At 44.2% G+C, this 57,671-nt stretch carries 54 protein-coding genes and 2 pseudogenes (1 of these 56 running past the window's edge); 49 read left to right on the top strand and 7 right to left on the bottom strand.

Translation table 11 applies throughout. The features are described from left to right. From BMW94_RS19300 to BMW94_RS19285, 4 genes are all read left to right on the top strand, one after another. A protein-coding gene (locus BMW94_RS19300; protein WP_091000583.1) for a hypothetical protein crosses the window boundary here: on the top strand, nt 1-182 show its end. 352 nt of this gene lie to the left of the window's left edge; only the last 182 of its 534 coding nucleotides appear in the window; its start codon lies beyond the left edge, outside the window; the stop codon is at nt 180-182. Nucleotides 183-262: 80 nt separating this feature from the next. Beyond that, a complete protein-coding gene (locus BMW94_RS19295) occupies nt 263-862 on the top strand; it encodes a hypothetical protein (RefSeq protein WP_254790298.1) in 600 nt (199 codons plus the stop codon). A gap of 96 nt (nt 863-958) precedes the next feature. Further along, the gene (locus BMW94_RS19290; protein ID WP_254790297.1) at nt 959-2,419 is read left to right on the top strand and encodes a methyl-accepting chemotaxis protein; all 1,461 of its coding nucleotides are present in this window, start codon (nt 959-961) and stop codon (nt 2,417-2,419) included. A gap of 49 nt (nt 2,420-2,468) precedes the next feature. After that, entirely contained in the window at nt 2,469-2,876 is a 408-nt protein-coding gene (locus BMW94_RS19285) for an alpha/beta hydrolase fold domain-containing protein (RefSeq protein WP_254790296.1), read from the top strand. A gap of 77 nt (nt 2,877-2,953) precedes the next feature. On the opposite strand, the gene BMW94_RS19280 is transcribed toward BMW94_RS19285, so the two are convergent. Both BMW94_RS19280 and BMW94_RS19275 read right to left on the bottom strand, forming a co-directional pair. Then, nucleotides 2,954-4,195 carry an MFS transporter gene (locus BMW94_RS19280; RefSeq protein ID WP_091000580.1) on the bottom strand — a complete coding sequence of 414 codons (1,242 nt, stop codon included), beginning with the start codon at nt 4,193-4,195 and terminating at the stop codon, nt 2,954-2,956. Between the two features lie 157 nt (nt 4,196-4,352). Next, nucleotides 4,353-4,826: a MarR family transcriptional regulator gene (locus BMW94_RS19275; RefSeq protein WP_091000579.1), complete on the bottom strand. Its 474-nt coding sequence runs from the start codon at nt 4,824-4,826 to the stop codon at nt 4,353-4,355. Between the two features lie 205 nt (nt 4,827-5,031). On the opposite strand from BMW94_RS19275, the gene BMW94_RS19270 reads away from it, so the two are divergent. The 3 genes from BMW94_RS19270 to BMW94_RS19260 are packed head-to-tail and all read left to right on the top strand — an operon-like array spanning nt 5,032 to nt 8,532. Then, nucleotides 5,032-6,378, top strand: coding sequence for a spore germination protein (locus BMW94_RS19270; protein ID WP_091000578.1), 1,347 nt, complete (start codon nt 5,032-5,034; stop codon nt 6,376-6,378). Beyond that, nucleotides 6,371-7,441: a GerAB/ArcD/ProY family transporter gene (locus BMW94_RS19265; protein WP_091000577.1), complete on the top strand. Its 1,071-nt coding sequence runs from the start codon at nt 6,371-6,373 to the stop codon at nt 7,439-7,441. Before BMW94_RS19270 ends, BMW94_RS19265 begins: the two co-directional genes overlap by 8 nt. Next, a complete protein-coding gene (locus BMW94_RS19260) occupies nt 7,438-8,532 on the top strand; it encodes a Ger(x)C family spore germination protein (protein ID WP_175480766.1) in 1,095 nt (364 codons plus the stop codon). The genes BMW94_RS19265 and BMW94_RS19260 overlap by 4 nt, the downstream gene beginning before the upstream one ends. 80 nt (nt 8,533-8,612) lie before the next feature. Here BMW94_RS19260 and BMW94_RS19255 read toward each other — a convergent pair whose 3' ends face one another. Next, complete coding sequence (locus BMW94_RS19255; RefSeq protein ID WP_091000575.1) at nt 8,613-9,161, bottom strand: TetR/AcrR family transcriptional regulator; 549 nt, start codon at nt 9,159-9,161, stop codon at nt 8,613-8,615. A gap of 209 nt (nt 9,162-9,370) precedes the next feature. Here BMW94_RS19255 and BMW94_RS19250 point away from each other — a divergent pair, with 209 nt between their 5' ends. The 7 genes and pseudogenes from BMW94_RS19250 to BMW94_RS19220 all read left to right on the top strand — a co-directional run bounded on the left by BMW94_RS19250 (nt 9,371) and on the right by BMW94_RS19220 (nt 15,521). Beyond that, the gene (locus tag BMW94_RS19250) at nt 9,371-10,537 is read left to right on the top strand and encodes an MFS transporter (RefSeq protein ID WP_091000574.1); all 1,167 of its coding nucleotides are present in this window, start codon (nt 9,371-9,373) and stop codon (nt 10,535-10,537) included. A 123-nt stretch (nt 10,538-10,660) separates the two neighbouring features. Further along, nucleotides 10,661-10,890: pseudogene (locus tag BMW94_RS19245) on the top strand (aldo/keto reductase); the annotation flags it as partial. A gap of 279 nt (nt 10,891-11,169) precedes the next feature. Further along, nucleotides 11,170-11,895, top strand: a complete 726-nt coding sequence (locus tag BMW94_RS19240; RefSeq protein ID WP_091000573.1) for an SAM-dependent methyltransferase — start codon at nt 11,170-11,172, stop codon at nt 11,893-11,895. A gap of 57 nt (nt 11,896-11,952) precedes the next feature. Beyond that, complete coding sequence (locus tag BMW94_RS19235; protein WP_254790295.1) at nt 11,953-13,107, top strand: NAD(P)/FAD-dependent oxidoreductase; 1,155 nt, start codon at nt 11,953-11,955, stop codon at nt 13,105-13,107. 192 nt (nt 13,108-13,299) lie between these two features. Further along, nucleotides 13,300-14,484: an aminotransferase-like domain-containing protein gene (locus tag BMW94_RS19230; RefSeq protein ID WP_091000572.1), complete on the top strand. Its 1,185-nt coding sequence runs from the start codon at nt 13,300-13,302 to the stop codon at nt 14,482-14,484. A gap of 15 nt (nt 14,485-14,499) precedes the next feature. Then, on the top strand, nt 14,500-14,808 hold the full coding sequence (locus tag BMW94_RS19225) for a hypothetical protein (protein ID WP_091000571.1): 309 nt from the start codon (nt 14,500-14,502) through the stop codon (nt 14,806-14,808). 212 nt (nt 14,809-15,020) lie between these two features. Further along, entirely contained in the window at nt 15,021-15,521 is a 501-nt protein-coding gene (locus tag BMW94_RS19220) for a GNAT family N-acetyltransferase (RefSeq protein WP_091000570.1), read from the top strand. Between the two features lie 110 nt (nt 15,522-15,631). Here the strand turns inward: BMW94_RS19220 and BMW94_RS19215 are convergent, their stop codons facing one another. Together BMW94_RS19215 and BMW94_RS30590 are read right to left on the bottom strand one after the other, a co-directional pair. After that, entirely contained in the window at nt 15,632-16,906 is a 1,275-nt protein-coding gene (locus BMW94_RS19215) for a stalk domain-containing protein (protein ID WP_091000569.1), read from the bottom strand. Between the two features lie 233 nt (nt 16,907-17,139). After that, nucleotides 17,140-17,280, bottom strand: a complete 141-nt coding sequence (locus BMW94_RS30590; protein ID WP_175480765.1) for a hypothetical protein — start codon at nt 17,278-17,280, stop codon at nt 17,140-17,142. 299 nt (nt 17,281-17,579) lie between these two features. Here BMW94_RS30590 and BMW94_RS19205 point away from each other — a divergent pair, with 299 nt between their 5' ends. The 9 genes from BMW94_RS19205 (at nt 17,580) to BMW94_RS19165 (ending at nt 26,266) form a co-directional block, all read left to right on the top strand. Next, nucleotides 17,580-18,815 (top strand): aminopeptidase, encoded by a 1,236-nt coding sequence (locus BMW94_RS19205; protein ID WP_091000567.1) that lies wholly within the window; start codon nt 17,580-17,582, stop codon nt 18,813-18,815. 50 nt (nt 18,816-18,865) lie between these two features. Beyond that, nucleotides 18,866-19,540 (top strand): TetR/AcrR family transcriptional regulator, encoded by a 675-nt coding sequence (locus tag BMW94_RS19200; protein ID WP_091000566.1) that lies wholly within the window; start codon nt 18,866-18,868, stop codon nt 19,538-19,540. A gap of 182 nt (nt 19,541-19,722) precedes the next feature. Then, nucleotides 19,723-20,499 carry an ABC transporter ATP-binding protein gene (locus BMW94_RS19195; RefSeq protein ID WP_063565091.1) on the top strand — a complete coding sequence of 259 codons (777 nt, stop codon included), beginning with the start codon at nt 19,723-19,725 and terminating at the stop codon, nt 20,497-20,499. A gap of 54 nt (nt 20,500-20,553) precedes the next feature. Next, entirely contained in the window at nt 20,554-21,564 is a 1,011-nt protein-coding gene (locus tag BMW94_RS19190; protein ID WP_091000565.1) for an aliphatic sulfonate ABC transporter substrate-binding protein, read from the top strand. A 42-nt stretch (nt 21,565-21,606) separates the two neighbouring features. Continuing rightward, nucleotides 21,607-22,452 carry an ABC transporter permease gene (locus BMW94_RS19185; RefSeq protein ID WP_091000690.1) on the top strand — a complete coding sequence of 282 codons (846 nt, stop codon included), beginning with the start codon at nt 21,607-21,609 and terminating at the stop codon, nt 22,450-22,452. Further along, the gene (locus tag BMW94_RS19180) at nt 22,449-23,261 is read left to right on the top strand and encodes an ABC transporter permease (RefSeq protein ID WP_091000564.1); all 813 of its coding nucleotides are present in this window, start codon (nt 22,449-22,451) and stop codon (nt 23,259-23,261) included. The genes BMW94_RS19185 and BMW94_RS19180 overlap by 4 nt, the downstream gene beginning before the upstream one ends. Nucleotides 23,262-23,293: 32 nt before the next feature. Next, nucleotides 23,294-24,655: an LLM class flavin-dependent oxidoreductase gene (locus tag BMW94_RS19175; protein WP_091000563.1), complete on the top strand. Its 1,362-nt coding sequence runs from the start codon at nt 23,294-23,296 to the stop codon at nt 24,653-24,655. A gap of 238 nt (nt 24,656-24,893) precedes the next feature. Further along, entirely contained in the window at nt 24,894-25,418 is a 525-nt protein-coding gene (locus BMW94_RS19170; protein ID WP_091000562.1) for a sigma-70 family RNA polymerase sigma factor, read from the top strand. After that, nucleotides 25,415-26,266, top strand: a complete 852-nt coding sequence (locus BMW94_RS19165; RefSeq protein WP_091000561.1) for an SPOR domain-containing protein — start codon at nt 25,415-25,417, stop codon at nt 26,264-26,266. The genes BMW94_RS19170 and BMW94_RS19165 overlap by 4 nt, the downstream gene beginning before the upstream one ends. A 169-nt stretch (nt 26,267-26,435) precedes the next feature. Here the strand turns inward: BMW94_RS19165 and metE are convergent, their stop codons facing one another. Next, complete coding sequence (gene metE / locus BMW94_RS19160; protein ID WP_091000560.1) at nt 26,436-28,727, bottom strand: 5-methyltetrahydropteroyltriglutamate--homocysteine S-methyltransferase; 2,292 nt, start codon at nt 28,725-28,727, stop codon at nt 26,436-26,438. A 414-nt stretch (nt 28,728-29,141) separates the two neighbouring features. Between metE and BMW94_RS19155 the strand changes: the two genes are divergently transcribed. The 7 genes from BMW94_RS19155 to BMW94_RS19125 all read left to right on the top strand — a co-directional run bounded on the left by BMW94_RS19155 (nt 29,142) and on the right by BMW94_RS19125 (nt 39,786). Continuing rightward, on the top strand, nt 29,142-30,020 hold the full coding sequence (locus tag BMW94_RS19155) for a helix-turn-helix transcriptional regulator (RefSeq protein ID WP_091000559.1): 879 nt from the start codon (nt 29,142-29,144) through the stop codon (nt 30,018-30,020). Between the two features lie 85 nt (nt 30,021-30,105). After that, on the top strand, nt 30,106-31,380 hold the full coding sequence (locus BMW94_RS19150) for an ABC transporter substrate-binding protein (protein ID WP_254790294.1): 1,275 nt from the start codon (nt 30,106-30,108) through the stop codon (nt 31,378-31,380). A gap of 52 nt (nt 31,381-31,432) precedes the next feature. Next, nucleotides 31,433-32,323 carry a carbohydrate ABC transporter permease gene (locus tag BMW94_RS19145; RefSeq protein ID WP_091000558.1) on the top strand — a complete coding sequence of 297 codons (891 nt, stop codon included), beginning with the start codon at nt 31,433-31,435 and terminating at the stop codon, nt 32,321-32,323. Between the two features lie 15 nt (nt 32,324-32,338). Continuing rightward, nucleotides 32,339-33,220 carry a carbohydrate ABC transporter permease gene (locus BMW94_RS19140; protein ID WP_091000557.1) on the top strand — a complete coding sequence of 294 codons (882 nt, stop codon included), beginning with the start codon at nt 32,339-32,341 and terminating at the stop codon, nt 33,218-33,220. A gap of 327 nt (nt 33,221-33,547) precedes the next feature. After that, on the top strand, nt 33,548-37,612 hold the full coding sequence (locus BMW94_RS19135) for an S-layer homology domain-containing protein (RefSeq protein WP_091000556.1): 4,065 nt from the start codon (nt 33,548-33,550) through the stop codon (nt 37,610-37,612). Between the two features lie 161 nt (nt 37,613-37,773). Further along, nucleotides 37,774-38,823 (top strand): AraC family transcriptional regulator, encoded by a 1,050-nt coding sequence (locus BMW94_RS19130; protein ID WP_091000555.1) that lies wholly within the window; start codon nt 37,774-37,776, stop codon nt 38,821-38,823. Between the two features lie 168 nt (nt 38,824-38,991). After that, the gene (locus BMW94_RS19125; protein WP_091000554.1) at nt 38,992-39,786 is read left to right on the top strand and encodes an SDR family NAD(P)-dependent oxidoreductase; all 795 of its coding nucleotides are present in this window, start codon (nt 38,992-38,994) and stop codon (nt 39,784-39,786) included. 127 nt (nt 39,787-39,913) lie between these two features. Here BMW94_RS19125 and BMW94_RS19120 read toward each other — a convergent pair whose 3' ends face one another. Continuing rightward, nucleotides 39,914-40,576, bottom strand: a complete 663-nt coding sequence (locus BMW94_RS19120) for a helix-turn-helix transcriptional regulator (RefSeq protein WP_091000553.1) — start codon at nt 40,574-40,576, stop codon at nt 39,914-39,916. Between the two features lie 165 nt (nt 40,577-40,741). Between BMW94_RS19120 and BMW94_RS19115 the strand changes: the two genes are divergently transcribed. The 19 genes and pseudogenes from BMW94_RS19115 to BMW94_RS19030 all read left to right on the top strand — a co-directional run bounded on the left by BMW94_RS19115 (nt 40,742) and on the right by BMW94_RS19030 (nt 57,500). Then, nucleotides 40,742-42,145, top strand: coding sequence for an MFS transporter (locus tag BMW94_RS19115; RefSeq protein ID WP_091000552.1), 1,404 nt, complete (start codon nt 40,742-40,744; stop codon nt 42,143-42,145). 33 nt (nt 42,146-42,178) lie between these two features. Next, nucleotides 42,179-42,484, top strand: coding sequence for a winged helix-turn-helix transcriptional regulator (locus BMW94_RS19110; RefSeq protein WP_091000551.1), 306 nt, complete (start codon nt 42,179-42,181; stop codon nt 42,482-42,484). Nucleotides 42,485-42,534: 50 nt separating this feature from the next. Continuing rightward, nucleotides 42,535-42,873 (top strand): hypothetical protein, encoded by a 339-nt coding sequence (locus BMW94_RS19105; protein WP_091000550.1) that lies wholly within the window; start codon nt 42,535-42,537, stop codon nt 42,871-42,873. 46 nt (nt 42,874-42,919) lie between these two features. Then, the gene (locus BMW94_RS19100) at nt 42,920-43,276 is read left to right on the top strand and encodes a HesB/IscA family protein (RefSeq protein WP_091000549.1); all 357 of its coding nucleotides are present in this window, start codon (nt 42,920-42,922) and stop codon (nt 43,274-43,276) included. A 113-nt stretch (nt 43,277-43,389) separates the two neighbouring features. Further along, nucleotides 43,390-44,280: a UDP-N-acetylmuramate dehydrogenase gene (gene murB, locus BMW94_RS19095; protein WP_091000548.1), complete on the top strand. Its 891-nt coding sequence runs from the start codon at nt 43,390-43,392 to the stop codon at nt 44,278-44,280. A gap of 6 nt (nt 44,281-44,286) precedes the next feature. Further along, on the top strand, nt 44,287-44,748 hold the full coding sequence (locus BMW94_RS19090; RefSeq protein WP_091000547.1) for an Rrf2 family transcriptional regulator: 462 nt from the start codon (nt 44,287-44,289) through the stop codon (nt 44,746-44,748). 4 nt (nt 44,749-44,752) lie between these two features. Then, a complete protein-coding gene (locus BMW94_RS19085) occupies nt 44,753-45,301 on the top strand; it encodes an NADPH-dependent FMN reductase (protein WP_091000546.1) in 549 nt (182 codons plus the stop codon). A gap of 181 nt (nt 45,302-45,482) precedes the next feature. Next, the gene (locus BMW94_RS19080) at nt 45,483-46,889 is read left to right on the top strand and encodes an outer membrane protein assembly factor BamB family protein (protein WP_091000545.1); all 1,407 of its coding nucleotides are present in this window, start codon (nt 45,483-45,485) and stop codon (nt 46,887-46,889) included. 198 nt (nt 46,890-47,087) lie between these two features. Continuing rightward, nucleotides 47,088-48,311, top strand: a complete 1,224-nt coding sequence (locus BMW94_RS19075) for an RNA polymerase sigma factor (protein WP_091000544.1) — start codon at nt 47,088-47,090, stop codon at nt 48,309-48,311. Nucleotides 48,312-48,479: 168 nt separating this feature from the next. Further along, nucleotides 48,480-49,472: an SDR family NAD(P)-dependent oxidoreductase gene (locus BMW94_RS19070; protein WP_091000543.1), complete on the top strand. Its 993-nt coding sequence runs from the start codon at nt 48,480-48,482 to the stop codon at nt 49,470-49,472. A gap of 459 nt (nt 49,473-49,931) precedes the next feature. Continuing rightward, nucleotides 49,932-51,965 carry a methyl-accepting chemotaxis protein gene (locus BMW94_RS19065; RefSeq protein WP_091000542.1) on the top strand — a complete coding sequence of 678 codons (2,034 nt, stop codon included), beginning with the start codon at nt 49,932-49,934 and terminating at the stop codon, nt 51,963-51,965. 163 nt (nt 51,966-52,128) lie between these two features. Continuing rightward, nucleotides 52,129-52,549: pseudogene (locus tag BMW94_RS30970) on the top strand (hypothetical protein). Between the two features lie 138 nt (nt 52,550-52,687). Further along, on the top strand, nt 52,688-53,593 hold the full coding sequence (locus tag BMW94_RS19055; protein ID WP_254790293.1) for a poly(ethylene terephthalate) hydrolase family protein: 906 nt from the start codon (nt 52,688-52,690) through the stop codon (nt 53,591-53,593). A gap of 97 nt (nt 53,594-53,690) precedes the next feature. After that, on the top strand, nt 53,691-54,452 hold the full coding sequence (locus tag BMW94_RS19050; RefSeq protein WP_254790292.1) for an MBL fold metallo-hydrolase: 762 nt from the start codon (nt 53,691-53,693) through the stop codon (nt 54,450-54,452). Nucleotides 54,453-54,668: 216 nt separating this feature from the next. Further along, nucleotides 54,669-54,884 (top strand): 3-keto-alpha-glucoside-1,2-lyase-like domain-containing protein, encoded by a 216-nt coding sequence (locus tag BMW94_RS30235; protein ID WP_139209371.1) that lies wholly within the window; start codon nt 54,669-54,671, stop codon nt 54,882-54,884. 182 nt (nt 54,885-55,066) lie between these two features. Beyond that, nucleotides 55,067-55,984, top strand: coding sequence for a deoxyribonuclease IV (locus tag BMW94_RS19045; protein WP_091000541.1), 918 nt, complete (start codon nt 55,067-55,069; stop codon nt 55,982-55,984). Between the two features lie 101 nt (nt 55,985-56,085). After that, on the top strand, nt 56,086-56,430 hold the full coding sequence (locus tag BMW94_RS19040) for a YojF family protein (RefSeq protein ID WP_024631702.1): 345 nt from the start codon (nt 56,086-56,088) through the stop codon (nt 56,428-56,430). A gap of 23 nt (nt 56,431-56,453) precedes the next feature. Then, the gene (gene bshB2, locus BMW94_RS19035) at nt 56,454-57,128 is read left to right on the top strand and encodes a bacillithiol biosynthesis deacetylase BshB2 (RefSeq protein WP_091000687.1); all 675 of its coding nucleotides are present in this window, start codon (nt 56,454-56,456) and stop codon (nt 57,126-57,128) included. Nucleotides 57,129-57,218: 90 nt separating this feature from the next. Beyond that, entirely contained in the window at nt 57,219-57,500 is a 282-nt protein-coding gene (locus BMW94_RS19030; RefSeq protein WP_091000540.1) for a hypothetical protein, read from the top strand. The last annotated feature ends 171 nt before the right edge of the window (nt 57,501-57,671 follow it).

Genomic DNA, 57,671 nt, shown 5'->3' with positions numbered 1-57,671 from the left:
ACAACATGCTGCCACTGTCTGTCATTCTTGCCATTCCCGGTTTTGCGGGCTGGATCATTCCGTATTTTAGTTTCAGTGGTATTCGGCGGAAAAAGACAGATAAAGTAACCCCTTTTATTGACAAGAAGTATGACGAAATCTATGAAGTATGCGAGAAGGCCAATGGTTTGCTGGCCAAGTAAGAAAAATGCATTCGGAAAGGAAGATAGATATTAAGGCAATCTTTGTTCAGTACCTCGGAAACAAGCAAGATCGAGCTGCCATGTCTAACGCTGCCTCTCTTGTCATCAACGCTTTGATCGGCATAGGCAAGTTAAGCCTTGGTTTATATCTCCTTTCCGGATGGTTTATTACGAATGCGGTATATTATCTGATCCTTTGTGTTGCAAAAGCACAAGTGCTGCATCAATATAACGTAGCCAAAAGAATCGAATCCCCGCAGGAAAGGCATGTATTAGAGATTCAAGTCTATAAACGCGGAGGAATTCTGTTGTGTATACTGGGCATCTCCTATCTGCTGGTTTGTCTAAGAATGTATCTGCTTGGTGACGCTTTTGTATTTAAAGGTTACTTCGTGTACCTTGTAGCCGCCGTTGCTTTTACCAAACTGGCTTTTGGTATTTCCGGAACAATCGCTAACCGGCATCTGAAAAATCCCTGGATCTCCACATTGAAAATGATTAACTTTACCGATGCTATGGTATCCATTGTTGTAACTCAAGCCACGTTGCTGACGATGGAAGGCTCGCCTCATGCAATAAACACGAGTGCCTGCTTTGGCATGGGGTGCAGTGTGATGTTTTGTCTTATCGGGGTATGGATGATGCTTCATAAGAAAAAAGAGCCTGTAACGGAGGGATGAACATGGAACTATGGTATGTAATCCTGCTTAACATCTGTCTAATCCTGATAAAAATCATTAAAGAGAAGTTCACAAGTCGCTGAGGGGGAACAAACCATGACCATCATGCACAACAGCTTTTTTAGAAACAATACAACCAAAATAAACAAAATTATCGTCACGATTTTATGGTTAACCCTGTTAGCATTCTGTTTCTTCATTGCCAGCAATGAGGTTCAACTCGAAGTCGTGTGCTCCCTGTTAATTGAGCTGTCTATTGCCACCGTGTTGATTATTCGCAAAAAACCAGTCTTGACGATGGTCGTCCTGATGATTGCCATACTGACCTGTACGACGCCATATATTGAATCACCTGCAGCCGGAATGCTCATCATGCTTGTTCTATGTGTCATTTCCCTTTATTTGAACAGAGTTCTGCTATACGGGTTTGGGGCGCTGTACAACATTGCTTATATTGTGATTTATTATTCAGGCCATCATCAATATGATTCGACTTTTTTCATGACGATTGGGTTCATCGAACTGACGATCGTTGCTCTATATTTTGTATGTAAACGCGGCAGAGATCTGATTCAGGTTGCTCTTAACAAGGAAGCGGAAGCCAGAGAGCTTGTGACGGCACTCGATACTATGGTAGGGGTCATTCGTGAGAACACATCCATGCTGAACACGGATATTGCGAGCTGCAATAACGATATTCGTATGCTGAAAAATATGAGCAATACGATAACCACGAATATTCAGGAAGTGACGGAAGGTATACGCGATCAATCCGGGAGCATTGCACATATTAGTGAAGAGGTAAACAAGGCCGATGGGAAAATGTCTGAGATCAACCAAATGTCACATCGACTCGCCGACATCTCAGAACAAAATGGTCTGGTTGTTCGCCAAAGCTCGGATCGAATTGTTCAAATGGGCAATCAGATGGCTATTATTAATGCCACAGTTACAGAGTCAATGACGACCGTTGAGGAATTGAACAAAAGCATGGATGAAGTGAATACCTTCCTAACAGCCATCAACCAAATCTCTGATCAGACTAACCTGCTGGCCTTAAACGCAAATATTGAAGCCTCCAGAGCAGGGGAAGCAGGAGCGGGGTTTGCCGTCGTAGCCAACGAGGTCAAAAAGCTCGCGCAGGAATGTTCCAACACGGTTAAACAAATCGACGAAATCATTCATAATATCAAGCGGAAGACACAGCTTGTGGTTGAAAAAGCGACGAACGGAAGTGAAGCAGTGCAAGAAGGTAAAGCCATCTCCAGTCAAGTACTTGAGAGCTTTGACAATATCAAGTCTACATTTGAGCATATTGATCAATACATAGCGAAGGAATTGGATATGACGGATCAGATGAGCCTAATCTTTAATCGAGTTCGTCAACAAGTGGATCATATTTCAAATATCTCGCAGAAGCATGCTGCAGCGACTGAAGACGTCCTGGCAACAGCTCAGGAGCAGAAAAGCAATATGGACGTCATCTACGAATTCATGGGCAAAATCAACCATTCCAGTATCCGTTTGCAGGATCTGATTACGAAAAACACGAAATAATCCCATACAAGATATCGACGTAGGAATAGTTAAAAACAATGGAGGTTATATGATGGATCATCATCAACAACTCAAAATGGTACAACAATTACGTGAAAATGTCGTAGGTACGGACTCTGCACTTCAGCCAAGCTCGAGTTTTTCAGTAGAAATGGAAGAAGTGATCATTCCAACTAGGACAGGGGGTACTCGGGTACTGGTGTACAGACCTGACTCTGATCTGTCTACTCCACTACCTGTATATATCAATATGCATGGTGGAGGTTTTATCTTCGGAAAAGCAGAGATGGATGATCCCTGGTGCCGCCTGATTGCCGATCAAGCGGGCTGTGTGGTCATAAATGTGGATTACCGTCTTGCTCCTGAGCATAAGTTTCCAACTGCTGTGTATGAGTGTTACGATGTATTAACATGGGTTCATGAACATAAACCTTTAACGCCATGTATGTTGAAATAGTAGAGGATGCGCGCCATCCGCTTACAGCCGAAGGAAGAAGCTTCGCACCTGATGAGTGATAAACTGAAAGACGCATTTTAAATACTTACTTGCTTTCGCTTATATAAAACGGGTATTGCCGCTGCTATAAGGATCACACCCATAATGGCGGGTGCAGCATGACCAAGTGATACATAGATTTGACCTCCAATAATAGGACCAATCATTCTAGCTAAAGCCTGAATAGATTGGCTACCGCCTTGAATCCTTCCTTGTTCACTAGAAGCGACAGATTTGGAGAGCATGCCATTGAAGGAAGGCCCAAAGATCGAATCACCAAAACCAAAGATAAACATGCCCACGATAAACAGTGGATAGAATGAGAACAAAGTAGATAGTGCGATCAGACTATAGCCTATTATTTCTGAAACCATTCCAAGAATGGCTATCTGTTTATCGCTAAGTCTTTTCAAAAGAGCGGGCATGATGAGACCTTGTGAGATGATATCCTGGACACCCATAATTGAGAACATTAATCCGATGATTGCAGGCTTCCAATTGAAAGTATCCATTGAAAATTGTGAGAAAACGGCCTGTAAAGATCCGTTGGGTATCCAAAGTAAGAAGGCTGAGATCAGTAATCTGTTTAAGTTTTTCATGGAAAGCAGGTTCGCAAGCTGTATGAATGGATTAAGTCTCACCAAAGTAATTTCTTTCAGTCTATGTGTCTTGGCAAGACTCTCAGGCATAAAAAAGAATCCATATATAACATTCACCAAAGTTATGATGGCTCCAAAATACATGGGTGCAGAATAATCAATCTTGGCGAGTAATCCGCCTACAGTCGGGCCAATGACGGTGCCAACACCTACAACCGCACTCACCCATCCAAAGTATTTGGTTCTCTGTTCGGGTAGGATGATGTCCGCAAAATATGCGAAGATTGTACCTATGCTTCCGCCTGTTATCCCCTCGATTATACGCCCCGCAAAGAGTACCCATAGGGCTCCACCTATGCCGAAAACCAAGTATCCGATTGCGGAACCCAAAAGGCATACCAGGAGCAATGGACGCCGGCCATATTTGTCGCTCAGAGCTCCAAGCACGGGAGACGCAAAAAATACGCAAAAGGCATAAACAGAGGTCAGCAGCGTAACAACGATAGCTTGTTGTCCCGGACTGCTTATATAAGGCTGCACTAGGAATGGAACAACAGGCGCAATAATACTGAATCCTATTCCGCAAAGAAACACAGAGATCAGACCGAATAATAAAGCGTGTTTGTCTATGGTTTGTTCTTTGTTCTGTGAATGTTGTGATTGTGATCGTAATTTAAACATTCAATTCTCCCCTCAAAACGTCGTAATTTTATTTCCTTGGAAACATTAATATCGTACAACTACTTTGTTTCCTTGTCAACAAAATAATAACAATAAAAAAACAGCCTGTTCTCAAATAGAGTCCGGCTGCCTTTAGTTTAACTTTCATTATTGAGATTTATTCCGACTTCAGATCTGTACCCAGCTTCTTTATTTCTGCATCCAAATGCCGATTATACTTGTCCACGAAGTTAAGCATACTGTCAAACTGTTCGTCGGTTACCTGTTCGAATACAACTTTATCTCGCTCTTGAAACTCGTTGTGAAGATCCTCATGGATTTGATAAATGACTTTCCCTTGCTCTGTGAGCCTAAAATAGATTTCTTTCTTGTTATCCAACTTCTGATAGCTTTCGATCAGACCTTTTTCTATAAGCTTCTTCGTTAATTTACTTATCGCACCTCGAGTCATATAGAAGGACTCCGCAAGCTTTGTTACATTGGAATCTGCATTCTTTTCAATATATTCGATGCAATGTACCTCAGAAGGTTTATACCCCTTAAGACTTTCTTCCATCTTATCTTTATTAAGCCAAACCAGCTTGTTATATAAGTCCCTGAAACCCACTAAGACCTGTTCCTCTTTATTCATAGCCTATCCTCCCGCCCATTGGTGCATTACAATATTATATTCAATTTTGGTTTCCAGTTCAAAAATATTGAAAACAATTATTTAGGAAGGGATCTATACGTGATAAAAGAGAGACAAAAGCTTCTAAATTACAGTGTAAATCAAGGCGAATTTTTGAATAAACTTTTTTCTTAACGACATACTACTTCAGAAGAGGTGGTAAAATTTGCAGCGAATCCATGAACAAGATCTTCACGATATAGAAAAGCGACTCTATGAGCGTTTTGAAAAGAGCACGGATTTCAGCAATAAGGACGTGCTTATCGCCAATCAGAAATATAGAGCATACTTCGTGAAAACGCTAGTCGATCTACCGACAACGTTGTCCACAATAAATCAAGCGGCAAGTGGTAATGAGAATGAATCCTTTCTGAAACTGTTCAGTCCGTTTGAAGAACAAGCATCCATGTCAGTGGACGAACTATGCAGCAATCTTTTGCATGGAAAACTGGTGTTGTTCAGCACAAAAGGGTTAGCGGCAGTCATCGAACCGGAACATCCCGGAATCTCGCGGTCGGTAAGTTCGCCAGAGAGCGAAAATCCCCTTCAATCCGCGTTCGATGCTTTTACAGAAGACATTAATAAAAATATAGGTTTGTTGCGAAAAAAAATGATATCCGACCAGTTGGTAATCGAAACCAGGGAGACAGGGGTTCAGTCTACCAAGAAGATTGCCATGGTGTACATTGAGGGAGTTGCCCAAACCAAGGTCGTTGCGGCAATTCGGGATAAGCTGGAACAAAATAAGGATAAGGAACTGACTACAGTAAGGGACCTGCTTAGTATACTGGGGCATCCGAAATTCTCAATAACACCGACGTATATCTCCTCGGAGCTGCCGGGAGAGATGGTACAGAATATGATGAACGGAAAAGTGGTTATTTTGATTGACCAATATTCGTTTGCTTTTGCTTTCCCGGCGATCATAACGGATTTGTGGTCAACAACGCTGGACGTCAACTACCCGTATCTATTTCAGGTGTTTTTACGAACCATCCGGGCGATTGGTGCACTTTTGGCTATCACACTTCCAGGTCTGTATATTGTACTTAATTCGGTAAACCCGGAACTGTTGCGAATTCAGTTAGCCATCACGGTAGCCAAGAGCAGGGAAGGGGTCCCTTATCCTTCATTAATCGAAATGCTGCTGGTAATGCTGCTTCTGGAGATGATTATCGAAGCCACGATCCGCCTTCCGAAGAACATTGGACCTACCATAACGATGATCGGCGGTATCCTGTTAGGGCAAGCCATTGTTCAGGCCAAACTCGTCAGCAATCTATTAATTATTATTCTTGTTGCCTCTGCGATCGCCAATTTTGTGCTGGCGGGTTATATGAATACGACAGGTATACGAATGTATAAATACGTTGTCATGATCATCAGTTCCTTTTTCGGAATATGGGGTCTTGAGGCTGCGATGATTTGGATTATATTGTACTTTGCTTCATTAAGTACTTGCTCCGTTCCTTACTTAAGCTTAAGTCTGAAAGGAAAGGCTCCGGATGAATAAAGCCCAGATACTTACCATGTTTGTTCTGCTTCATCTCGCTTCGATCTTTGCCATCTTCCCTGAACGAATCATCTCTGCGACTTCAAAAGGACACTGGGAAGCCATAACCATGCTCTTTTTGGCAGAGCTGCTGGTTCTATGGATGTACTTAAAAGCGTTATCGCAGTTTCCAGGAAAAACAGTGGTGGACATCTGTAATGAATCACTAGGCAAATGGGTAACGAGACTAATCGTTCTGCCATTGATGATCTTCCTATATGTCGAGCTGTTATTACTTATGTACTTCCAGTCTGTTGAAATCAAAGCCGTATTACTACAGAGAACACCGCCAGCAGCGACATCGGCACTCTTCATCGTTCTCTGTTTCTATGCTGTATGGAAGGGACTCAACGTAGTAATCCGGGCCAGCATCGGATTGTGTATACTCTTGATGCCATTCATCTTTTTCTCCATGCTGATCAGTATTCAAAATTTCAGAATCAGCTACATTTTTCCGATTTGGGATAGTGGAATGTCGTTTTTCTCCAATTCGGATTTCTATGTATGTACGGTCATTTTAGCCGGATTTCTGTTCCTTGGCATGATTCCCTCCAAACAACGGCTTAGCTTTGGCAAAGCAACTGCTGCGGTGGGTATCATATTTGTGTTTGCTTTGGGATCTGTATATGTTCCGCTTCTTGTATTCGGACAGGAAACGGTAATCCATTTGCAATATCCCATGCTTATGGCATCGGATACGATTGATCTGGAGTGGGTAGTTTTTGACTGGCTTCCAAGCTTTTACGTGGTAGCCTCCAGTGCACTGGGTGTTTTGAAGGTTTCCGTTTTACTCTGGATGCTGGTGGCCCTGCTGCATCAGTTATTTATGCCGAAAATCAACCGATTATGGGTTCTTTCCGTGGTGTGCTTCTCCTTGTACGGGATTAGCCTTTTGATACCGGATATCAACGCTTTGAATTCATACCTGTACCTGAATTCTTTCTTTTGCGTTTATAGCGTAATCGGTTTTCCAATCCTTGTATTCCTCGCTGCGCAATGGCTGCGAAAGAAGGTGAATACATGAACAAGCGCACCATAAAGACTCTGATTGTAGCACTATCTATGCTGATGTTGCTTCCGGGATGTTGGGATACCAAGGATATTAACAAACAGTATCTGCCAGTTGTCATGGGAATAGGAAAGGGGACTACGGAAAAATACAGGGTAGTTCTCCAAATCCCAGATGCATCAGGCAAAACCCAAATTCTTGACAAAGAGGCGAAATCCATCAGTAAAGCCGTTGATCTGATACGTACGGATTCCGAAAAAAGCATCGAATTGGTGCATCTGAGGTTGATGTTGATTGACAGACAGGTCGCAGAACAGGGGATCGATAACATCATCAATTTTGCTGTGAGAGCGAACGATATTTCGATTAAGGGTCTGGTAGGGGTTATTGATGGTGATTTTGAGAAGACAATGTATCATGAAATCTCGCCAACACCTGAAATTTCTTCCTACGACTTTTTTAGCCAGGATGCCGGGTGGACGCCCAATCAATCCATCGTCCGAATATGGGAAGCCTATCAAAACCAGAATTCATATACGGAAGATATGGCCATCCCCATGCTCAAAAACGGAAATCGAACCTTATTCACCTTTAAAGGCACGGCTGTTATGCGGGATGACCGCATGGTAGGAACGCTGAATCAGGAAGAGACGCTTCTGTTCAATTTATTTAAAGGGAAATATTCAGGGGGAACCATTGAAGTGGCTCAGAACACGAGTGTTCTTATTCAAGACACCAAAGTCAAACACAAAACCTCCTGGTCGGAGAATGGGCCATCCATCCTGACGGATATTCTTCTCAATGTGGTGATTACGGAAAGCCCTGAAGCTAAGGGTAACGGGGTAATTGAGAAAGAAATGAAGGAACAGCTGAGCAAACAGTTTAATCAAACGGTGAAGAAGGTTAAATCCTTTAAATCGGATGTGTTGGGTGTCGGCATGATATTTCGCCCCCAACTCTCGGAGGGAAAATTAAAGGAATGGAAAACCAAGTGGTTTCCGAAGTTGGAGCAAAAGATCAACGTTCGTGTCAACGTGCTGAACGAAATTTATTTTAAAGAAAATGCCAAGGATAATGATAGTCAGGGGCAAATGTTGAAAAAGTGAGGAAAATGCTATACCGATATGAAGTCGCCCTGGTGGCGACTTTTTTTATACTATCAGAAAGGTAAAGCGTGACGTTTTGTTTATGAAAGATTCAGCTCCAATAACGTATTCACTTGCTCTTCCATGACATGGGGTGGGTAAGGCATTTGGTTTATAAACCACCATTCCACGATTCCCACATAAGCTGGCGCAAAGAATTGAAGCAAAATATCTTCACTGATCCCGCGATTTTTTCCCTCATTCATGTCCCATCCGTTCTTTATATCCTCGATGACAAATTGGAGAAAACGGCTGCGAAAGAAGGGTGCTCCTTTACTTGTTAACATAGCTGAAAAGAATAAATAGTTGCTTTCAAAGTATTCAAACCAGCTCATTCCCCTATCTGTAGCATTCGTTTCAGATTCGGATTCACACAATACCTGTAGTTCGTTCACATGTTCCTCGATGAGCTTATCCAGTAAATCATACTTATCCAGATAGTGAAGATAGATGGTTCTGCGGCTAACATTCGCTGTGTCGGAAATATCCTGAATCGTAATCTGGTCGAAATGCTTTTGAGACATAAGTTCAATCAACGCTTTTTTAATGGCATCTTGAGATTTGAGTATTCTTCGATCCACTTTAGGCATTTCGAGTCACCTGACTTTCCTATGTTTGTATCCAAATTTCCACGTTCTGTGCACTAATGCACAAATCATCATCTTTTGGTCATTGTAGATAAGATGTACTTTCTATAATAATACACATAAGCGCAAAAATACATTCTTGTGCATTTATTTTTAAATGCGCCATTCGTAAGTTTAGAGAATGAATCAGAAATAATGAAGGAGTTTTGCTTGTGGCCAAATCAAATCATGTGTTGATGTATATATTAATTATTGGTGTTTTCGGTATCCTAACCACAGAGATGGGAATCATCGGAATATTACCTCTAATAGCTGATTATTTTCATGTCAGTGTTTCCAAGGCTGGCTTGCTCGTGAGTCTCTTTGCACTCGCTGTTGCGATCGCGGGTCCTACGATGCCTTTATTATTCTCCGGTATAAACCGTAAAACGGTGATGTTACTTGTGCTCGGTATTTTTGTTGCATGTAATATTATTTCGATCCTTGCGCCAACGTTTACCGTTGCCCTCGTGGCTCGCATCATTCCGGGCTTTTTCCATCCCATTTATTGTTCATTGGCTTTGACCGTAGCATCGACCTCTGTAAGCAGGGAAGAAGCTCCCAAAGCGGTATCTAAAGTCATGCTTGGAGTCACCGCAGGAATGGTACTTGGCGTACCGATCACCAACTATATCGCGAATGGAACCTCCGTAGAGATGGCGATGTTATTCTTTGCGATCGTAAACGCCGTGGCATTTCTGGGTACATGGATATTTATCCCCTCTATGCCTGTTAAGGAAAAACTTGCGTATGGAGCACAATTGGGCATCTTAAAAAGAGGGATGACCTGGCTAGCCATTGCTGCCGTGATCCTTATGGCTTCAGCAACGGCAAGTGTGAATAGTTACATCGCAGAGTACTTGGGTTCTATCACGCATATTTCGGGAAAAACATTGAGTATCGTGTTATTTATATATGGTTTAGCCAGTCTAGTGGGAAACGTGGTAGGAGGCAGGCTGCTTTCTAGAAACACGCGAAAAACCGTCATCGTGTTTCCCGTGGTATTGGGGATCGTATATCTTTTATCCTTTTGGACAGGCACATCCACTGGACCTATGATCTTAACCGTGATTTTATGGGGAGTATGCTATGCAATAAGCAATTTGATTGGTCAGTATTGGATCACCTCTGCCGCGCCAGAAGCGCCCGATTTCTCCAATGGTTTGTTCCTATCATGCGGTAATTTGGGAATAACCCTGGGAACTGCTGTAGGCGGGCTGTTCATTTCGGGGGTTGGCACACAGTACATCGTGCTTGGAGGTGTATTGTTCCTGGTACTAAGTCTGTTATCCATTTTGCTGAGAATTCGATTATTTGACCCCGTAAAAAACAACATGTAAGCTAAGTAATCTTAAGCAACCTTAAGTGACATACACAAAAGGGAAATGTTCATTAGGTATCAACTGCTCTCAATAATGAACATTTCCGATCGTGTTGTTTATTAATGAACGTTTTATAGCCATTTGATCATTGATCAGGTTGCCGCGATCGCTGAGAAGCATGGGGTTCCTCGTGTACAAATCGCACTTGCCTGGTTACTGCACAAGGAACCGGTCACAGCTCCCATCATTGGTGCTACCAAAATATCGCATCTGGAGGATGGCGTAGCCGCTCTTTCGATTAAGCTGACACCTGAAGAAGTAGCATCGTGGAAGAACCCTATGTGCCTCACCGAATTGTTGGTCATCAGTAATCAAGATGATTGGATAAGGAAGATGGAACCAACGTGAAGTCACAGGTTCATCACATATACAAACAGAAGTCGCCTAATTGGCGGCTTCTTTATTTTTATCTGGCGATGCAGCATCGAATTTATTCATTTTAGAGTGTAATGGAATTAAGCATTCTGAGATGGGGGAAGTCTTCGTAAAATAACATATCCCAGCTCTTACGATTATAAGGCTTGGTTAAGGGGATAATTGTTAATTGGAGAAAATCATTCACAAATATATAGCTGTAAAGGAGCGGAATCATGTCCTTTTTTAGAACACTATCCGTACGTGCAAGGGAAGACGAGTTGATGGACGATTTCTCCATGGGGGGAGAAGAATTGAGCGAAGCGCTCAAACATTTGAGACGGCTGAACAAAATATTCGCTGCTCCCGCTCCAACCCGTGCAGGGGTGGAAAAGTTGTGGAAAGCGATTGGCAGTCCAACTACGCTGACCCTTCTTGATGTGGGAGCAGGTTCAGGTGATGTAAACCAGAAGCTATTGCGCTGGGCGGATCAAAAGGGAATCAACCTTGAGATTACTCTGGTCGACCTGACTGAGGAGGCCTGTGAGGAAGCGAGAAACCTTTTTCGGAATGAATCCAGAATCAAGGTTCGACGTGCCGATGTCAGGGAATTGCCGGATGCCTCAGCAGACATCGTGACCGGCTCGCAATTTGTCCATCATTTTGAAGGAAAGCAACTCGTGGAGATGGTCTCGCATATGCTGCGTGCCTCCAAATATGGCGTTGTCATTAACGATATCCATCGCCATCCCGTATCCTATGCAGCCGTATGGATAACCACTCGAATGATCTCTCGCAATCGGTATATTCGTCATGATGGTCCGCTGTCTGTTGCAAAAGGCTTTACGGGAAGGGATTGGCGGGATTTGAAACAGCAGTTGAACCATGACACGATGACCTATGAATGGAAGCCTTTGTTCCGCTATTCCGTCGTGATACCCCATCATGGGTCGCTATCATAGCCTCATTACATCAATAGACCGTTATCATAATGGACAAAGAAAGGCAGGTGTTCTTCCGTGTCTACACCAATGGATGCCATAGTCATCGGAGCGGGAATTGCCGGCAGTACCTGTGCGTTGCAGCTTGCCAGGCAAGGGCATCGGACATTGCTGCTGGATCGGCAGGAGTTTCCACGTCACAAAACATGTGGTGAATTCATGTCGCCAGAGACAACGGAAATGCTGGATTATCTGGGTATCGACCTTTGTGAACAAGAGATAAAGCCGAGTGCCCTGAATCATGCCAAGATCATTATGCCTCAGGGCGGGGAGATCGAGGCGCCTTTGCCGGGATTAGCCTATGGCATTAGCCGATATGAGCTGGATCGGATTTTGCACGAGCAGGCCACAGCCGCAGGCGTTGAGATCGTTACGAAGGCAACGATAACCAACATTCAGCAGTTAGATGATTATAGCTACGAAGTCGAAGCCAAACAAGGAAATGACCGAATTCAGTATAGAGCAAAAACCGTTATTGGAGCCCATGGCTCGAAGAAGCCACGCGGGATGACCTCGCCAGCCGAGCTGCGGGATAAAACAGCATATGTGGGTGTCAAATCACACTATCGGGGGATCGCCATTCCGCCACGGGTAGAGCTGTATTTTTGCAAGGGAGGATATGTCGGCATTTCTCCGATTGAGGAGGGTATCGCAAATGTAGCTGCATTGCTGACCCTTGATACGGTGCGGGGAAGCGGCAAGTCTGTAGAGGATATTTTGCAGGCTGCATCCCTAACCAACGAAAGATTGGCAGCGAGGCTTGCCGAGGGAAGCCCAGTTCCAGGAACACAGGTCTCGATTGCACCACTCCATCTATCCAATGTTCCTGAACCGTGGTCCCAATATCCTCATATTGGAGATGCCATGCTGATGATCCCTCCCTTGTGTGGTGACGGGATGTCCATTGCGCTTCGTTCCTCACTGCTGTGTGCTGAATGGACTGACAGGTATCTTCAAGGGAAGATTAGCTTCACGCAGTGGCAGCACGGGTATTCGAAGGAAGCCAATCTCGAATTCTCCCGACTGCTCCGTAGGGCACGGAGAATTCAGAAGCTGGCTTTTGCCAAAACGAATAAATTCTATCCTCGTTTGGCCCGGATGGTCCCTGGTCTGGCGACTTATCTGGTTAAGGCAACACGGTTATCAGAAATCAATCTTGTCCATCGATCATAGATGGCAGCAAAGTGACATCCATAAAGTAAAATCCATATGAACTTGGGGCGGCTTATGTCAGCCTCTTTTTTTGTTGTTCTCAGCCAATTTTAACGAGACCGTTTAGAAATCTGCCAAATACTCGTATAATAGAATCTAATTGTAGTTATACAGACAAGAGTCAGACTTGAATTCGGGAGGCATTATTTTAAGATGAACTATTCATTTTCCAACCGGATTGCTGCATTGCAGCCATCCATCATTCGTGAGATCCTTAAGGCTTCTTCGGGTCAAAATGTAATTCCGTTCTCTGCGGGGAATCCCGCTCCGGAAACATTCCCTATTGAGGCGATTCGCACATTCACCCAATCAATTCTGGAACAGGACCCGGTAACAGCACTGCAATACGGAATTACCGAAGGCTATGCCCCGCTGCGTGATACATTGACTACACATCTGAAGACAGGCTTTGACACGGGCAAAGCATCGGATGAACTGTTCATTGTATCTGGAGCACAGCAAGGAATTGAACTTGCTTGTAAAGTATTCTGTAATGAAGGCGATACGATTATCTGTGAGAGCCCGAGCTTTATCGGCTCACTGAACTCTTTCCGGGCTTCAGGCGCAAACCTGGTCGGCGTTCCGATGGAGACGGACGGTATGGATATCGGGAAGCTGGAGCATGCCCTGCAAACTGAGCAGAATGTAAAGATGATCTATGTGATTCCGAGCTTCCAAAACCCTACAGGTTTTACCACCAGCCTGGAGAAGCGCAAGGCCATTTATGATCTTGCCAAGAAGTATGGAGTTATGATTCTGGAAGATAACCCATACGGAGAACTTCGTTTTCGTGGAGAAGATGTAGCGACAATTAAATCGATGGATGATGAAGGTCTGGTTATTTACGTAGGCTCCTTCTCCAAGATTCTGTCCGCTGGCTTGCGTGTTGGTTATGTTCTGGCACCTTCCGAGGTTGTTCAGAAGATGGTTGTTGCCAAACAGGGAGAGGATGTACATACAGCCATGCTGCCGCAGATTCTGGCATACAAGTTCATGACTGAGTATAACTATGCAGAGCATATCAGCAGTATCCGTGCGATTTATCGCAGGAAGTCTGCCTTGATGATGGACAAGCTGCAGGAGCATATGGGTGAATCCATTACCTTTACCCAACCGGATGGAGGGCTGTTCCTCTGGTGTGATCTGCCGGCTCATATCCCGATGCTGGATTATGCCAAAACAGCCGCTGCGGAAGGCGTAGCTGTTGTTCCAGGAACAGCTTTTCTCGTCGATGAGAACGAACCCTGCAATGCGATCAGACTTAATTTCTCAACACCGTCCGATGAGCAAATTGTGAAGGGTATCGAAATTCTGGGACAGGTTCTGCACAAATTTTAATTGGAGGCACATTTCATGAATCAACGTTTTCGGATCACTCGATCCATGCAAGAAAATAACGAGGAGCAATCCATCTCCTTGGAAGAATGTAAAACGTATTTTGCATCCAAACCGGACTTTACGTACTCACCTGTTCTTACCGTCCAGGGACCGGAGAGCGTCATGTCCATCGACGGGGATTTCTTCATGTGGACGTATGAGAACCTGCAGATTCCATTTCGTTTGTATATGGGAGATCTGTATGTTGCCATTGTCAATGAAGCTGTCGTTCCGCAAATGATTGAAGTTGCAACGGATTTGCGAGCCGATGTGGTTGAAGGGTAAGCAGGGCTTGGAATGAAGTGCTTCCGTCCAATTGTAACCATATAAGTGTCGGGAAAGTCGCCAATCTGGCGACTTTTTTGCTCTGAACCTATTCATCAGTTTGCTTATTGAAATATTCAATCAATGGGGAATTGACGCTAAGGACCTGTTCGTGATAATTTATATAAATCACAAAATCCAATAAATCCAATGAGGGAAAGGGGTTTTACGCAATGTCGTCGATTGTACTTGCTGCTGCCGAAGATATAAGAAGCGAGGATTCGGAACTTTTAATTAAAGAGCTAAGCGAAGAACTGGGATTGTTATATGGCGGCGATGGGACGGCGGGATTTCAGCCATCCGATGTGGAAACACCGCGAGCAGCCTTTATTGTCGCGCGTTTGGATGGATATCCGGTAGGCTGCGGAGCCATCAGACCCCTTGATGATACATCTGTGGAGGTCAAGCGTATGTATACACGTTCGGATTTCCGTCGTAAGGGTGTGGCCCAGGCCATTCTGGCCGAAGCAGAACGTCTTGCGCTCGAATTCGGCTACACCAATCTGAAGCTGCAGACTGGCCCCAAGCAGCCTGAGGCGGCGGCCCTTTATGAAAGAGTTGGGTACTATCGGATACCGATTTTTCACGGGGATTGGGATCGAGTGCTTGCTTATCAGAAAGATCTGCCACTCAGTGCAACCCACAGAAACGAACACTCCTCATTGAACGCATAGATATCATCCTTGTATAACAAACGAACCGAAATCTCTTGTCCGCATCCAGAGATTTCGGTTCGTTTTTTGGTGTGTGAAAAGTTAATGGAGTCAAGAATATTGAAATTCCTTTACTCTTTTACAACAGAAGCATTAACAGCATCTTCCATCTGATTATTGTAAGTACGGAATAAGCCAAGGCGCCAGAAGGCAGCTCCTTTGAGATCATACCGCTTGGCAAGACCCAGTTTATCATCTATGGAGGATGAGGTTTCACTATTTAAGCTAATACCGAGCAAAAGCTTTTGTTTGGAAACGCCAGCATCTAGTGCAAGCTGGATGGCCTGATCCACAAGACTGTTCGGCTCAGGAACCTGCGCTTTGGTGCCGACCGGATTATATTGGTAAGCCATAATGATGATGTCATCTGCCAACGAAGCGAGCGTTTTGTAATCATAGCCTTTATATGCACTATTTAATGGAGGTACAGCCAAAGATAAAGCGATGTCTTTAGGCAAGGAATCCTTCAATTGTTTGACATAATTGTTCAGCAGCTTCTGCTGCTCTACTGCGTCCAGCTTAAAACCCAGTCCTTCAAAATCAAGAACAACCCCTCCGAAACCATTCTCAGCTATGGCAGCAGTTATGCCCTCAATGGACTTCTGGCGCATGCTGCTGTCACTCAACACCTTGGTCAGTTCCCCGTTTCCATCCAAAGAATAAACCATAAGATACGGTTTAATACTCTGTTTCGCTGCATCAGCAACGATGGATTTAGGTGTAACATCCCCGGCAGCAGCAGGAATTTGATACTCATCACCCTGAAGCGTAAATTGACCTTCACGATCGATGCGACTCCAGCCAAAAGCGACCGAGTTCATGGATGGTACCAAATCGATTTCCTTATAGGATTGCAGCGCATAGAAGGCTCTCAAATGCATTTCACGTTGAGGTGAAACAAGAGAGACGGTACGAGTTGACTGGTTCCAGCCTACATTAACACCGAACTGACTACTGAACGAACTGAGTGGAATAAGCACACGACCTTCCCGCTGAACGGGTGGCGCTGCGAGCTTAACTTTTTCTCCATTGACGGTTGCTGTGGTGCTTCCCACTTGAAGCAGGACTTCTGTCGCTTGACCTTTTACCTTTCCAATTGCTTTCACGGTTTGCGCCTTACTGTTCCAAGTAATGCTAATTCCCAGGGCTTCGCCAACCGTCCGGAACGGGACATAGGTAACACCTTTATCAATCAGAGGGGCTGCATCGAATTTCAGAGGAACATCATCCAGCAAGACCGAAATGGCGGGTGCGGCATAGGCATCATTAAGGTTTGGTGTGGTTCCGAGCAAGGATATGGCAAGAATAGTGGCAGCAGCAGTCTTTCCTATTCGTGTATGTAACATGTTTTTTGCATTCCTCCAACTCATCAAATATAGTAGAATTGCATCTCATCTGAATCGTAATCTAGCATAAATTAGTATAGCAAAATTTTCATATAGTTCCAATTAAAAGATATGATGGGTTAAAATAAAATGCGCAAAGAAACGGAAATTCGTACAATTTCGGTTTCTTTGCGCATAATCGCATTTTCATTTTTGTATTTTTAAAGGGAATGAAATCAGAGGCAGTTGAATGCTCATTTTACAGCTGTGGTATTACCCATTTTATTCATATCGGCAGCCAGATTCGCTGCTTCTTCCTCCGCTTTGAGGATCGAGAAATAACCAAGTATATCCCCGATCACGTTTAACGTTAGTCCGATTTTAGCTAATTCCAAGGAAGTTAGCTCCTCGTTCATCAGGTTATTTCTTTTGCCTTTGGCCACGACGTCACCCCGAGAATCAATTTTATTTCAACATATGTTAATCATGCTCTGTATACTTATGTATACGCCTAATTGTTGGATGAAATGGGCGGAGTAATAGTTGTCCCTTCGGACAGAAACTTCTGATTTTCTATTTGGTTCGAAGGATTTATATTGGCAGGGTAGTAAATCATAGGCTGGAATATTAACGAATGATATTATGAAGAGTAATAATTAAACCAGCGATATTAATTTTAGTCAGGAGGAGGAGAATGCTATTGGACTTCCGTGAACAATTAGAGCGTTACGCAGCACTCGTGGTCAACGTGGGTGTTCATGTTCAGAGGGGACAAACGCTTGTCATAACCGCGCCAATATCGGCTGCTCCGTTTGTTCGACTTGTTGTGAAACATGCTTATGAGGCCGGCGCTCATGATGTCTATATCGAGTGGAACGACGATGAGATTACGCGTTTAAAATATGAACTTGCTCCTGATTCGGTGTTCCACGAATACCCGGTGTTCCGTGCAGCCGGTTGGGAGACTTTTGCCGAAAATAATGCTGCTTTCCTGACGATCACGGCACCCAATCCCGATCTTCTGCATGGAATAGATCCACAGCGGATCATGAATTTGAATACAGCCAAAGGTAAGGCATTAGCCAAATTTCGCAGCTACGGCATGTCCAACAAGGTCAGTTGGTCTATAGTTACGGTTCCATCAACGGCTTGGGCTGCCAAGGTGTTTCCTCATGTTGTCGAGGAGCATTTGATTGATACGATGTGGGAAGCTATCTTTAACGTTACGCGGATTAATTCGGCTGATCCCGTTGAGGCATGGAAGACACATCTTGAGCTGCTTAGAAACAAGACGGATCAGCTTAATCGTAAAAAGTATCGAGCACTGCGATATCGTGGACCTGGTACGGATCTGCGGATCGAACTGTCGCCTAAACATATCTGGGTAAGTGATGCAGATAACATTAATGAAAAGGGTGTTTCATTTTTGGCAAACATTCCTTCAGAAGAAGTATGGACTGTTCCGTTAAAGCAAGGGGTGAACGGCACGGTTCGCAGTACTAAGCCGCTAAGTTATGAAGGATATCTCATCGATGATTTCTCCTTGACGTTTGAAAACGGGAAAATTATTAATATTCAAGCAACGCAAGGGCTTGAGGTGCTAAAAAGATTAATTAGCATCGACGAAGGTGCGGCCTATCTGGGCGAGATTGCGCTGGTGCCCCATCATTCTCCTATTTCGGAATCAGGGCTCGTTTTTTATAACTCTCTTTTTGACGAAAATGCATCCAACCATCTCGCGATCGGTAATGCTTATCCATTCTGTCTTGAGGGAGGGAACGAAATGACTGAAGCGGAAAAGGCGGCAAACGGTGTCAACTCAAGCCTTATTCATGTCGATTTTATGATTGGATCGGCTAATATGGACATTGACGGAGAACTTGCAAATGGTGGCTTGGAACCTGTGTTTCGTAACGGTAACTGGGCGTAGAATTAATAATCATAGATCAACAATTGGTAATCAAACGGAGGAGGATTCAAATGTCACCCAGAAACATTCTGAAGGACCAACAAATGAGAAAGGAACGCATTGAGCATATCTTAAATTCAGCCTTACAAACCATGGCGAAACGTGGGATTGATTCAACCAATATTAAAGATATTGCCAAGGAAGCAAAACTTAGCGTAGGCAATATCTATACCTACTTTACTTCGAAGGACGAAATTTTCAGTGAGGTTCTGCGTCGAGGACAAACGATGTATGGGAGGACTATTGCACAAATAGCAGACATGGATATAGATCCTCGTGAAAAACTATTCGAGATTAGCAAAGGGTGGTTATCAAACGAGAGTAACTGGGCCTTCACCATCATGCTCCAAAGTATACGAACAAATCATGCCGTCAGCACTGAAATAAAACAAGCTGCAACCCAGAGATTTACGGACAATCTGGAACCTTTGGCCGAAATTTTTCGCCAAGGACAGGAGGCGGGCGGCATCATACAAGGCGATACTCGACAACTTGCATTTTATTTTGTAAGTCTGATTCAAGGTCTGACCTTGCAGCTCGCTCCCGGTTATGAAATACAAGTAGATATTGACCCCCGAAAAATTGTTCGACTTTTTATGGAACCAGAAACAGTGGTATCAACCGCTGGTCTATTTGAAGGAAATAACGATTTAAGTTACATAAATAAAAAAATGTTTGACAGGTAAGAAATGGTATTGGTAATATATCGTATAACAAAACGAACCGAAATTCACTTTGTTGATTTGCAATCGTAGAGATTTACACTGCCCCGCTTTATTTGCAGTGGAAAGGGGTAAATCTCTTTTTTTTGCCTCAAAACCAAGTAAACATGTAAGTATTATTTATTAAATGTGAAAGGGTGGCTTTAATGTCTGGGGATATGCTTATGATCAGTGACCTGAACAAAACGTTTGTCGCCCCTGTAGGCGAAATCATTGCGTTAAACAACATTCAGCTCAAAGTTCGAAAAGGTGAATTAGTAACTATCATTGGTCCGAGCGGATGTGGAAAAAGCACTTTGCTTAAAATTGTGGCTGGCTTAGATACACAGTATACGGGAACCGTGTTGCTCAACGGCAAACCGATTGCAGGCCCCAGCATAGAGAAAGGATTCATTTTTCAGGAGCCCCGGCTATTTCCATGGTTAACGGTGGAGAAAAACATTGCTGCCAATCTCTCTCTTAGAGATCCTGTTGTCCGCCGAAAGGTGGAGGAACTAATTGAACTGGTCCGTTTAAAAGGGTTTGAAAAATCATATCCTCGTGAATTGTCAGGAGGTATGGCACAGCGCGTCGCCATTGCCAGAGCTTTGCTGCGTAACCCGGATGTATTGTTGCTGGATGAGCCTTTTGGAGCGCTCGACGCATTTACTCGGTCTCATTTGCAGGAAGTACTGCTTGATATTTGGCAACGCAATGGAACTACAATGTTGTTTGTAACCCACGATCTCGATGAAGCCGTCTTCCTAGGGGAACGAGTCGTCATTATGAATCCGCGTCCAGGTCATATTCGGAGTATTCTCTCGATTGATTTACCTTTTCCTCGAAAAAGATCAAGCAGTGCATTTCAGGAGATGCGGAGACTGGTATTAAATGAGTTCGAAAAAGTGGATGAGCCTTTATATGATGTAGGCGGCGGTATATAGCATTGTCCAAAGGATAAGAAGAATGTACAGCATATTAAAGGGAGAGTGGTTTATATGAAAAAATCTCATCTAGTTCTTGTTATGGTGCTCGCGTTGTCTTTATTGACTATGGCTTGTGCAACCAAAAGTTCAAATGAAAACGCAAGTGGTTCAGGCAAGAGCCAAAATGTAACCGTCAAAAATGGGATTCAGGGAAGTGGGGGCTTATTCGGTAAAGCACGTGAAGAAAAATGGTTTGAACAAGAATTTGAAAAAACAGGGGCCAAAGTGGAGTGGATTGAGTTTCAGAGCGGACCGCCCATGACAGAGGCTATTGCTTCCAATAAGCTGGATATCGCCAGCCTGGGGAACATGCCAATTATCGCAGCACAAGCAGCGAATATTCCTTTCAAAATCGTATCGCAAGTTCTAGACGGAAAAAATAACGTTGCAATTATTGTACCTGCCGGTAGTACCGCCCAGTCACTTAGTGACCTGAAAGGCAAAAAGATTGCCGTGACAAAAGGAAGCAATGCATATAACTTTTTATACCGTGGTTTGGAGAAGTCCGTTCTGACAGATAAAGATTTTGAAATCATTCAGCTACAGCCCGACGAGACACAGTCTGCGTTTGAAACCGGCAGTGTGGATGCCTGGGCGACATGGGACCCTTACATTACACTTAATACCTTAACGGGAAAAGGAAAAGTGTTGTCTGACGGCGAGCAGCTTGGCGTATTGTCTCCTTCGTTTACGATCGCGGGATCTGATTTTGCAGAGGAGCATCCAGAGCTTGTGACTCTGTACTTGAAGGTAGTTAATAAAGCATTGAAGTGGGAAAGCGAGCATGAAACCGAAGCGATCGACAGATATGCAGCTGAACGTAATGTTCCTGCCAGTGTTATTAGTGGGACATTCGAACGTTCCCGGATGATTAACACGCCAGTTAATGATGATATCGTAGGTGAAATGCAGCAAACAGCGGATTTCCAATATAAAGTGAAGAACATTCGAAATCAGGTTGTGATCAAAACCATAACGGACAATCAATATATCGACGCAGCTCTCAAGGATCCACTGAAATAAACATAATGACCCCAATAGAAGAGAGGCGTTCACGTCATGCAAATGCGTGCGGAAAAGGCGGTTATCCCGCCTTTAATTCAAAAGAAGAATTCCGTTAAGAGGCGAAAACTTTACTTAAGAGCTAGCAATATGGTACTAGGGCTTATCGTTCCGGTGTCTTTGTTAATTGTGTGGGAAGTAGCCGGGGCTATGGGATATTTGAACCCGGTTCTGCTTCCAACGCCAAGCAGCATATGGAAAGAGCTTGTCAGCATGACGGAGACGGGTGAACTTGTGAGGCATTTGGGCATATCGACGTGGAGAGCTCTGCTTGGTTTTCTGATTGGAGGCGGTCTTGGTCTAACTATGGGCTTGTGGGTCGGATTTTCTTACAAGACAGAGCGACTGTTGGACCCTTCTTTTCAAATGCTGCGGACGCTGCCGCACTTGGCCATTGCCCCCTTGTTCATTTTGTGGTTCGGTTTCGGTGAAACTTCAAAATTGCTGCTGATAGCTAAAGGCTCTTTTTTTCCACTGTATGTTAATACTTTTTTGGGTATCCGATCCGTTGACAGCAAGCTATTTGATGTAGGAAAGGTGCTGCAATTCAGCAAATGGCAGATGATCACGAAGTTAATTCTTCCAGCATCTCTGCCGAATATCTTTCTGGGGATACGTTTATCCGTCAGTGTCGCCTGGCTGGGTCTGGTCGTTGCCGAATTGATGGGTTCTAGTGCAGGCTTGGGATATCTGATCAATGATGCTAGATCGTTCTCACTCACCACTGTAGTGTTTGTGGGAATCATTGTTTTTGCTGTCGTCGGCAAACTGTCAGATTCCATCATTAAGCTTCTGGAGGCGAGAGCGCTACGGTGGCAAGACGGTTTTAAAGGAGAAGAAGCAAAATGAGCAAGCTGGAGATTGGTAAACAAACCGAAAGAGCAGGAGATTGGCTGAGCAGAATTCCGGGTCGTCTTCACGGGTGGATTATTCCGTTGGCTATTCTCCTCATCTGGGAATTGGCTTCTGCCCTTCAGCTGGTTTCAGCGACCATGCTACCTGCTCCTTCCAAGATTGCAGAGCAGTTCATCCGTCTAATCTTGAACGGCGAGTTGCTGGAACATCTCGGGATCAGCTCCTATCGAGCGTGCTTGGGTTTTCTGCTTGGAACAGCTACCGGGCTCATGCTTGGTCTATCTACAGGGCTTGGGAAATTGGCGGAGCGCACACTTGACCCCTCATTACAGATGCTGCGGATGATCCCGCTTCTTTCCCTCATTCCATTATTCATTTTATGGTTTGGTGTAGGAGAGTTTTCAAAAATTCTAATGATCTCGCTAGGCGCGTTTTTTCCTGTTTATGTGAATACATTTCTCGGTATACGAAACGTTGATATGAAGCTGATTGAAGTCTCCCGGATATACCAGTATTCAAGATGGGAGCTCCTTGGCAAGCTCATTATCCCTGCGGCACTTCCTAATATTCTGCTAGGAGTGAGACTGTCTTTGGGCGCGGCGTGGCTAGTCCTTGTTGTGGCTGAAATGATGGGAACCAGTGCAGGCGTCGGTTACATGATACAGGATGCTCGTGCTTACTCACAAACGGATATTGTATTTGTCGGTATTGTAGTCTTTGCGGTTGTAGGCAAGCTCTCGGATTCGGCTGTGCGACTGCTTGAAGACAGCTGGCTAAGCTGGCGAGATACGTTCAAGGGGTAATCCGATAATTGAAACAAGAAGGGAAGATATATATGGGGACGAGACAAGAGCAGCTTCATCTAGGAGCATTCATTTATTATACAGGTCATCATCACTATGGCTGGCGCCGTTCGGATTCAGGTGCTGAACAGATTTTCGATTATAAATTTTACCGTTCCATCGCACAGACGGCTGAACGAGGCAAGTTTGATATGATGTTTCTGGCTGATCTTCTCTATGTAATGGGTGCTGATCAATCGGCTGCAGGGATGCTGGACCCGCTAACGCTCCTGTCGGCATTGGCTACCGATACAGAAAAGCTGGGTTTGACCGCCACGGTGTCGACTACCTATAACGAGCCGTATAACGTAGCTCGAAAATTTGCCACATTGGACCATATCAGTGAAGGACGCGCAGGATGGAACATCGTGACCTCCCAATTGGATGTGGAAGCAAATAACTATGGACGAACAGAGCATCCTGAGCATGGGCTTCGATATAAAATGGCGCGGGAATTTGTCGAAGTAGCCACGCTGCTCTGGGATAGTTGGGAAGATCACTCCTTAATTGTGGATCGGCAGGCTGGACTATTTGCGGACCCATCTAAATTAAAGGAAGTTTCATATAAAGGGCAGTGGTATTCCACCCAAGGTACGATCAATGTACCTCGTTCGCCGCAAGGATACCCTGTACTCATCCAAGCTGGATCATCCGAACCGGGACAGGATTTTGCTGCCAACTACGGTGAAGTGATTTTCACGGCCCAACAATCTCTGAATGCTGCGAAAGAGTTCTACAATAACGTCAAATCCAAACTCGCTCTATATGGACGCGAACAAGGCAGCATGAAAATAATGCCTGGTTTATCACCGATTTTGGGTAAGACGGAGCAGGAAGCTCAGCGGAAATATCAAGAACTGCAGGAGTTAATCCCTCCGGCGGCTGCAGTTGGTATGTTATCCGGTATGCTTAAGTTTGACCTTTCGGAGTATCCTGTTGAAGGCCAGTTGCCTGATATTCCAGATCCCGTAGAAGCTTCCAATGGCATGAAAAGCCGGGTACAGCTGATTATGGACATGGCTCGAAAAGATAAGTTATCCATTCTTGAGCTGGGTCGGAGGCTGATCGGGGCAAGAGGGCACATGCAGTTTGTGGGGACCTATGAACAACTGGCTGATTTGATGCAACAATGGTTTGAAGAATATGGTTGCGACGGATTTAACATCATGCCACCTGTTCTGCCGGGAGATTTGAATGAATTTGTGGATCATGTGGTGCCGATTCTTCAAGTACGTGGACTCTTCCGCACGGATTATACGGGCAGCACGCTTCGTGATCATCTTGGGCTGGATCGCCCGGGTATAAGTCATTTTCAAAAAGAGAAGACGTTAGATAAGACCTCCATAACAATATGAAAACACCTGTTTCAGTCTGATTTTCAATTGCTGGTCTCCCTAATGAAGAAAGAGAAAAGAAGTCGCCTATTGGCGGCTTTTTTTCGTTTGGGACGATATAAGTTCTTGTTCCCAAATAAAAAAAAATTCAATTCTTTAAAACTATTTTAGACTCTCAGCTGTCTAACATGCGAAACAACATACAAAGTAAGCTTTATTAAAAATGCGGCAATAATCAAAATATACAGTCGCAACGGGGGTGGACAAACTGAGTAATGAAAGTACAGCACTAACTGAACAGCAGTTCAGTGATCGTCTGGAGGCATGTAAAGAAAAGCTTTATCGCTTTGCGTTCTCTTATGTGAAAAATGAACAGGAAGCCTTGGAAATTATATCTGAGGCATCTTATAAAGGTTTTCTATCTTATGAAAAAGTGAAAAGTCCTGATTATTTTGAAACCTGGATGACCCGGATCGTCATCAACTGTTCTCTGGATCACATCAGACGAAAGAAGAAATACACGTATATGGAAGACAGTACATTACCGTTTGCAGCCGAGGAGAGTCCCATGGGGCTTGAAGAGCAATGGGATTTATACGAAGCACTTGATCATCTGCATCCCGAAGATCGAGCATTTATCGTTTTGAAATTTTTCCAGGATCAGCGATTCAAGGATATGGCGGAGGTACTGTCCCTGCCGGAAAGCACGGTGAAGACCAGGTTCTATAAGATCTTAAACAAACTCAAAAAACATCTGACCAAGGAAGAGGTTGATTTGACATGACAGGAAAAGAACGATATGAACAGATCAATATCCCATCCGGCCTTTCCGGAGTTATTCAGCAAGCCCGGCAGCGCGCACGAAACCAAAAGCGAAGAAAAATGATGATCTGGCGCAGTTCCTCCCTGGTTGCTGCCTGTGCTGCGGTGATGATAACAGCTAACGTTCCAGGTGTAGCCAAGGCATTATCCGATGTACCTGTTATAGGTTCTGTCGTCAAAATTTTGCAAGTTGGTGGTGGCGGGGAGCGCACAGATGGGGTTTCGGTTACAACGACCAAAGAATCGGATACACTAAACATTCATTTTCAGGTCGATGGTGAACAGATCACCTCTGCTCCATCGTATACTGTGGATCACAAAGAAGGGCCGAATCGTCTGATCTTCACCTTCAATGGGGTACGTCATCTGGATTATGACAAGTTGGAGAAGGATATTAAAGCACTTAAGAATGTAAAAGATGTCTATCAAAATATCATTTTGGATGATTCCGCGATTGGCTTTGTGGTTGAACTTAAAGATGATGTGGATTATTCCGTGTCAGAGTATCAGCAGCCTGGATATATTCAGTTGAAGCTTTTTTCAGACGGGAAGACAACGCAATCGCATGAACTTTTCTTTGTCCGTAGCGAAGACATGGAGCAGGGTGAAGCATTGGCTATGTTGGCTGAACAGTATTCTGCCGATGGCAGCAGCGTAGTGCAGACCCAAAATGGGAAATTCACCGTCGTTATGGGTGCCTTTGAGAATCGTGCAGATGCAGAGAAACACCTGAAAGAATTTACTGACAGGGAAGACTACAGTGAACCACTGCATGTCGACAGCTGGATGAGTAATGAAAATCCGCAATAATGAAAGAAGCCTTACAAGCAGTTTCGGTTTTATGGATTCATTTAAATATGCAGTAGATCATTATTTTGCTGAGCAGACAGCGAAAAGATGATATTAAAAGGCGGACATTCCATTGCATAGGAATGTCCGCCTTTTATAAACGAATGCTTGAATTCGTTATCTATTATACTTAAACCGTTGTTGCAACGTGCTTTTCACGAGCAATCTTGGTTGCATCAACCATGTTGCGCAAGGAAGCAACGGTCTCTTCGATTCCACGAGTTTTGAGACCGCAATCCGGATTAATCCAGAACAGTTTAGGGTCCAATACACGCAAGGCGCGTTCGATCATGCTTGTCATTTCATCTACACTTGGAACACGTGGGCTATGAATATCGTATACGCCAAGCCCAATGCCCAGTTTATACGTGTTCAACTCAAAGCTGTGAATCAGTTCACCGTGACTGCGGGATGTCTCGATCGAAATAACATCGGCATCCATCGCTTCGATGGAATCGATCATGTCATGGAATTCGCAATAGCACATATGTGTGTGAATTTGAGTTGTGTCTTGAACCGTGCAAGTGGAGATACGGAAAGCTTTGACCGCCCAAGCCAGATAATCAGCTTGCTCGTTTTCCTTCAATGGCAGTCCTTCGCGAACCGCAGGCTCGTCGACCTGGATCATGCCAATACCTGCCTGCTCCAGTGCTTCGACTTCTTGTCTCAGTGCATACGCCAATTGATATGCGATGTGCTCGCGCGGAATGTCTTCCCGTACAAATGACCAGTTCATGATGGTGATCGGTCCCGTGAGCATGCCTTTTACAGGACGTTGTGTCTGGGACTGTGCGTATTTGGTTTCTTCAACGGTCATTTCTCCAGTAAATGCAACGTCTCCGAAAATAATGGGTGGTTTTACGCAACGGGAACCGTAGGATTGAACCCATCCGAATTGTGTAAAGGCAAACCCTGCAAGTTTTTCGCCAAAGAACTCTACCATGTCGGTACGCTCAAACTCACCATGTACGAGAACATCGATCTCGATCTCTTCCTGAATTTTGATCCAGATATCAATTTGATCCCGGATGAAGGCAGCATACTGCTCATTGTTCAACTCACCCTTACGCCACAATTGACGTGCTTTACGCACTTCTGCGGATTGTGGGAAGCTGCCGATAGTCGTTGTCGGGAAAAGTGGCAATTTCCATTTGGCTTGCTGCGAGATATGACGCTCGGCAAACGGACGGGAACGTTCCGGCTGTTGAACGCTGAGTGTTGCCACGGCTTCTTGAACAGCAACACGATTGCGCTCTTCGGATTGCTGGAGAGCCTGGATCGCACGATCGGAATTTTCGATTTCAGCGATGATTTCAGCGTTTCTTGAAGACAATGCTTTTGTCAACAGAACGATCTCGTCCAATTTTTCATCTGCAAATGCCAGAGCATTTTTCAGTTCGGACGTGAGTTTAGTTTCACGCTCTGTCGTTACCGGAACATGAAGCAAGCTGCATGAGGATTGCACGAATAAACGTTCAGGTGTTACGAGTTCAGCCAGTTCATCCAACAGCCTCAGCTTTCCTGGCAAAGAGGCTTTCCAGATCCCGCGGCCGTCAATAACCCCAGCACCCAAAACTTTATCCGCTGGGAAACCGGACGCTTGAATGGACTGGATGTTACCCGTAGCTCCATGTACAAAATCAAGTCCGATACCTTGAACCGGTAGGGCAACAATGCTGCTATAGTTCTCTGCGGATTCAAAGTAGGTTTGCAGCATAATGTTCAGACCTGGTACAGCAGATGCAAACGTCTCATAAATTTTACTCAGCAGCTCTAGGTCAGCATCACTTGTTTTGGTAACGAGGATTGGCTCGTCAATCTGTACCCACTGAACTCCTTCATTCGCAAGCTCTTGAAGCACTTGTACATAGAGCGGAAGCAAGCGGTCCAGCCAAGCGTTCGTTTCGGATTTATCATATCCTTTGGACAGCTTCAGGAAGGTCAACGGTCCGACAAGAACCGGTTTTCCTTCAATACCGAGCTTCTCTTTAGCTTCGCGATAAGCAATAAGTGGTTTATTTTCCGTAAGGGCAGGGGAAGCACCGTCCAGTTCAGGCACGATATAGTGATAGTTCGTGTTAAACCATTTTGTCATTTCACTTGCTGCTGCATCTTTCGTTCCCCGAGCAATTCCGTAATAGACGGACAAAGGTACAGCGCCACCGTCATATGCAAACCGTTTTGGAATAATTCCGAACATAACGGCAGTATCCAGAATGTGATCATAGTAACTGAAATCATTGACAGCAATAAGATCGATGTCTTTTTCCTGCTGCTTGCGCAGGTGATCTAACCGAATCTCCTGCAATTTTGCTTGAAACTCTGTTTCTTCGAGCTTACCTGACCAGAATGCCTCCAAGGCTTTCTTCCATTCCCGATCCGCACCAATTCGTGGATATCCCAATACACTGCTTTTTGCCATGACGTAAAACTCCTCTACAATATGTTACCAAAAAGTTATCACATATTCGGAGTTATAATGTAATTCCATTAAGTTATATCTAGCTATAGCCTATGGCTATACCCCGAAGGGTTGAGAGCACCGCTGTCGATTCTGTAGGACATCCGTATGAAGCCAGCAGTGTAACCTACCCCGATGGACATATCGTTAAATCCGGGAGTACTGGGACAAGGATCTTCATAAACCATTTATGATCATAGGCAGCCAAACGATTGTAAATAGATAAATCAGTACATTGGCTCCTTAACACATGTTGGGGAGCTTTTTTCGTTTTTCAATCGTTTTTTATCTTGATTAGAAGGGACAGCTATACTTGATGCATAATAATGATAACTAGATCATTGTTGAACTGGAAAATGTGGAAAGGGTGATTCGATGGGTGTTCCTACTTTTCTTGAAACAGGTCATATGACAGAAGGTTTTCCAATCCGGGTGATTCATACCGAGGAACAGTTTAATTTTGCCGCACACTGGCATGAAGAGGTTGAAATGGTTGTAGTCAATGGGAAAAGCGCGAGAATTGGCGTCAATAACCATATATTTGACCTTGAACACGGAGACGTGCTGCTTATTAAACCCGGAGACATTCACTGTTTCTTGCCAGGTACAGATCATTTAACCATTATCCTGTTTCGACTGGAATTATTAACGGGAAGCTTCACAACCGAAAGAGAAACCCATGACCTGGGGGAGCTTTTCAATAAAACAACGGTCATCCCGTGCGGCCTTTGTCATGAGAAAAATCTCGGGAAATATATAGATGCCTTAGCAAATGAAGAGAAGGATCGACAGGCGGGATATCGCTGGTTAATGGTGGCCAGATTATATGATCTCATCGTTCATATGCTGCGCACAAAGGCACCGATTACAGATGAATTAACTTCAGGATGGCTCTGTACATCTTCCAAAAAATTCGAATTTCTCGAATCGGTCTGTGAATACCTGGAGGAGCACTACGCTGAACCCGTCAAACTGGATCAAGTCGCAGAGCACATTAAATTCAGCAAGTTTCACGTATGTAAATTGTTTAAAGAGATCAAAGGAATCACACTGATGGAATACCTGAATCATTTTCGAATCATCAAATCGGAGTGGGCGTTATTGTTCCGCGAAGAATCCATTCTGGATATTGCCATTGGTCATGGATTCAACAATGTGAACTCATACAACCGTCTGTTCAAAAAATATAATGACTGCACTCCGTCTGAATTTCGCAAGAAGCATCGTACAAATATCACAACATATGAAGGATGATTCACAATATTTGGGGAGAAAGCCTTCTCCAAAATCCATATACTCTAATAAAATGTAAGCGTTTCCTTTTTGAAGGAGGGGGCCCATGAAGAAGTTTAAGCTTCAATATATCTCCATGATTGCACTCGTAAGCGCAGTGATAATGATGTCCGACTGCCAACCAAATGGAGCCAACCAGCCCAAGCAGGAGGAAATCACCGTCTGGAGTTTTACGGATGAAGCAGGTTATGCCATTGAGAAATTCGAGGAGAAATATCCGGACATTAAGGTGAATTTTGTCAATATTCCGGGCAATTTCTACATCACCAAGCTTAAGTCTGCACTACAGACAACGTCTAAGGCTCCGGATGTGTTTATGATCGAGAATGCAAATATAAGAGAGCTGATTGATGTGCCTTATCTGGAGAATTTATCGGTAGCACCGTATAACGCCAATGATCTTATTCCAGAGCAGTATGCTTTTGTGCAGGCCAATGAGAAGGATAGCGAAGGAAATATTAGAGCGATCGGTTATCAGGGAACGCCTGGAGGTATTTATTATCGGAGAGATTTGGCCAAAGAATATTTGGGTACGGACGATCCGGAGAAGGTGGCGCCGCAAATCGATACATGGGCGAAGATATTCGAGATTGGAGAGAGAGTTGAGCAGGAGAGTGGGAATAAAGTTCATGCCCTGGCCAACTGGAATGCGATATCCAATTCATATGATGGTATCCCTTGGGTTAAGGATGGGAAGTTAGTCATCGATCCCACTTATATGAAGGTGCTTGACCTTGTTCGTGAAGCCCGTCAGCGGCATGTGCTTGCAGAGTTGGATGATGGTAGTGCCGGATATGCGGCTTCGATGCAAAAAGGCCAAGTGATGTTCTATCCGGGAGCAACCTGGGCGCTGCAATACACCTTTAAGGCGAACGCTCCGGATACCGAAGGATTGTGGGGTCTCGCGCCGGGGCCATCCGCTTTTAGTGCCGGTGGAACTTATATTGCGATGTACAGCAAAAGTGACAAAAAGGATTTGGCCTGGAAGTTTATTGAGTTTTATAACTTTAATCATGATTTTCTGTCTGAACTTGCGAAGGAACAGGACTATTTCACAAGCAATATGGTCGTGAATGATCAGCTTGCGGGATCTGTATCTTCAGCGTATTTGGGAGGGCAGAAGCATTTTGAGTTTTTCTCGGAAGCAGCCAAGCAGGTTCCTGTATATGAGCGAACCAAATATGATTCAACCATTAACAATGACATCTTCAAAAATGTTCTCCAGTTGTATCTCAATAATGACATTCAAACCAAAGAAGAAGCCGTAAAACGAATCAAGCGTGATGTCAAACTGAGATTTCCGGAGCTGGAAGTGGATTAGCTTAGAAGTAAGCAAATGCCTTTTAATCATCCGATGACTGGGGGTACAAATCATGTTTGCCAAGTCAATCCGCAAAGATCATTACGGATACTATTTCATTGCTCCGTTTTTCATTCTTTTCGCCATTTTTGGGCTATACCCCATTCTGTATTCTCTCTATATCAGCTTCACCAACTTTGATGGGATTACTACGCCAGACTTCGTCGGAATGGGTAACTATATTACTGTTCTGCAAGATCCTTTGTTCTACAAGACATTATTTAATACTCTTTTTATCTGGGGTGTCTCTGTAGTCCCACAGCTTACTGTTTCGCTTGTACTCGCCTTTATCCTCAACGACAAGTTACTTAAGGGAAGAGACTTTTTCAGAGCGGTTTATTTCTTTCCCAACATCGTTACCGCTGCATCATTGGGTCTGCTTGTGAGTCTGATCTTTGATTGGCAATCCGGCGGTTTAAATCATTTTCTGGTTCAAGTTGGACTTATCGATGATCCAATTAACTGGAAAAATGATCCCTGGTTTATGCGACTGATTGTTTCATCCATTCTGTTCTTTCAATACTTTGGTTACTCCATGGTCATCTATCTGGCAGGCCTTCAGGGTATTGATCCGTCACTGCAGGAAGCCGCTCAAATGGATGGGGCGAAAAAGAAACATATTTTCATTCATATCATCGTTCCAATGCTGCGCCCAATCATTCTATTTCAGATGATCACGTCCATTATTGGGGGTATTCAGATTTTCGATCAGCCGTTTACATTGACGAATGGGACGGGTGGTCCGGATCGTGCAGCCATGACGAGTATTATGTATCTGTATAATGTGGCATTCCAAAGTACACGTTTTGGTTATGGGGCGGCCATTGCATTCTGTCTGTTCATCATCATTATCCTGCTATCGGTCGTATCCTTCATGATGACGAAGCGCAAGAGCCGTGCATAGGGAGGGGGAAATGAAATGCCAACCGTCAAACCAGTCGAACAACAAAAAGTTATGCTACAGCAGTACGATACTGTGAGGCGTCTGACACTGGGCAAAGTCATTATTTATCTGTGTTTGATTAGCCTTGCCGTGCTCTGTATCATTCCATTTTATCTCATGCTCATCTATTCCACACATAATAATGCGACGATTGCATCGACATTTACGTTTCTGCCAGGCCCCTTCTTGCTGGATAATTATACGAACATGGCTTCCAAAATCAATATCTGGCGCGGGTTTGCCAACAGCTTTTTCATTGCCGGAACGTCTACGGTGCTATCCTTGTATATCGGTTCACTAACGGCTTATGGCTTCGCCAAGTTCAAGTTCAAAGGTCGCAACGGGCTATTCCTGTTCTTGCTTGCCACCATGATGGTGCCTGGGCAGCTCGCGCTGATCGGGATGTATCGTCTGTTCAGTACGTTAGGTTTGCTGGACAGCTATGCAGCGATCATTTTGCCGGCAGCGGCGAATGCATTTAATGTGTTTTTTATCAAACAATTTATGGAGAGCAGCATTCCAGACGAAATTATTGAATCGGCACGTGTGGATAGTGCAGGGGAGTTCCGCACATTCAATCAGATTGTGTTGCCCATTCTGGGCCCGGCTATTTCGGCGCTTGGCATATTCACCTTTATCGGTTCGTGGAATAATTTTCTCACGCCGCTGGTCCTGTTTTTCTCCCTGGATAAATATCCGCTTCCGGTACTCGTTGCGCTGGTGCAAGGATATTATGGAATGGATTACGGACTGTTGTATTTGGGTGTTGCGATCTCGATCCTGCCTATTATCATTGTCTTTGCGATATTCTCCAGACAGATTATAGGCAGCGTTGCATTGGGTGCAGTTAAAGGATAGCACGTGTACGGAAAATAGTCGCCTTATTGGCGGCTTTTTTTGCATTGAATCCGAAAGACTGAGCTTTACTATGCTGGCAATAATTATAGTTAAACCGGGTTATTCATCAACCCTTAAAAAATAGTCTCTATATTTTCGTCCAAATAGGAGTGGGAACCATATTAATTATTATGTTAACTAAAAACCTTATCCATATTATAAGTCAAATAAATGTAAGAGTTTACATAAGTTTTACGTCCCGCTAACCGGATGCTGATCTTCCCTTGTTATGCTAGGCCTGTTTGGATTTACATAAGCCAACCAATCATACATACAAAGGAGAGAATTATGATCAGTCACCTTTACAAAAAAGTGTTATCCATCCTGTTATCGATTGCTTTGGTATTCGGATGGCTTGCGGGATTTGGGGGAGTTAATTCAGCCCAAGCCGCATCATTGTCTGAGCCTGAGATACTGTTAGAGCGTAATGCCAATTGGCATTATTTCGATCAGGGTCAGGATCTACAAGCGGAATGGCGTGCTTCATACGATGATTCATCTTGGAATTCGGGACCGGCTCCATTTGGTTACAAAGACAACGGGAGTGGCATAAGCACGTCCTATTTTGGATCACTCAAAACGGAAGTCAGCTACGGTCTGGACAAAAAAAATAAACCCCGCACAACCTATTTCCGGACCAACCTAAACGTTAACAAGGAACAAATTGACGGTTACGGACAAATTCTCGGCACATTTGGTATTGACGATGGTGCAGTGATTTATGTGAATGGGGTGGAAGTTCGTCGCTTTGGCATGCCTGACGGCGAGATTGAGTACTCTACCAAAGCAACTTCTGGTAAGGATTTGCCGGTAATGTATGAGGATATTGACCTCACTGAGCCGATGAAAGCCAATTTGCGTGATGGCTCAAACGAAATTGCGGTCGAAGTACATCAACAGAGCGACAGCAGCTCGGACCTGTATTTTGACATGGAGCTTAAAGCCTTGGCTAATGCACCATCGCTGGATATCAGCAAAGTAACGGTTACTTTCTATGGGGATGCAACAAGTAGCAAAGGCTTCACTTGGTATACGCCTCTTGCATCTGCACAGAGCACTGTTCAAGTGGTGCCGAACCAAGTAGGCGTTGCCGACTTCAGTCAGGCACAAAGCTTCAGTGGACGTGCAACCGTAGCTTCCAACTCCCCTGGAGAAATGGTGCATAAGGCGGAAGCGACGGGGCTTTTGCCAGATACATCCTATTCTTTCCGTGTTGGCGATCAGGATCTGGGCATATGGAGTGAGGTTGGAACGTTCAGAACGGCTCCGATTGACAGAGCATTTACCTTTATTGACCTGACGGATACACAAGCGAAGGAAGAGGATGAGGCGATTCTGTCCGGATCTACTCTGTCCAAAGCACTCGCAACGGTTCCGAATGCTGAATTTGTCGTCCATAACGGAGACGTTGTGGAGAATGGCACTTCAGAGCAAGAATGGAATTGGCTGCTTGGTCATTCGCAAGCCAGTCTTATGAACACGACCATTGCACCGTCTGCTGGCAATCATGAGAATAAAAATTATGCGTTCTACGAGCATTTTAATGTGAAGCAGCCAGACGGTGCTGCAACGGTAACAGGCGCATATTATTCGTATAATTATAGCAAAGCTCATTTTATCGTATTGAACTCCAACGAGGATTCATCGGATTACGCCAACTTCTCGAATGAGCAAGTCGCATGGATGAAGCAGGATGTAGCTGAAGCAAAAGCCGCAGGAGCCAAGTGGATTATCGTGAACATCCATAAAGGTCCGTACACGACATCGAATCACGCCACGGATAGCGACATTATTGGTGCGAACGGTGAACGAAAAAAAATCGCCCCACTCATGAACGAACTGGGGATTGATCTAGTCCTTCAGGGACATGACCATATCTATGCACGGACGAAGCCAATCAAGAGCGATGGTACTGCTGAAGATGTGGCCAAAATAACAGAGACCTTTAATGGACAGAGTATCGATTACGCAGTTAAACCAGATGGAACCATTTATATGATTCCGGCTACAGCAGGAGCCAAAGTATACTTCAAAAACCAGAAAACTGAATTAGGAGATGCATATTTTAATTTGTTCGAGCGTGCGGAGGAAAACCACGCTCGGCAATATGGCGACACCACGAGCGCAGCCAGAGGGCAGGTTCAGAACTTCGTTTCATTGACTATTGACGGAGACAAGCTGTCCGCCATAACGTATGAGATTGACCAAAATAAGAATGCAGAACCATTTGTCGTGGATACTTTCGGGATTATCAAGGAATCGGATACCGTTCCTGTTCCAGAACAGGTAAACAAGGTAACGGTAACGTTCCATGGAGATCCTACCAAGAGCAAGGGGTTCACGTGGTACACTTCCGATCAAGTAACGAATAGCGACCTTCAAGTTGTGGAGAAAACAGCTACAACACCTGATTTCACGCAAGCCAAATCGGTTCAAGGGCGCTCTGCAAAACCTGCGAATGCTCCTAAAGAACTGATGCACAAAGCAGAAGTGACAGATCTGAAAGCTAATACAACCTATTATTTCCGTGTAGGGGATGCTTCCCAACAAGTATGGAGCGAGACAGGTACCTTCCGTACAGCACCGGAGAAAGGTAAATTCACTTTCATTGATCTGGCGGATACACAAGCGAAGGAAGAGGATGAGGCAATTCTGTCCTCTGAGACATTGGCCAAAGCATTGGCTACAGTACCGGATGCACAATTTGTCGTTCATAACGGGGATATCGTGGATAATGGTGTGAAAGAGGAGCAGTGGAACTGGCTGCTTGGGCATTCGCAGGAAAGCCTCTTAAATACAACCATCGTTCCATCCGCAGGGAACCACGAGGACGAAAATTATGCGTTTATCGATCATTTCAACATCCAGTCACCGGTAAATTCCGCTACGGAGACGGGAGCTTACTATTCTTATGATTACAGCAATGCGCATTTTGTTGTGTTGAACTCCAATGAGGATTCGGATGAGTATGACAACTTCTCATTAGAGCAAGTCGAGTGGCTGAAGAAAGATGTTCAGGCTGCCAAGAAGAGTGGATCCCAGTGGATAATCGTCAACATTCACAAGGGACCGTACACGACGTCAAATCACGCAACGGATTCCGACATCATGGGAGCAAACGGTGTACGTACCAAGATTGCACCGATTATGGCGGAGCTTGGCATTGATTTTGTACTCCAGGGACATGATCACATCTATGCCCGCACAAAACCGATTGATCAGAAGGGGAAAGCGCGTCAGCCAGAAATGATCACGGAGATGCAAAATGGACAGAAAATCGAGTACTCTGTGAATCCGGATGGCACGATCTATCTGATTCCGGCAACAGCTGGTCCAAAAGTGTATTACAAAAATCCGAGCACAAGTCTCGGTGATGCTTATTACAATCTTTTTGAACTGGCAGAGGAGAATCATGCAGCCAAATATGGCCCTGATCCGAATGACAACCGTCGTCCAATGCGCAGTCAGGTCCAGAATTTTGTGGGCATTACGATTGACGGCAGCAAATTGACAGCTATAACGTATGAAATTGACCAAAATCAAAATGGAGCAGCCCCGTTCATTGTTGATCAGTTCGGTATCGTGAAGAAGACAGAACCTTCGAATCCGGGACCAGGAACTTCCAATCCAGGAACATCGAATCCCGGATCGGGTTCAGGTTCAGGCAATGGGTCTGGCAGTGGTAATGGCTCCTCCTCAGGAACCGGTAGCGATACAACAACCGGTAACGGTTCGAACGGCGGTAACGGCAGCGGAACTGATTCCGGCAACCAGCCGGGTACTGGATCAGGTAATAACGGAAGCACAGGCACTGCGCCAGCGTTGAAAGATACAGACGGACACTGGGCAAAATCTGCAATTGATAAAGCTCTGGCGACTGGATTCGTGAATGGTTATGGCGATCAGACCTTCCGTCCGAATCAGAAAGTCACACGTGCCGAGTTCATTACGATGCTGGGCCGTGCCTTGAATTTGAATACCGTAAGCGAGAGTATTCGCTATACGGATGATAACAAGATTCCTTCATGGGCGAAGCCGTATATTACAGCAGCTGCATCCGCTGGCATTGTCAATGGTTATGAAAATGGCTCGTTCGGCCCTAGCAAGACGCTGAGCCGTGCGGAGATGGTAACTATGATTGCACGTGCTGGCGGAATTCAAACGAATTCCAATGCGAAACTGGATTTCAAAGATGCCAAGGATGTCCCGGCATGGGCAGTATCCTATGTAGCTTCTGCTGTGGAAGCAGGTCTGGTGGGCGGTGTAGGTGGCAATCGATTTGCTCCGATGCAGACAGCTACCCGTGCTGAGGCAGTTACACTTATTGTTGGACTTCTTGAACAATCGAAATAACGCTAAATCTGATTTCCTGGAAACCAATGCGGAGCGTTCCTGCATTGGTTTCTTGTTTTATTCTGGAAATCAGGAAATATTAGTGACATTGCAAAAGAATCAGAGTCCCTGTACAGTGGATGAATCATTAAGCAACAAAGATTTCAAGAAGGGGAGTATCTATGAAGTCTCACACCTCTGAGCGGATTAAATTCCCGGCGGGATTTTGGACAGGCTTGCATCAATTAGGGATTGCCGCCCACGATGTAGCTCGCAAAGCACAACTGCCGCTCACGATTATAACTGAACCAGCCGTCACGATTGCTCAATATTTCGCGATCTGGCAGGCATATTCTGATCTCGTCGGTGACACTGCCGAAGGAATCATCAAGCTTGCGACCGTCTTTGAAACGGGGAAATACCCGCCGAGTGTCTTAGCAACCTACCATGCGCGTGACTACCGTGATGCATTACACCGAATGGCTCGCTACAAAAAACTTTGTCCCCCTGAAAGCTTGCGTATTACTGAGGAGGGCGATGATTGTTCAATTGAACTGGAATGGTTAACTAACGAACACTCTGGTCCGTCATTGCTGGTTGGAGTCACACTTGCGTTTCTTCTCGAACTTGGGCGCCGGGGAACAGGTCAACCTTTGACTGCGCGGCTAGTCGAATTTTCGCATAACATGGGCGATGTTCGCATCCTTGAGATGTATTTCGGCTGTCCCATTCGGATGGGTGCAACCTGTAACCGGCTTATCTTACATCGTAAAGATTTGGACCGTCCGTTTCTTTCATACAACGAAGAGCTGCTGGAAATCCTTACTCCCGCCCTGGATCGATCGCTGGACGAACAGCAAGGCAGTCGTTCTATTACAGACATGGTCAAATGGATTATGAAACGCAGTCTTACAGGAGGTCGCCCCGACATTCAGGTCGTTGCCAAGGAATTAGGTATGAGCGATCGCACCTTGCAGCGCCGCCTTACAGAAGAGAATACAAGCTTCAAGCATCTATTGACGCAAGCCAGACATGAGCAGGCAAGAGCTTACTTGGCCGACCCTACACTGGACATTAAAGAAGTAGCTTTCTTGATTGGATATGAAGACCAGAACTCGTTCTACCGTGCCTTCCGCTCATGGGAAGGGGATACGCCAACGAATTGGCGTACGGAATATTTAGGAACGAATTCGCTATCCGAAGGACCGTCAGATTCATCAAGGCTTCATTAACTGAATGCTTTATACCATTTGGCGTGTTATGCAAGAACTTTGGCGCAACACGCTAGTTACTGGACAATGTAGACAAGGTAATATAAATCCTATCCGGAGCACAAGACTGTTTTTAACATGATAACAATTCAGCTTGCCGCTACAAGAGAATAAAAGGAGTAGTGTAATATGGATATGGGTTTATACGGTAAAACAGCTTTGGTTACAGGATCGACGAAGGGGATCGGGAAAGCCATTGCCATTGAACTTGCCAAAGAAGGGGTTAATGTGCTCATCAATGGACGAAATGATGCAGAGGTTGAGCGCGCGGTTCATGAAATAAAGTCCGAGTTTCCCGCTACCTCACCTCAAAAAGCTACAGCTGATCTGGTGGACATTGGTCAAAGAGAAGCCTTATTTGAAAAATACCCCCAAATTGATATCCTAGTGAACAATATGGGGATTTATGAAATGATGCAATATGAGGATATCAGCGATGAGGTTTGGGAGAAATACTTCCGTACGAATGTGCTCGCTGCAAATGCATTGTCCAAATTTTATATGCCAAAAATGTTGCAAAATGATTATGGCCGCATGATCTTTATTGCGAGTGAAGAAGCCATTATGCCTTCAGGACAAATGCCTCAGTATTGTATGACCAAATCCATGTTATTATCGTTGTCCAAAAGTTTATCGAAATTAACGGTAGGAACAGAAGTTACCGTCAATACAATCATGCCAGGACCAACCCTTTCTGAAAATGTGCAAGAAATCATAGAGAGCATCTACCCTGATGAATCGATGACTTTTTTAGAAAAAGAGAAGGATTTTATGCGCAAAAACCTGCCTCAATCCGAAATCCAACGATTTATCAAGCCTCTTGAGATAGGCAGATTGGCCACATTTGTATGCAGTCCGTATGCATCGGCATTCAAAGGTTCTCCAATCCGTATGGATGGGGGAATGGTGCCAACCATCTTTTAAAACTTGCTTTCACTACACAACTGAACGTAAAGAACCTTGAGCTAAATTCAAGGTTCTTTTTTTCGTTTTTATATATCGATAATAATCAGCATTTGGGAGTAAATGGGCTCAAACTGTTCGGAATGACTTACAATGAATGATGTTCTCTAACCGTATATATACAGTTTCTTCCTCCTGCCATAATATACTCTCCCCGTTCGATATGAACTTGATCTCCAAGAACCGTTTTGAATAAATGTAATTCATTCTTACATAACCCGGTACATACCGCCGCAGCTTCACAGATTGGACAATGCTTTTCTATAAATAAGAGGCTTCCATCGCCTTGATCCTTGACCTCGGCCATATAACCTTCATTTGTTCGGATTTCAGCCAGTTTCTCCAGCCTTTCCTTCACGCCGGATGTATCGCCAATGTACTGTAGATATTGCTCCTGCATGTTCTTATTCCGCACACTCAGCAGCTTGTCCAACCCTTCATTTCCGAAAGCTTCTTTCATGGAATTGATCAGACTGACGGATAACTCCGAATATCCACTAGGGAAAAAACGATCAGCAGCGGGGGTTAATCTCCATAGCTTGGTTGGTCGACCCATGGGGCGAGCCTCTTCTTCGAAAGTAACCAATCCTTCTTCTTTCAGTGCATTTAAGTGCTGCCTGATAGCCATTCCAGATAACGCAAATTGGGAGGAGAGTGCCACCACGTCCATTCCACCTTGATGCTTAAGCAGGTTAATGATTGCTTTTCGGGTACTGGTTGAGGCATCCTTTTTCGTTTGATCCCGGCTCATGGTGAACCTCCTTTTTAAGCAACTGAATCTTCATTATTTCATACATTTTAAACAAAAACATTGACAAAGTCAAAAGCGAACTGTAGTTTAAACTTTGTAAAGCAAAATGTTTACTAAGTATCCGGATACGATGTATACATAAAAATCTCTTGGAGGTCACATATCATGTCGTCCCGTTCTCAAAGTATTTTCAGTCCGCGTTATTTTGCATTATCCATAGGAATTATATTGTCAGTCATGGCCGTTGGATTTGAAGGTTTGTCGGTAACGACAATTGCTCCTTCTATTGCTGGAGACCTGAACGGTCTTAACCTGTTTGGCTGGATATTCAGTACATATCTGCTTGCACAGATTATCGGAACATTGGTTGTTGGTCGGATTATTGATAGAAGGGGACCCGCAGTACCCTTTACGCTCGCACTTCTTTTGTTTATTGTCGGGCTGGTCGCAGCCGCAACCGCAGGAGATATGTATACCATGATCGCGTCACGCGCCATGCAGGGTTTGGGAGCCGGAGCTATGATGACTTGCGTGTACACGGCCATTTCCTTAAGTTATCCTGATGAATTGCGTGCCAAAATACTGGGCGCATTCGGTACAGCCTACGTTCTTCCGTCCATGCTTGGTCCATATGTTGCAGGGCTTATTGCAGATCAGTGGTCATGGCGCTTTGTATTCTGGGGGATTCTACCGATTCTGTTGATTTCAGCACTCCTTAGCTTACCTGCCTTTACGAAATTAAAATCACAGCCTTCACAAGGGGAGCAAGGATCTGCCGCTACTTGGATGGCGCTGCTATTAACGATAGGTACGGGGACTTTATTAGTGGGACTTGGCAAGCTTCCGTCGCTTATTGGATTGGTTATCGTCCTTATCGGGGGAGTACTGATGGTATACCCACTGCGCAAATTGCTGCCGGAGGGAACCCTTGCTTTGCGAAGAGGTATGCCCGCTATACTCGCTACGCGTGGACTGTTCTTCGCTGCTTATACCAGTACACAAAATTTCTTGGTATTGGCTTTAATTGAGGTGAAAGGCATTACACCTTCTCAGGCTGGTTTAATTGTAGCAAGCGCTGCACTGAGCTGGTGTGTCATTGCTTATTTGCAAGGGCGTTGGGACTCGGCAGATCAGGGTCGTGGACGTCATACACGAATTATTATTGGTGTACTCCTGCTTGCCATCGGAATTACCATCGTATTTTGGGTTCCTGCGGTGACCGTTACCGTAGCGGTTATTGGCCAGATCATAGCTGGAATAGGCATTGGATTAGCGCATCCGATTAGCGGTGTTGTTGCGTTTGCCCAAACAGGAGAGGCAGGCGTTGGCAAAACCTCGGCAAATCTGCAATTTGCAGATTCATTTACACCGGGTGTAGTCATCGGGATCGGTGGTTCCATCCTGGTGGTGTGTCAAGCTGGCGGGATGTCATTGCAATCAGGATTAATCGTAACGATGGGCTTTCATCTGGTGTTAATCGTCTTGAGCTTGATTGCCAGTACTCGAATTGCACCAGTAACAGACCAAATAAGAACGGGACTGCAATCGTTAGGCTTGAAAAACAAATAAACGGGGGTAAGCCAAGGAAGGTGTGTTCATGCGATGTTGACTTCGGATACCGAGAAACTTTTCACAGCCTATCGTATTATCGGAACGAAATGGACGATCCATATCCTATGTACTCTTTCGCAAGGTCCTAAGAAATTCAGCGAAATTTACGAAAATGTGCCTTCCATCTCAGAAGCGATCCTCTCCAAACGATTAAAAGATCTTCAGAAAGATCAGTTGGTGAAGAGAAAAGCCCTAACACATCCCATACAGATCATGTATGAACTTACACCCAAAGGGGCCGCTCTAGCTGCTTTCATACCTTGCTTGATGGAATGGTTTACTACAAACACGAATTAACGCAAAGGAATATCCTGCGATTGCCATCATGTTATCCGGAGGTTTTCTGAATGAACCATGTGTTAATTCTATCCGATACGCATCACCTTGTTAAAAGTTTAAGTTTATTGATTCAAACCGAGCCGTCGTTACATGTACTGGACACTCCACGTGATGTGATCGGTAACATGGATCAACTTCCGGATAATTCTGTAATCATCGTAGATATGAATGTGGACAATATCAAGCTGCTTATAGAACAATTTCCCGAGAAATATCGAGTGATATTGTATAGCGGGTCTCTGGAACTTATGGATATTCCTATCCATCTGCAATCAACAGGTTGTCGTTATTTTAATGCATATACGAGTCCTGAAGAAATCATTAAGATTTTAATGGGCTGCGTTTGAAAAACAACCAGCTAGCCAAAAAAATACGCTCCAAGGAGGCATAACAATGATTCAGGTCAGTGAAGCAGCAGCAGAAAAAATCGTTGAAATCCTGGCAAGTGCGGATACCCAGATTTCTTTCCTTCGGGTCGGGGTGGATGAGGGGGGATGCAGTGGTCTATCCTATACCCTTATCGTAGATGAACAGCAAGCAGAAGGGGATATCTTATTAGATAAAGGTGTATTTCGTATATTGGTTCACACCAATACGGTTCCATATATTGAAGGACTTGAGATTGATTACGAAGAAAGTGGAATGTTAGGGGGATTCACCATGAATAACCCTAATGCAAAAGTTTCATGTGGATGCGGGGCCAGTTTCCGAATGGCGAATTACCGTGGTGAGGTCAAAAAATGTGATTAATTGTCAGGATGACGGAATATTTTCAACCAATATCTCATATTAAACATACAATGAAGGAGCTTTCTATTTGCCGATCGTGCAATCATGTCTTTTCAACTCAGGGAGAGAATGTCATGAATATTTTTGAAAATCACATACCTTTGGAAAAATTGAAATGGAATGAGCCATTAAAAGACCACACGTATATAAAGCTGGGTGGTAAAGCAGACATACTTATCCATCCCACAACGAAAGAAGAAATTATTAACGTGGTTAACATTGCAAAAACACATCAAATACCTCTAACGATTATTGGAAAAGGATCAAATGTCATTATTAAAGATCAGGGTGTGCGTGGAATAACGCTCTCTCTGAGCGAATTTGATCAGATTAAAGTCTATGGTGACAAGATTGTCGCGCAGAGCGGTTCCAACATTATTGATGTGTCACGTACTGCTTTGCATAACAGCTTAACAGGTCTGGAGTTTGCATGTGGAATACCCGGAAGTACAGGTGGCGCTTTATATATGAATGCTGGAGCTTACGGTGGTCAGATGGATGAGGTCGTTGAGCGAGCACTAGTGGTTACTAAAAATGGAGAATTGCTTAACATGGTCCGAGATGACATGCAGCTTGGTTATCGAAACAGTATCTTTCGAACGGATCAATACATCATACTTGAAGTGGAATTTAAGCTTAAACCAGGGAATAAGGATGTCATTTCGAGTATCATGCAGGATTTAACGTTTAAACGGGAATCCAAACAACCGCTTGAATTTCCCTCTTGCGGAAGTGTATTCAAACGTCCAGAGGGACATTATGTCGGAAAACTCATTCAAGAGTGTAATTTACAAGGCACTCGCATTGGGGGAGCGGAAATTTCCAAGAAGCATGCTGGTTTTATCATTAATGCAGATGACGCCACTGCTGAGGATTATTTAGAATTAATCAAATTAATTAAAAAAACAGTACGTAATCAATTTAATATTGAATTGGAGACGGAAGTCATTATTTTGGGAGAGTAGGCAGCTATGAACAGTGAGCTAAGTGTTGTCATCTATATTCTGGTTCTCCTTAGTTCACATGAAAATGAGAAGCTAACCAGTACTCAGATCTCTGAAAGGATTCGGGTGAACCCGGCGAGGATACGCCGAGTCCTTAGCTCGATCAAAAAAGTGGGATACGTTAAGTCAAAAGAAGGTATTGACGGTGGTTATGTTTTGTCTAAAGACCCGTATGAGATAACCTTGAAAGATGTGTACACCCTGGTGTCTTCCAAACCGCTTCAGATTCCCAAACCATCCGTTATGAATAAAGGGAATTTAACAGCAGAGGTAGATATTCAGCTCGCAAACATTTTCATAGAAAGTGAACAGCAGTTAATGCAGCAGTTAGAAAAAATCACTCTAGGCAGCATGCTTCATGTGATGAAGGAATGTGCGTTGGAAACCATGGAATCGTTTGATGATGAAGATGAAATCATAGGAGGTTAATGTTGTGAAATTAATCGGATTATCCGGGTCACTGATTGGATCAAAGACACCAGTGGGTGTGGATGCTGTACTCCAATTCGTAAAAAATAATCATCCAGAAATTGAAGTGGAACTCATAGATTTAAGAGATTATAAAGGGATCGAATTTTGCGATGGTCGCAAGTTGGAGGATTACAATGAAGACACCCAGATGGTGGTTCAAAAATTGATTGATGCTGACTTTTACGTGATCGGCACACCAATATATCAATCCTCTCTGACAGGCGTACTGAAAAATGTATTCGACCTTCTGCCCGTGCAGAGCATTTACAATAAAGTGATGGGTTTTATAGCAACCGGGGGCACCTATCAGCATTATTTGGTAGTGGAAAATCAATTAAAACCGATTGCCGGCTTTTTCCGCTCCTATGTTGCCCCAAGCTATGTATATCTGAATAGTGATCATTTTGATGCTGAGAATAACATTAAAGATACTGAAGCACTGAGCAGGCTGGAAAAATTGGCTGAGGAACTGGTCTTCATGCAGACTCAACTAAAAGCTTCATCCCGCTGAACAAGGAGTCGCCAATTTGGCGGCTTTTTTCGTTTTAAATTCAAAATAAATCTCTTAACAAGAGTATAACTATTATGCAATCCATTACGTTATATTGATGAAGATTATAAATACGATAGCTCTCTAGAAATACACATCTATTAAAGTAACTAATGTAGAAACCATTAAAGTGGAGGGTATTATGCTCAAAACGAAAAAGAATCGACCGTTTACGAATTTGAAAGGTCAACTATTCCGATGTATCGTCGCAAGCTTTACAGCTGTGGGGCTTCTTGCTCTGGGGGGGAACGCCGTTATTCTGTCTCAGGCACATGCAGACGCACCTGATGTTTCGGTACGCAACTGGTATTCCTACATGGGGATTTCGGTACCCGAACTTAAGCCTTCCTGGACTGCAAAGGTGGACAATTATTTGAAGATGAACGAACCTTATATTGGGCATCAGGCCGTAGCAGAAGAGGGTAAGGTATTCACTTTCGCTGATAGCAAACTGATTTCATTGGATGCAAAGACAGGCAAACGGCTATGGTCTTATGGAAATGGATTAACACCTTATGTTGTTTATCATAATAACGTCATTTACGGTCTCACTGGGGATCATAAGCCTTATGCTTTGAACGCGAAGACAGGAAAAGCGATATGGCAATCAGGCTCATCCACCTGGATCGATACACGGTATCGTACAGAAATGTTAGTTCCAACGGGTGATACCCTTTATATTATCCAAGGAAGTACAACATTTGCATTTGATATAAAGACGGGCAAGCTAAAGTGGCGGGCTGACGAGCCGCTTGGTGAAGGAAACGGTACCGACTACCTGGAGGAATCGAATGGCGTCGTGCTTCGAACCTTTTTTGTACAGGGGGCACTTACGTCCATCCAACTAAATGCATATGACAAGAAGACAGGCAAAAAGTTATGGGATGATTTCGGTCAAGGAGAAGCACTTCAAATTAAAGACGGTCTCGTGTATTCGGTTGATTATCATTCTTCCAAACTGACAGAATATCAATCAAAACCGGAACGCAAAGTAAGTGTGAATGCCTATAACCTCAAGACTGGCGTGCAAAAAGGGAGTCTTGAATACAACTGGAAAATGAATGGTGATCCACCGTATGACTATGGGTATGGGAGTGTATTTGCAAGCAATGGAAAGTTATACATTGAACAAGGAGATCGGGTAGCAGAATACAACTTTGACAAATATACAGCTAATGCAGATCCGCTTCGGACTTATCCGCGCCCTTTTTATAAAGAAAACGGGCTGTCGCTTGGTATCGTGCAGGAAAGGCTGATATACAAAAATGAAACAACGGGAGAACTAGCGGGTATTAAGCTGGTGAATGGACAGGAAATCAAGTGGTATGGCGACGCGCCTGTTGCTCAGATTAGCGTGTACGGCAAAGGAATGTACCGGACGCAGCGTAACGGAACAATGTTGGGGATTAATATGTTGACTGCTACACCCGTCTTTCGGGTAACCACCGGAGCAGATTTACACGAAGCGACGCTGAAGACAGACGGTATGATCATAATACAGGCGGAGGGTAAACTCCTCGGTGTAAAGCTGCCCGCAACGTTGAGATAAGCAAAGGCTGAGTTGTTTTCCATAAAGAACAAAGGTAGCCGATCAGTGAATCGGCTGCCTTTGTTTATTTTTTATCTCAAAAAAAACAGAATTCATACTAAAGAGGTGAAATAGCCAAAAATAATTTTTTTCTCATGCGTGGCTTTTTTGCTTCCTCCGGTGTCTAATTAAATGTAAATCAAGAGGAGGTTCCCCACCATGTCAGGAGCTCATGACACGAAACCTGTTTATCCGGATGAACAGGAAAGCATCGCCATCTTTGAGAACACGTATGAGCAATATCGTCAGAGAATCAGCAAATACTTCTCACTGAAATTGAATCCATTGGTTGCAGATGATTTGACCCAACAGGTGTTTTTGAAAGCAGTCGAAAATATTCACAGCTTTAAAGGAAGCTCAAATTTATTCACCTGGATCTTTAAGATTGCTCAGAACACGGTGAAGAACGAATATCGCAGGTTATCGCGACAAAAAGAATCTCCTTATGATTTTACAGATTATGAATCGCAATCGATCTCTCTTGAATTTACGAAACATGTTGATATTCGAATTGATATTGGTTCTGCGTTACAAAAGCTGGATGAGATTGATCAGGAAATTATTGCATTACGCTTTTTCGTTGACTGCACCTTGCCCGAAATATCCAAGATTGTTGGACGACGGGAAAGCGCAGTAAAGAACAGACTGTACCGGGCTTTGGAGAAATTAAGAAAAGAACTGAAAGAGTGGGGGGATATTGCCATCATGTCTATTCATGAACTGATTTCCATTGTAAATAAAGGTGAAAACCAAGATACGAATGATCATACGAAGAAAGTGCATCAAGATTTGTTCGATGAGCTCAACAATAGTGTTGAACGAGTGTCGACCAAATATAAACATCATCCATCACAAAAGGTAGTTATTGAAATTTATCCTGATCTGCCAACGTTCCATCAAGCTGTCGGCGAAACAGATGCCCCGAATTGGTTTATGGGCACACATGAAGGGCGTACTTTAAAAATTGTCTCTCCATTGAATCCGGGACCGGAGCATACGTATCAATCCATTCTGAAAGGCACAGTCCACTTGTTCGCCATGTGGCTAATCAGCGATATTAATCCTGCAGCTCCCAAATGGATCAGACAGGGCATTGGTGGATATGAAGCTAAGCATATGTCCCAAGATTTCATTAAAGGATCAACGGAAGATAACATTCGTAACCAGTCGATTCCATCTTTTGATGAATTAAATAACGATACGTGGGATTTTGAAACGATGAAAGGTTTTCAGTTCTCTTATATGATGGTGGAATTTGTGGTTGAGCGATACGGTGTAGATGCATTGAACAAACTGATTCGTAATCCTCAAGATTTCGAAGGGATCTTTCAATGTAGTGAGACTGAACTGTATGAGCAATGGGTGAAGTATATAGAAATATAATAGAAATACAACCTTATACTTATGTTTATAGGCTCGGTGATGAACCGGGCTTTTTTTGTATGAGTAAAGGTTTGGGACATTGAGGTAGAGGAATTCGTTCATATTTGACTTAGAGTACACTCTAAGCTGTAAACTTGAGGAAGACACATCTGGAAGGAGATTATTTTGATGAACCAGGATAACAAGTCAAAAACCTTACAACATAAAATCGGTTCCGGATTCAACCATCGCACAACAGCTGAGGAAGTATTGAGTAACACGGATCTATCCGGAAAACTTGCCATCGTCACGGGTGGATATTCCGGATTGGGACTGGAAACTACACGTGCACTCGTTCGTGCTGGAGCCAAGGTTGTTGTAACCGCACGTCGGCCAGCCATCGCCAAAGAGGCTCTTGCAGGACTAGCTGGTGTAGAGATCGATGAAATGGACCTCGCAGATCTCACCAGTGTCCGTGCTTTTGCCGATCGTTTTCTGGCAAGCAACCAGAGTATCGACATGTTGATCCTTAATGCGGGGATTATGGCTTGTCCAGAGACTCGCGTAGGGCCGGGCTGGGAAGCACAATTTGCTACGAACCATCTTGGACATTTCACACTAACTAACTTATTATGGCCGGCACTCGTAAGTCAGGAAGGAGCACGGGTTGTATCTGTTGCATCAACAGGACATCATTTCTCACCAATTCGCTGGGACGATATGCAATTTGAGAACGGCTATGAAAAGTTTCCTGCATATGGGCAGTCCAAAACAGCAACCATTCTGTTTAGCGTCGAACTGGATAGACGCGGTGCAGATCAGGGCGTGCGTGCATTCTCTGTACATCCGGGTGGCATTCTGACGCCGCTGCAACGACATATGCCGAAGGAAGAAATGATTGCATTGGGCTGGATTGATGAGTCTGGTCAAGTTGCCAATCCAAACTTTAAAACACCTGAGCAAGGGGCAGCAACGCAAGTATGGGCAGCGACATCTCCACAACTTGAGGGAAAAGGTGGCGTGTACTGCGAGGATTGTGACATCAGTGAGCCAGCTCCTGCGGACGGAGCCTTCTTTGGAGTCAAGGATTATGCCATCGACCCTGAGCAAGCCCGTCGTCTATGGGAAATTTCAGCCCAGTTGACTCAAACGGATCTACCAACCTCTGTACGATATAGCTAACACAATATTAGGGCTTTTCCCAGCACAACGTTGGGAGTTCATCAGAGGTTATGAAAGTGTAAGGACACTGCCAACAAGTTATGTTGAGGTTCTCGAAAGTTTCTTTATCATGGGATGATTGAGAATTACAGCCATCATTCGTCCGACCCGAGAGAAGCATCACGATTAATAGATGAGCAACCGTACGCACAAGCGTGGATCAGAGAATATTTAATGAATGCTCCTTTTATCTTCAATGGGATAGAAGTGCAGGAAGTCACCTAAATGGTGGCTTTTTTTCATACACAGATTGTTACGAATACATGCAAGACACTCCACTTATGGAGAACGGAATGAAAGTGATTATAAGAAACATGAAAATTTTTCATATATCTTTAAGTTGAAATTAATCGCACTCTCATCTATTTCATGCTTAATAGAGAATAAGCTTTCATATATCATACATAAGGAGAAACGCATATGAAATTAAAGCAAAAACTCAGGACCGTCCGAACACGCCTTGCGGCTACATTATTAACAATGCTGCTGCTACCCAGTCTTGTGATTGGGGGATTCTCCTATCTGACCGCCAAAAAGCAAGTGGATACTCAATTGGCCAATATGGCCGATACAGACATATCTCTAGTTAATAGCATAGTCGATCAATACATACAAGCTAAACAGTCCGATATTGGTCTGTTATCCGAATCCATCTTGTCTGCTGATGCTGCAAGAGGAATATTAAATACATATACCAACAACCATTCAGAGGCAGAAGCCGCTATTTTTGTTAACAGTGACGGTGAATATGTGTATGCTTCCTCCAATCAAAGCCAACCTGTTGACTACAAGCCTTTGGAAAATGAGTTTTATACAAAAGCGATTGCCAAGCCGGGACAGGTCGTTGTGGCGGAGCCGTTTACTTCGGAGCAGTCGGGTCATACGGCAGTAACTCTGGCGAAAGCGTCTAACGACGGCAAGTCCGTAGTCGCTGTTACACTGGATTTAACTGCTTTGCAAGAAACTGTTGGCAATATTAAAGTTGGAATGAACGGTTTTGTTGTCATCTTTAGTGCCAATGGCTCCATGATTGTATCTCCGCCGTGGGGAGGGGAGGGGGCAGAAGAGGCAGCACCGGATTCAGGCAGCACCGTTTCGAGTGATTCCTCTTCCAATCCGGGACCGAACGGTGTTCAAGGCGAAGAAGGACCCGTGACAATGAAGTTTGACGGAGATTCCGGACATATCGAGCAGATCTCTCCTGAAGGAGAGATCCGAGAACTCGTCTACATGACTAATGAACTGACAGGTTGGAAAATTGCAGGGGACCGCTCACCGATCGAGGTCGTACAGGCTGCAAAACCGATTTGGAACAATACTTTACTGGTCATCGCCTTATTTGTTTTGCTTGGTGCCGGACTGACGATGTTGATTGTACGTTCCATTACCAAACCGCTCAATGTATTGAATCATGTTGCCGGTGAAGTCAGCCGAGGAGATCTGAGTCACAGCGCAGTCATTGGTTCAAACGACGAACTCGGTGAACTGGGAAATGCCTTTAACCGTATGGTCGATTCTTTGAATTCCATCGTGTCAGAGGTTAAGAACTCGAACGATCAATTAGTTACCGCTTCGGAACAGCTTTCAGCCAATGCTGGACAAAGCGCGACTGCAACCGAGCATATCGCACAAACGATTGAGCTCATGGCAGAAGGAGCGGACAGACAGGTCACACTTGTTGAAGAAAGCTTGCAGACCATTCAGAACGTAGCGAGAAAGATAGGTCATATCGCTGACAATGCCTCGGCGACTGCTTTAGCCACGGAGCAGGTTGCAGAGAAATCGAAGGAAGGCGGACTAGCTATTAATGGGGCTGTTTCCCAAATGGGCACCATTCACCATTCCGTCAACCGTGTATCCGATGGTATTAACCATCTCGTGCAGATTTCACTGGAAATTGGGCAAATCATCAAATTGATCTCTGACATCTCCGGCCAGACCAATTTGCTGGCGCTGAATGCTTCCATTGAAGCTGCACGAGCAGGTGAGCATGGAAGAGGATTTGCTGTTGTAGCAAGGGAAGTAGGAACACTGGCAGACCAAGCAGCAGATTCGGCGAAGCAGGTTACTGCTCTCATCGGCGCCATTAACGAAGGAATCCAGTTAGCCGAGCAATCCATGATAGACACCATCGGCGAAGTATCCACCGGAATGAACGTTCTGAATTCGACGGGGCACCTCTTCGACGAAATTACGTTATCCGTAGATATGGTGAATAGTAAAGCCAATGAAGTGTCAACGATGGCGAGTGAAATTGTGCAGGAGACGGGACAGATGGTCGAGACGATTAAGGACATATCACACGTTTCCCAGGAAACTGCGGAAGGAGCACAGACGGTATCTGCGGCAACGGAGCAGCAGCTTGCTTCCATGCAGGAAATCAGTTCATCTGCTTCTTATCTTGCTCGCATGGCATCACGTCTTCAGGAAGTTACGGAAAAGTTCAAGGTTTAGAAATTCAATCATTTCCAAACAGAAACGTAAAACGCATCGAATCCATGGACTCGATGCGTTTATTTTTTATTGAAGTCAAAGATCTTTGCATGAAACAACAAGATTTCGAAAGATCTCCCTTGTTATAATCAATGAGAAAAATTGAATGTGAAGGAGCTTATCTATGCATAAAATTGTAGAACCGAAAATTTTCTATTTCGGAACACCAGTCGTACTGATCAGCACTCTAAACGAGGATAATTCGGTAAATTTTCATCTGCATGGTCGCTACATCAGTCGTTTATGCATGGAATAAGTAACCGATCTCAAACCGTAGCAAATATTCTGCGTGAACGTGAGTGTGTCTTAAACCTGCCTTCCGTAGACCTTGTTCACGCTGTGGATCGATTGGCTCTTCTAACCGGACGTAATCCTGTTCCTGATTACAAAGTACGACACAGCTGATATTGATGGATGGAGAGGAGAATTATATCGATCCAGATAAGTGGAATCCGCTAATAATGAACTTTTGTGAGTTTTATGGTATCGGGGAAAAGGTACATCCGTCTAGATTAGCTTCAGTCTTTGCACCACCTGTGCGTTAGATCATTTTAGAGATTTTCTTATGAAATGCAGAAAGGTTGGTGTAACAACTAAATAACGGTAAACAAAAAGCCTTGTTCCTGTGGTATGTTTTACCTACGAATATGCCGCTTCAATGTGAGAGGAGATTGGATGCACAAGTGAAAAGAGTAATCCGAAGCAAGTTGTTTCTATGGATGACAGGTGTTTTCGTTATTTTGATCGCTGCATTTTGCGTATTATCCTTCATGCTCGTGAATTCGGTGTCTGCGACCTTCGAAACCGGAAGTCTTGAAGAGAAATATGCGCTACCCGGCACGTACGAGGTAGATACGCTGGAGATCAAGGATGAACAAGGCGAGAAGCTCTACAGGATTTATTCTCCGAAATCAACGGCTGTCTTTCACCCGCTCATCGCTTGGGGCAACGGAACGGGGGCATTACCTGACAATTATGATCAGTTGTTGAGACACCTGGCCAGTTGGGGATTTGTTGTCATTGATACATACAGTCAAACTACGGGCACAGGAAAAGAAATTATGGCTGCGATTCAATATATGCTTAATGAAAATGAAGCGACGGTCAGCCCGTTCTATCACAGGGTTCAAAAAGATCGGGTCGGTGCGGCAGGGCATTCGCAGGGATCAACGGGTGTCATTAACGCTCATACGAATTTTGAGAACGGGAATCTCATCAAAACGGTTGTATCCATTGCTCTGCCTGAGCTGAAATATTGTGATCCAGAGGACGTGTATGATACATCAGCGCTGAAGGTTCCATTTTTTGTTATAGGGGGAACTCGAGATTTCATCATCTCCCCGTCAGACTCCAACAAATTGGCCTTGGATAATACCAATCCGGACCTTCCGGTCTTAATGGCCATGGCTAAAGGCGCTGCGCATACCGCGATAGAGCAGGATGGCGGGCAGCATAGAGGTTATCTGACAGCTTGGATGAGATATCAACTAATGAATGATTCGGAGGCAAGGATGGCTTTTGTTGGAGAAAATGCTGAAATAGAAATGAATAATCATTGGAAGGATGTTATTTCCGCAAATTTACAATAGTCATATTGGAGGACAGTCGGGCTGTTATCTGCGGATTTGCCTGTAAAAACCTCTGAATCATCATGATAACCTCTTCATTGGGAAGGAGAGGGATTCTATGAAAAATGGAGTGCACACGTTCCGGGGCTCAAAGCATTTTCGGCTGAATGATGTTGCTGAAGGAGTGTATGCAGCCATTGCGATTCCCGGTACGGGTTCTTTGGGCAATGCAGCAATCGTTGATCTGGGTGATACAACTCTTGTTGTGGATACTTTCACGACAATACAGGCAGCCGCAGAGCACCTCACAGGAAGCCCCGCTTCCTACGTAATAAATACGCATTGGCATAGTGATCACACATGTGGAAATCAAGTATTTACTCCTACTGCTCAGATTATCTCCACATCCATTACACGTGAAATCATGGACAATTTTGTGAGAAAAAGACTTGCGCAGCAGCTTGAAAAACCAGAATTGATCTATCAGGCTATCGATGACCTTGAAGTGAAAATACAACAAGAGACTGACAAAAAACTTAGAATGGAGATGGAATGGGATAATGCCAGTGACCGTCAATGTATGGACATGCTACCCGATCTAGTATATTCAGTACCAACGCTGACTTTTGATCAGCATATGACCATTCATGGCAGTCAGCGTACTGTGAAACTCATTACATATGGCGGAGGTCATACGCAAAGTGATGCATTTGTGTATATTCCAGAGGGAGAAATTGCTTTAATGGGGGATCTGGTGTTATCCAAACACCACCCGGTTATGGCATATGCCAATCCGCAGCAATGGCTTACTATTTTGGATGAAGTCGAAAAATTAGGTGTAAAAACAATTTACCCGGGCATGGGGAAGTATGTTCACTGAAAGAACTGCATGAGGTAAAAGGGTACATCACCGATCTGCTGGAAATAGTAACAAATGCAATTCAAGACGGGATAAAGATGGATGAAATATCCGTACCACCAGCCTACCAGGACTGGTTCTTTGCGACGTACTTCAAATCAAATTTGAATACCTTATATGATATGCTCACCAAATAGCAAAAAAAATACAACGAACAGAACAACTTACATCTATTGAGTGTTTACTAGAAAACTAGAATCCTATTCCACCAATACCTGGTATCATATGAAAGTTGCCGTCAATGGCACATACATCAAAGTGTTTGTCGATGATATGGTCAATCTGAAGATCGATTATACGGACAACAGCTTGAATCCGTTCACGCATGGCAAAATCGGTGTCAGAACGGCAAACAAGCATACGCATTTCGATAACATTTCCGTTTCTCCTTGAACCGGAAGCTAAGCGTTAAAAATAAAAATGGTTGTAACGAGAACTGAAACGCATATCAAGCCGCCAATTGGCGGCTTTTTGCCTTCCTCTCATCTCCTTCACCACCGTCATTTCCCATTAGCCAATCCAACCCATTTCATTGATAATTGAATGATGGATTCGACAGGAGAGGGTGGTTGGTAATGAATAGTAGTGATCTGCTGATTGGATCGCATGTATCCTTTGGAGGAAAAGAGATGCTTCTCCAGGCTAGTAAAGAAGCTGCTTCTTACGGTGCATCTACTTTTCTGATGTACACCGGCGCACCGCAGAATTCGAAACGAAAATCTATTTTGCAATATAATATAGAAGCAGGTCATTTGCACATGAAGCAGCATGGCATTTCCAATATTGTTGTGCATGCTCCATTCCTAATTAATCTGGCGAATAGTTGCAAACTAGAGGTGTTTGATTTTAGCGTACAATTCTTGCGAGACGAGATCGAACGAACGGCATCACTTGGATCAAATCAGCTTGTTCTTCATCCCGGGGCCCACGTAAACGCTGGATTGGATATCGGTATTCGACAAATAATCCGGGGATTAAACGAAGTATTACAAGACAATAATCACCCGGAGGTACAGATTTCGTTGGAGACGATGGCGGGAAAAGGAACAGAGTGCGGAACAAGCTTTGAAGAACTGGCACAGATTGTCGATGGCGTGCAACGGAATGAACGGATTTCCATATGTCTGGATACTTGTCATGTTCATGATGCCGGATACGATATTGTTGATAATTTTGATGGGGTGCTTGAGCAGTTTGATAAGGTACTTGGCCTTGATCGATTAAAAGTACTACACATCAATGACTCCAAGAATGTGCGGGGATCGAGGAAAGATCGCCATGAAAACATTGGGCACGGACATATCGGACTTCAGACTTTGGATTATATCGTACATCATCCTCAACTTGCGTCACTTCCGAAACTGCTTGAGACGCCGTCGATTGGCAAAATAAAATATAAAAGTGCACCTTATCGACATGAAATTGCCCTGTTAAGAAGAGAGTGCTCCGAACCCGTGCAGAAGGAAGAGGATTCTTTAGCAAACAGTCAATAGAGAGTATTCCAAACATTCGCTCACTCATTCCATGTTTATTCTCACGGGACATATGTTAAAATGGATGTAGAACGTTACTTTTTATTAAAAAGGAGGCCGCCATGCAGCCAATAGAGCCTCAAGACATCCAACACCGGATCAATCAACTTCTCGATCAGGACCTATATTTACACCTCGAACTCACGTCAGGTGCTTACGCCAGTCACTTCGATAGCACAAGGCATCCGGGGTCGGCATTCATTTCCAATGCGGTCATACGATATACGCAAGGATCTATCTCGGGCACAGGCCCATACCGAGTTGGTTTAAAAACCACTCACGGCTGGATATACGCTGAAGGACTTACACACATTGACGAGCTGGAACAAGAACGACTCATTCTGGCTGGTCACGATAGTCAAGGAAAGCTGGTTGTAGCTTTACAACTTAGTCGGGAATTGTTCTGATGAAAGCGGAGGATCAAATAAGCATGAATAACAAACAAGTTGAACATCAGCGCATTTTAGTTGTGTTTCCCCATCCCGATGATGAAGCATTCACTGCTTCGGGAACGTTGGCGAAGTACATAGAAGGCGGTGCTCAAGTCACTTATGCTTGCCTGACTCTAGGGGAGATGGGACGTAATATGGGCATCCCTCCATTTGCCAACCGGGTCACCTTGCCAATAATCCGTAAGGATGAACTCATAGAGTCCTCCAATGCGATTGGTATTCAAGACTTAAGGATGCTCGGTTTTCATGATAAAATGATCGAGTTTGAAGACCCTGAGCTGCTAGATGGCCACATCTTGGCGCTGATCAAAGAGCTTAACCCGTCACTGGTCATTACTTTCTATCCGGGGTATAGTGTGCATCCCGATCATGATGCAACCGGAGCCGCGGTTACGCGTACCATTGGTCGACTGCCTGCAGCGGAGAGACCTATTGTGTACTGCTGCGCATTCTCGAACAATCACGAAGAGAGCATCGGGAAAGCGGATGTGATTGAAGATGTGAGCGGATTCCTTGCCAAGAAAATGGCGTCGATTCGAGCTCACCGTTCACAATTCCAAGCGCCGGAACTTGTCGGCAAGGGGAAATTGGACGATGAACAAATCCGAAATCGGTTTGGAAGAGAAGCATTTTGGACCTATAAGTTCGATTGATTTTACAATCTGTACAGTCTAATTAACGTAAAAAGTCGCCATTATGGCGACTTTTTCCTGTTTTAAACATACGTATGAGCATTCCTGAATTTGAGTCATATATCGACATCTTTCCCTATGCTGTTTGGACATATATTAGACCCGGCTATTCAGCGTGTAACTGTCGAGTTCGAGGGGGATGAGAAACCAGTAGTTACCGAAGCCAAGCTGGTCGAGGTGGGACCGGAGAGCATAATCTGGTTTGTATTGTTGCCTTCGTCTGCAACTATCCCATATGAAATAAAGGGATTCAATGATAAAGGGGAGCTCGTAACCCATAAACAAATGGATGATCCGAATGGCATGGGTTCCATGGTTCTGGAAGAGCGTTAAAGAGTGATCGTATGGGACCTGCGAGTAGGGCGGGATCGCCAAGTTTGGAAAACAATAAAAAGGGAACAACCCACTGTAAAATGTACCCCTTGTAAAGGACAATTTAAAAAAGGTTAGGCAACTTCAAGCTGCTGTCTGTATTTTGCAGGCGGTAGCTTTTTCAAATTCCAT

This window comes from Paenibacillus sp. OK003 (genome assembly GCF_900109515.1).
GTDB classification, from domain to species: domain Bacteria; phylum Bacillota; class Bacilli; order Paenibacillales; family Paenibacillaceae; genus Paenibacillus; species Paenibacillus marchantiae.
Note: the sequence above shows the minus strand (reverse complement) of the source record. Positions and strands in the feature narration are given on the sequence as shown.

Coding starts and splice junctions, on each gene's coding strand:
- BMW94_RS19295 (WP_254790298.1), top strand. CDS start 263: ATGTCTAACGCTGCCTCTCTTGTCATCAACGCTTTGATCGGCATAGGC.
- BMW94_RS19290 (WP_254790297.1), top strand. CDS start 959: ATGACCATCATGCACAACAGCTTTTTTAGAAACAATACAACCAAAATA.
- BMW94_RS19285 (WP_254790296.1), top strand. CDS start 2,469: ATGATGGATCATCATCAACAACTCAAAATGGTACAACAATTACGTGAA.
- BMW94_RS19280 (WP_091000580.1), bottom strand. CDS start 4,195: ATGTTTAAATTACGATCACAATCACAACATTCACAGAACAAAGAACAA.
- BMW94_RS19275 (WP_091000579.1), bottom strand. CDS start 4,826: ATGAATAAAGAGGAACAGGTCTTAGTGGGTTTCAGGGACTTATATAAC.
- BMW94_RS19265 (WP_091000577.1), top strand. CDS start 6,371: ATGAATAAAGCCCAGATACTTACCATGTTTGTTCTGCTTCATCTCGCT.
- BMW94_RS19260 (WP_175480766.1), top strand. CDS start 7,438: ATGAACAAGCGCACCATAAAGACTCTGATTGTAGCACTATCTATGCTG.
- BMW94_RS19255 (WP_091000575.1), bottom strand. CDS start 9,161: ATGCCTAAAGTGGATCGAAGAATACTCAAATCTCAAGATGCCATTAAA.
- BMW94_RS19240 (WP_091000573.1), top strand. CDS start 11,170: ATGTCCTTTTTTAGAACACTATCCGTACGTGCAAGGGAAGACGAGTTG.
- BMW94_RS19230 (WP_091000572.1), top strand. CDS start 13,300: ATGAACTATTCATTTTCCAACCGGATTGCTGCATTGCAGCCATCCATC.
- BMW94_RS19225 (WP_091000571.1), top strand. CDS start 14,500: ATGAATCAACGTTTTCGGATCACTCGATCCATGCAAGAAAATAACGAG.
- BMW94_RS19220 (WP_091000570.1), top strand. CDS start 15,021: ATGTCGTCGATTGTACTTGCTGCTGCCGAAGATATAAGAAGCGAGGAT.
- BMW94_RS19215 (WP_091000569.1), bottom strand. CDS start 16,906: ATGTTACATACACGAATAGGAAAGACTGCTGCTGCCACTATTCTTGCC.
- BMW94_RS19205 (WP_091000567.1), top strand. CDS start 17,580: ATGCTATTGGACTTCCGTGAACAATTAGAGCGTTACGCAGCACTCGTG.
- BMW94_RS19200 (WP_091000566.1), top strand. CDS start 18,866: ATGTCACCCAGAAACATTCTGAAGGACCAACAAATGAGAAAGGAACGC.
- BMW94_RS19195 (WP_063565091.1), top strand. CDS start 19,723: ATGTCTGGGGATATGCTTATGATCAGTGACCTGAACAAAACGTTTGTC.
- BMW94_RS19190 (WP_091000565.1), top strand. CDS start 20,554: ATGAAAAAATCTCATCTAGTTCTTGTTATGGTGCTCGCGTTGTCTTTA.
- BMW94_RS19185 (WP_091000690.1), top strand. CDS start 21,607: ATGCGTGCGGAAAAGGCGGTTATCCCGCCTTTAATTCAAAAGAAGAAT.
- BMW94_RS19180 (WP_091000564.1), top strand. CDS start 22,449: ATGAGCAAGCTGGAGATTGGTAAACAAACCGAAAGAGCAGGAGATTGG.
- BMW94_RS19175 (WP_091000563.1), top strand. CDS start 23,294: ATGGGGACGAGACAAGAGCAGCTTCATCTAGGAGCATTCATTTATTAT.
- BMW94_RS19165 (WP_091000561.1), top strand. CDS start 25,415: ATGACAGGAAAAGAACGATATGAACAGATCAATATCCCATCCGGCCTT.
- metE (WP_091000560.1), bottom strand. CDS start 28,727: ATGGCAAAAAGCAGTGTATTGGGATATCCACGAATTGGTGCGGATCGG.
- BMW94_RS19155 (WP_091000559.1), top strand. CDS start 29,142: ATGGGTGTTCCTACTTTTCTTGAAACAGGTCATATGACAGAAGGTTTT.
- BMW94_RS19150 (WP_254790294.1), top strand. CDS start 30,106: ATGAAGAAGTTTAAGCTTCAATATATCTCCATGATTGCACTCGTAAGC.
- BMW94_RS19145 (WP_091000558.1), top strand. CDS start 31,433: ATGTTTGCCAAGTCAATCCGCAAAGATCATTACGGATACTATTTCATT.
- BMW94_RS19140 (WP_091000557.1), top strand. CDS start 32,339: ATGCCAACCGTCAAACCAGTCGAACAACAAAAAGTTATGCTACAGCAG.
- BMW94_RS19135 (WP_091000556.1), top strand. CDS start 33,548: ATGATCAGTCACCTTTACAAAAAAGTGTTATCCATCCTGTTATCGATT.
- BMW94_RS19130 (WP_091000555.1), top strand. CDS start 37,774: ATGAAGTCTCACACCTCTGAGCGGATTAAATTCCCGGCGGGATTTTGG.
- BMW94_RS19125 (WP_091000554.1), top strand. CDS start 38,992: ATGGATATGGGTTTATACGGTAAAACAGCTTTGGTTACAGGATCGACG.
- BMW94_RS19120 (WP_091000553.1), bottom strand. CDS start 40,576: ATGAGCCGGGATCAAACGAAAAAGGATGCCTCAACCAGTACCCGAAAA.
- BMW94_RS19115 (WP_091000552.1), top strand. CDS start 40,742: ATGTCGTCCCGTTCTCAAAGTATTTTCAGTCCGCGTTATTTTGCATTA.
- BMW94_RS19110 (WP_091000551.1), top strand. CDS start 42,179: ATGTTGACTTCGGATACCGAGAAACTTTTCACAGCCTATCGTATTATC.
- BMW94_RS19105 (WP_091000550.1), top strand. CDS start 42,535: ATGAACCATGTGTTAATTCTATCCGATACGCATCACCTTGTTAAAAGT.
- BMW94_RS19100 (WP_091000549.1), top strand. CDS start 42,920: ATGATTCAGGTCAGTGAAGCAGCAGCAGAAAAAATCGTTGAAATCCTG.
- murB (WP_091000548.1), top strand. CDS start 43,390: ATGAATATTTTTGAAAATCACATACCTTTGGAAAAATTGAAATGGAAT.
- BMW94_RS19090 (WP_091000547.1), top strand. CDS start 44,287: ATGAACAGTGAGCTAAGTGTTGTCATCTATATTCTGGTTCTCCTTAGT.
- BMW94_RS19080 (WP_091000545.1), top strand. CDS start 45,483: ATGCTCAAAACGAAAAAGAATCGACCGTTTACGAATTTGAAAGGTCAA.
- BMW94_RS19075 (WP_091000544.1), top strand. CDS start 47,088: ATGTCAGGAGCTCATGACACGAAACCTGTTTATCCGGATGAACAGGAA.
- BMW94_RS19070 (WP_091000543.1), top strand. CDS start 48,480: ATGAACCAGGATAACAAGTCAAAAACCTTACAACATAAAATCGGTTCC.
- BMW94_RS19065 (WP_091000542.1), top strand. CDS start 49,932: ATGAAATTAAAGCAAAAACTCAGGACCGTCCGAACACGCCTTGCGGCT.
- BMW94_RS19050 (WP_254790292.1), top strand. CDS start 53,691: ATGAAAAATGGAGTGCACACGTTCCGGGGCTCAAAGCATTTTCGGCTG.
- BMW94_RS19045 (WP_091000541.1), top strand. CDS start 55,067: ATGAATAGTAGTGATCTGCTGATTGGATCGCATGTATCCTTTGGAGGA.
- BMW94_RS19040 (WP_024631702.1), top strand. CDS start 56,086: ATGCAGCCAATAGAGCCTCAAGACATCCAACACCGGATCAATCAACTT.
- bshB2 (WP_091000687.1), top strand. CDS start 56,454: ATGAATAACAAACAAGTTGAACATCAGCGCATTTTAGTTGTGTTTCCC.